The sequence below is a fragment of the Psychrobacter sp. NPDC078929 genome (genome assembly GCF_050267985.1).
Lineage (GTDB): Bacteria > Pseudomonadota > Gammaproteobacteria > Pseudomonadales > Moraxellaceae > Psychrobacter.
The window spans coordinates 1-57,671 of the sequence record NZ_JBNNFX010000017.1 but is presented as its reverse complement, the minus strand read 5'-3'; the positions used below and the strand labels follow the sequence as shown (position 1 = coordinate 57,671).

At 42.1% G+C, this 57,671-nt stretch carries 50 protein-coding genes (1 of these 50 running past the window's edge); 25 read left to right on the top strand and 25 right to left on the bottom strand.

The window, feature by feature from the left end:
* The 4 genes from prmC to ACQKCG_RS10215 form a co-directional block, all read left to right on the top strand.
* On the top strand, positions 1-575 hold the 3' portion of the coding sequence (gene prmC / locus ACQKCG_RS10230) for a peptide chain release factor N(5)-glutamine methyltransferase (protein WP_201571438.1). It extends 298 nt beyond the left edge of the window; the window shows 575 of its 873 coding nt (coding positions 299-873); its start codon lies off the left edge, out of view; the stop codon is at positions 573-575.
* A gap of 47 nt (positions 576-622) precedes the next feature.
* Positions 623-1,426: a HesA/MoeB/ThiF family protein gene (locus tag ACQKCG_RS10225; RefSeq protein ID WP_406947827.1), complete on the top strand. Its 804-nt coding sequence runs from the start codon at positions 623-625 to the stop codon at positions 1,424-1,426.
* 170 nt (positions 1,427-1,596) lie between these two features.
* On the top strand, positions 1,597-2,940 hold the full coding sequence (locus ACQKCG_RS10220; protein WP_201571447.1) for an ABC1 kinase family protein: 1,344 nt from the start codon (positions 1,597-1,599) through the stop codon (positions 2,938-2,940).
* Between the two features lie 127 nt (positions 2,941-3,067).
* Positions 3,068-4,333 carry a YbfB/YjiJ family MFS transporter gene (locus ACQKCG_RS10215; RefSeq protein ID WP_201571449.1) on the top strand — a complete coding sequence of 422 codons (1,266 nt, stop codon included), beginning with the start codon at positions 3,068-3,070 and terminating at the stop codon, positions 4,331-4,333.
* On the opposite strand, the gene ACQKCG_RS10210 is transcribed toward ACQKCG_RS10215, so the two are convergent.
* On the bottom strand, positions 4,330-4,818 hold the full coding sequence (locus ACQKCG_RS10210; protein ID WP_101204823.1) for an Lrp/AsnC family transcriptional regulator: 489 nt from the start codon (positions 4,816-4,818) through the stop codon (positions 4,330-4,332). The two genes, ACQKCG_RS10215 and ACQKCG_RS10210, sit on opposite strands and share 4 nt — an antisense overlap.
* A 221-nt stretch (positions 4,819-5,039) precedes the next feature.
* On the opposite strand from ACQKCG_RS10210, the gene leuA reads away from it, so the two are divergent.
* Complete coding sequence (leuA, locus tag ACQKCG_RS10205; RefSeq protein ID WP_160021915.1) at positions 5,040-6,824, top strand: 2-isopropylmalate synthase; 1,785 nt, start codon at positions 5,040-5,042, stop codon at positions 6,822-6,824.
* Positions 6,825-7,041: 217 nt separating this feature from the next.
* Positions 7,042-7,671 (top strand): hypothetical protein, encoded by a 630-nt coding sequence (locus ACQKCG_RS10200; protein ID WP_414558583.1) that lies wholly within the window; start codon positions 7,042-7,044, stop codon positions 7,669-7,671.
* 150 nt (positions 7,672-7,821) lie between these two features.
* Here the strand turns inward: ACQKCG_RS10200 and accC are convergent, their stop codons facing one another.
* From accC to tnpA, 5 genes are all read right to left on the bottom strand, one after another.
* Entirely contained in the window at positions 7,822-9,183 is a 1,362-nt protein-coding gene (gene accC, locus ACQKCG_RS10195; RefSeq protein WP_414558585.1) for an acetyl-CoA carboxylase biotin carboxylase subunit, read from the bottom strand.
* A 125-nt stretch (positions 9,184-9,308) separates the two neighbouring features.
* On the bottom strand, positions 9,309-9,734 hold the full coding sequence (accB, locus tag ACQKCG_RS10190) for an acetyl-CoA carboxylase biotin carboxyl carrier protein (RefSeq protein WP_414558587.1): 426 nt from the start codon (positions 9,732-9,734) through the stop codon (positions 9,309-9,311).
* A 240-nt stretch (positions 9,735-9,974) separates the two neighbouring features.
* Positions 9,975-11,342, bottom strand: coding sequence for an MATE family efflux transporter (locus ACQKCG_RS10185; RefSeq protein ID WP_414558638.1), 1,368 nt, complete (start codon positions 11,340-11,342; stop codon positions 9,975-9,977).
* 371 nt (positions 11,343-11,713) lie between these two features.
* Positions 11,714-12,193, bottom strand: a complete 480-nt coding sequence (locus ACQKCG_RS10180; protein ID WP_414558589.1) for an EVE domain-containing protein — start codon at positions 12,191-12,193, stop codon at positions 11,714-11,716.
* Between the two features lie 158 nt (positions 12,194-12,351).
* Complete coding sequence (tnpA, locus tag ACQKCG_RS10175; RefSeq protein ID WP_102092183.1) at positions 12,352-12,750, bottom strand: IS200/IS605 family transposase; 399 nt, start codon at positions 12,748-12,750, stop codon at positions 12,352-12,354.
* Positions 12,751-12,824: 74 nt separating this feature from the next.
* On the opposite strand from tnpA, the gene ACQKCG_RS10170 reads away from it, so the two are divergent.
* Positions 12,825-14,132, top strand: coding sequence for an RNA-guided endonuclease InsQ/TnpB family protein (locus ACQKCG_RS10170; RefSeq protein ID WP_414558591.1), 1,308 nt, complete (start codon positions 12,825-12,827; stop codon positions 14,130-14,132).
* 138 nt (positions 14,133-14,270) lie between these two features.
* Positions 14,271-15,581 (top strand): radical SAM family heme chaperone HemW, encoded by a 1,311-nt coding sequence (gene hemW, locus ACQKCG_RS10165; RefSeq protein ID WP_414558640.1) that lies wholly within the window; start codon positions 14,271-14,273, stop codon positions 15,579-15,581.
* A gap of 101 nt (positions 15,582-15,682) precedes the next feature.
* On the opposite strand, the gene ACQKCG_RS10160 is transcribed toward hemW, so the two are convergent.
* A complete protein-coding gene (locus ACQKCG_RS10160) occupies positions 15,683-15,823 on the bottom strand; it encodes an entericidin A/B family lipoprotein (protein ID WP_101204419.1) in 141 nt (46 codons plus the stop codon).
* A gap of 256 nt (positions 15,824-16,079) precedes the next feature.
* On the opposite strand from ACQKCG_RS10160, the gene ACQKCG_RS10155 reads away from it, so the two are divergent.
* Positions 16,080-16,640, top strand: coding sequence for a tRNA (cytidine(34)-2'-O)-methyltransferase (locus ACQKCG_RS10155; protein ID WP_414558593.1), 561 nt, complete (start codon positions 16,080-16,082; stop codon positions 16,638-16,640).
* 135 nt (positions 16,641-16,775) lie between these two features.
* Here ACQKCG_RS10155 and ACQKCG_RS10150 read toward each other — a convergent pair whose 3' ends face one another.
* From ACQKCG_RS10150 to tusD, 4 genes are all read right to left on the bottom strand, one after another.
* A complete protein-coding gene (locus ACQKCG_RS10150; protein ID WP_414558642.1) occupies positions 16,776-17,120 on the bottom strand; it encodes a TusE/DsrC/DsvC family sulfur relay protein in 345 nt (114 codons plus the stop codon).
* A gap of 8 nt (positions 17,121-17,128) precedes the next feature.
* Positions 17,129-17,458, bottom strand: a complete 330-nt coding sequence (locus tag ACQKCG_RS10145) for a hypothetical protein (protein ID WP_414558595.1) — start codon at positions 17,456-17,458, stop codon at positions 17,129-17,131.
* A gap of 54 nt (positions 17,459-17,512) precedes the next feature.
* Complete coding sequence (locus tag ACQKCG_RS10140; RefSeq protein WP_414558597.1) at positions 17,513-17,836, bottom strand: hypothetical protein; 324 nt, start codon at positions 17,834-17,836, stop codon at positions 17,513-17,515.
* Positions 17,837-17,903: 67 nt separating this feature from the next.
* Positions 17,904-18,365: a sulfurtransferase complex subunit TusD gene (gene tusD / locus ACQKCG_RS10135; protein WP_414558599.1), complete on the bottom strand. Its 462-nt coding sequence runs from the start codon at positions 18,363-18,365 to the stop codon at positions 17,904-17,906.
* Positions 18,366-18,773: 408 nt separating this feature from the next.
* On the opposite strand from tusD, the gene glnE reads away from it, so the two are divergent.
* The 6 genes from glnE to ACQKCG_RS10105 all read left to right on the top strand — a co-directional run bounded on the left by glnE (position 18,774) and on the right by ACQKCG_RS10105 (position 27,155).
* Positions 18,774-21,638, top strand: coding sequence for a bifunctional [glutamate--ammonia ligase]-adenylyl-L-tyrosine phosphorylase/[glutamate--ammonia-ligase] adenylyltransferase (gene glnE / locus ACQKCG_RS10130; protein WP_414558601.1), 2,865 nt, complete (start codon positions 18,774-18,776; stop codon positions 21,636-21,638).
* A 363-nt stretch (positions 21,639-22,001) separates the two neighbouring features.
* On the top strand, positions 22,002-22,931 hold the full coding sequence (locus tag ACQKCG_RS10125) for a branched-chain amino acid transaminase (RefSeq protein WP_201571838.1): 930 nt from the start codon (positions 22,002-22,004) through the stop codon (positions 22,929-22,931).
* A gap of 106 nt (positions 22,932-23,037) precedes the next feature.
* Positions 23,038-23,874, top strand: a complete 837-nt coding sequence (locus ACQKCG_RS10120; RefSeq protein WP_102092851.1) for a glycosyl transferase — start codon at positions 23,038-23,040, stop codon at positions 23,872-23,874.
* A 73-nt stretch (positions 23,875-23,947) separates the two neighbouring features.
* The gene (locus ACQKCG_RS10115; protein ID WP_201571836.1) at positions 23,948-24,814 is read left to right on the top strand and encodes a glycosyltransferase; all 867 of its coding nucleotides are present in this window, start codon (positions 23,948-23,950) and stop codon (positions 24,812-24,814) included.
* Positions 24,815-24,879: 65 nt separating this feature from the next.
* On the top strand, positions 24,880-25,974 hold the full coding sequence (locus ACQKCG_RS10110) for a glycosyltransferase (RefSeq protein ID WP_201571834.1): 1,095 nt from the start codon (positions 24,880-24,882) through the stop codon (positions 25,972-25,974).
* A 47-nt stretch (positions 25,975-26,021) separates the two neighbouring features.
* Positions 26,022-27,155, top strand: a complete 1,134-nt coding sequence (locus tag ACQKCG_RS10105) for a glycosyltransferase (RefSeq protein WP_102092854.1) — start codon at positions 26,022-26,024, stop codon at positions 27,153-27,155.
* Here the strand turns inward: ACQKCG_RS10105 and ACQKCG_RS10100 are convergent.
* The 4 genes from ACQKCG_RS10100 to ACQKCG_RS10085 form a co-directional block, all read right to left on the bottom strand.
* Complete coding sequence (locus ACQKCG_RS10100) at positions 27,152-27,919, bottom strand: hypothetical protein (RefSeq protein ID WP_102092855.1); 768 nt, start codon at positions 27,917-27,919, stop codon at positions 27,152-27,154. The two genes, ACQKCG_RS10105 and ACQKCG_RS10100, sit on opposite strands and share 4 nt — an antisense overlap.
* Positions 27,920-28,002: 83 nt before the next feature.
* A complete protein-coding gene (locus ACQKCG_RS10095; RefSeq protein ID WP_201571833.1) occupies positions 28,003-29,016 on the bottom strand; it encodes an NAD-dependent epimerase in 1,014 nt (337 codons plus the stop codon).
* Entirely contained in the window at positions 29,016-30,182 is a 1,167-nt protein-coding gene (locus tag ACQKCG_RS10090) for a nucleotide sugar dehydrogenase (RefSeq protein WP_201571832.1), read from the bottom strand. Before ACQKCG_RS10090 ends, ACQKCG_RS10095 begins: the two co-directional genes overlap by 1 nt.
* Before the next feature lie 83 nt (positions 30,183-30,265).
* The gene (locus tag ACQKCG_RS10085; RefSeq protein WP_201571831.1) at positions 30,266-31,276 is read right to left on the bottom strand and encodes a Stealth CR1 domain-containing protein; all 1,011 of its coding nucleotides are present in this window, start codon (positions 31,274-31,276) and stop codon (positions 30,266-30,268) included.
* A gap of 260 nt (positions 31,277-31,536) precedes the next feature.
* On the opposite strand from ACQKCG_RS10085, the gene ACQKCG_RS10080 reads away from it, so the two are divergent.
* The gene (locus ACQKCG_RS10080) at positions 31,537-32,709 is read left to right on the top strand and encodes a glycosyltransferase (RefSeq protein WP_227673281.1); all 1,173 of its coding nucleotides are present in this window, start codon (positions 31,537-31,539) and stop codon (positions 32,707-32,709) included.
* Positions 32,710-32,761: 52 nt separating this feature from the next.
* Here ACQKCG_RS10080 and ACQKCG_RS10075 read toward each other — a convergent pair whose 3' ends face one another.
* From ACQKCG_RS10075 to aspS, 4 genes are all read right to left on the bottom strand, one after another.
* The gene (locus tag ACQKCG_RS10075) at positions 32,762-33,607 is read right to left on the bottom strand and encodes a hypothetical protein (protein ID WP_427585386.1); all 846 of its coding nucleotides are present in this window, start codon (positions 33,605-33,607) and stop codon (positions 32,762-32,764) included.
* 108 nt (positions 33,608-33,715) lie between these two features.
* Positions 33,716-34,516 (bottom strand): glycosyltransferase, encoded by an 801-nt coding sequence (locus ACQKCG_RS10070; protein WP_201571829.1) that lies wholly within the window; start codon positions 34,514-34,516, stop codon positions 33,716-33,718.
* A gap of 150 nt (positions 34,517-34,666) precedes the next feature.
* Positions 34,667-35,713, bottom strand: coding sequence for a lysophospholipid acyltransferase family protein (locus ACQKCG_RS10065; protein WP_201571828.1), 1,047 nt, complete (start codon positions 35,711-35,713; stop codon positions 34,667-34,669).
* Positions 35,714-35,780: 67 nt separating this feature from the next.
* Positions 35,781-37,607: an aspartate--tRNA ligase gene (aspS, locus tag ACQKCG_RS10060; RefSeq protein ID WP_201571850.1), complete on the bottom strand. Its 1,827-nt coding sequence runs from the start codon at positions 37,605-37,607 to the stop codon at positions 35,781-35,783.
* A gap of 374 nt (positions 37,608-37,981) precedes the next feature.
* On the opposite strand from aspS, the gene sohB reads away from it, so the two are divergent.
* The 5 genes from sohB to ACQKCG_RS10035 all read left to right on the top strand — a co-directional run bounded on the left by sohB (position 37,982) and on the right by ACQKCG_RS10035 (position 43,762).
* Positions 37,982-38,962 (top strand): protease SohB, encoded by a 981-nt coding sequence (gene sohB / locus ACQKCG_RS10055; protein WP_201571827.1) that lies wholly within the window; start codon positions 37,982-37,984, stop codon positions 38,960-38,962.
* 258 nt (positions 38,963-39,220) lie between these two features.
* Positions 39,221-40,471 (top strand): acyl-CoA dehydrogenase family protein, encoded by a 1,251-nt coding sequence (locus ACQKCG_RS10050; protein ID WP_227526716.1) that lies wholly within the window; start codon positions 39,221-39,223, stop codon positions 40,469-40,471.
* Between the two features lie 241 nt (positions 40,472-40,712).
* Entirely contained in the window at positions 40,713-41,957 is a 1,245-nt protein-coding gene (locus tag ACQKCG_RS10045) for a phosphotransferase family protein (protein WP_201571826.1), read from the top strand.
* 48 nt (positions 41,958-42,005) lie between these two features.
* Positions 42,006-42,770 carry a histidine phosphatase family protein gene (locus ACQKCG_RS10040; protein ID WP_201571824.1) on the top strand — a complete coding sequence of 255 codons (765 nt, stop codon included), beginning with the start codon at positions 42,006-42,008 and terminating at the stop codon, positions 42,768-42,770.
* Between the two features lie 122 nt (positions 42,771-42,892).
* A complete protein-coding gene (locus tag ACQKCG_RS10035) occupies positions 42,893-43,762 on the top strand; it encodes an SDR family oxidoreductase (protein WP_201571822.1) in 870 nt (289 codons plus the stop codon).
* A gap of 89 nt (positions 43,763-43,851) precedes the next feature.
* On the opposite strand, the gene ACQKCG_RS10030 is transcribed toward ACQKCG_RS10035, so the two are convergent.
* From ACQKCG_RS10030 to ACQKCG_RS10010, 5 genes are all read right to left on the bottom strand, one after another.
* Complete coding sequence (locus tag ACQKCG_RS10030; protein ID WP_201571820.1) at positions 43,852-45,552, bottom strand: AMP-binding protein; 1,701 nt, start codon at positions 45,550-45,552, stop codon at positions 43,852-43,854.
* Positions 45,553-46,193: 641 nt separating this feature from the next.
* Complete coding sequence (locus ACQKCG_RS10025; RefSeq protein WP_102092208.1) at positions 46,194-47,891, bottom strand: AMP-binding protein; 1,698 nt, start codon at positions 47,889-47,891, stop codon at positions 46,194-46,196.
* 461 nt (positions 47,892-48,352) lie between these two features.
* Entirely contained in the window at positions 48,353-49,129 is a 777-nt protein-coding gene (locus ACQKCG_RS10020; RefSeq protein WP_227673280.1) for an ABC transporter permease, read from the bottom strand.
* 147 nt (positions 49,130-49,276) lie between these two features.
* On the bottom strand, positions 49,277-50,116 hold the full coding sequence (locus tag ACQKCG_RS10015) for an ABC transporter ATP-binding protein (protein WP_201571815.1): 840 nt from the start codon (positions 50,114-50,116) through the stop codon (positions 49,277-49,279).
* Positions 50,117-50,122: 6 nt separating this feature from the next.
* The gene (locus tag ACQKCG_RS10010; RefSeq protein ID WP_201571813.1) at positions 50,123-50,710 is read right to left on the bottom strand and encodes a thioesterase family protein; all 588 of its coding nucleotides are present in this window, start codon (positions 50,708-50,710) and stop codon (positions 50,123-50,125) included.
* A 205-nt stretch (positions 50,711-50,915) separates the two neighbouring features.
* Here ACQKCG_RS10010 and xthA point away from each other — a divergent pair, with 205 nt between their 5' ends.
* The 3 genes from xthA (at position 50,916) to ACQKCG_RS09995 (ending at position 53,914) form a co-directional block, all read left to right on the top strand.
* On the top strand, positions 50,916-51,740 hold the full coding sequence (gene xthA, locus ACQKCG_RS10005; RefSeq protein ID WP_201571811.1) for an exodeoxyribonuclease III: 825 nt from the start codon (positions 50,916-50,918) through the stop codon (positions 51,738-51,740).
* A gap of 191 nt (positions 51,741-51,931) precedes the next feature.
* On the top strand, positions 51,932-53,155 hold the full coding sequence (gene argJ / locus ACQKCG_RS10000) for a bifunctional glutamate N-acetyltransferase/amino-acid acetyltransferase ArgJ (protein ID WP_201571809.1): 1,224 nt from the start codon (positions 51,932-51,934) through the stop codon (positions 53,153-53,155).
* Between the two features lie 360 nt (positions 53,156-53,515).
* Positions 53,516-53,914 (top strand): DUF4377 domain-containing protein, encoded by a 399-nt coding sequence (locus ACQKCG_RS09995; protein WP_101204449.1) that lies wholly within the window; start codon positions 53,516-53,518, stop codon positions 53,912-53,914.
* A 116-nt stretch (positions 53,915-54,030) separates the two neighbouring features.
* On the opposite strand, the gene ACQKCG_RS09990 is transcribed toward ACQKCG_RS09995, so the two are convergent.
* On the bottom strand, positions 54,031-55,467 hold the full coding sequence (locus ACQKCG_RS09990) for an L-serine ammonia-lyase (protein ID WP_227673284.1): 1,437 nt from the start codon (positions 55,465-55,467) through the stop codon (positions 54,031-54,033).
* A gap of 519 nt (positions 55,468-55,986) precedes the next feature.
* Here ACQKCG_RS09990 and ACQKCG_RS09985 point away from each other — a divergent pair.
* Positions 55,987-57,411 (top strand): solute carrier family 23 protein, encoded by a 1,425-nt coding sequence (locus tag ACQKCG_RS09985; RefSeq protein WP_102092484.1) that lies wholly within the window; start codon positions 55,987-55,989, stop codon positions 57,409-57,411.
* The last annotated feature ends 260 nt before the right edge of the window (positions 57,412-57,671 follow it).

Here is a 57,671-nt window from a genome sequence, read left to right as displayed (position 1 = left end):
ATACCGAAGTACTGGTCGAGCAGGTATTGAACTGGATAAACGCTCAGCCAGCGCAACTTAGTAATAAACGATTACTAGACTTGGGGACAGGGTCAGGTTGTATCGCTATCAGTCTTGCCCATGAATTAAAACACGCTAATTTGCAAGTCGTGGCAGTCGATTTATCGTCAGAGGCGCTCAAAGTTGCTCAGCACAATGCCGTGAGCAATAATGTTGCCAATGTCGAATTTTTCCAAAGCAGTTGGTATCAAGCGCTACCTACTAATGATGAGCCGCAGTTTGATATCATCGTCTCCAACCCTCCTTATATTGACGAGACAGACGAGCATTTGGCAGGTCTAACAGCTGAACCGATTAGTGCGCTCAGTGCATCCAATCAGGGTTTGGCTGATATCGAGCATATCGTCCAGCAAGCAACGACATATCTCTGTACAGGTGGGTTATTAGCTATTGAACATGGATATGATCAAGGTGATGCTGTTCGCAAGTTGTTTTTGGATAGTGGTTTTGAATCAGTACATACCGTAAAAGACTACGGTGATAATGATCGCGTTACGCTAGGGCAAGTCCAGTAGATAGTTTTTTGGTAGTAGATTTCTTTGATTATAGGTTGTAGATGAATATGGTAGAAGAGATGGTACAGCTATCGGATGACGAGCTGCTGCGTTATGCTCGGCAAGTATTATTAGACGGTTGGGATATGGACGCTCAGCTGCGATTAAAGACAGCACGTGTGGTCATAATAGGGGCAGGCGGCCTTGGTTGTCCTGCGTCTGAGACATTGGTGCGTGCTGGGGTGGGTTATGTCCATCTGATTGATGATGACGAGATTGAGGCGAGCAACTTACAACGCCAGACGCTATTTTTACCGGACGATATTGGTAGACCCAAAGCACTGACCGCAGCGCATATGTTAGCGCGTATCAATCCTTTGATAAAAGCTCGCGGAACAGTGGCACGATTAGACGAATACAACGCTTATGAATTGCTCGATATGGCAGCAGGCAAGCCGGACTTACTCTTAGACTGTACGGATAATTTTGCCACGCGCGACATCATCAATCGTATTAGTGTACGCTACCAGATCCCTCTATTGTCTGCGTCGGCAATTGCGATGCAAGGACAGCTAGCACTGTTCGAACCTCAGCTCGATACTGGTTGCTATCATTGCGTGTTCGGCTCCGTAGTGCTCGACGAAGCCGCTGACGAACGTACGTGTGCCAATTCAGGAGTGCTGGCCAGTACCACTGCGGTTATGGGTAACCTACAAGCCAATGCCACATTACAATATTTAGGATTAACCAAAAATCCACTGACAAACAAGCTGCTCATATGGGATGGTAGTCAGATGCAGCAGCGGCTGATGGGCTATCGAAAAGACTCACAGTGTCCTGTCTGTAGCAGTCCTATAGTCAGCTCTCTATAAATTGGATACGGTGTTAAGCTTGCTTAGTCTACGAGTTGTAGTACTTTCACTTGCCTTCCTTGTATCCAAATTATATCGAACCGACTATAACTGAATAATCTGATTTTAACGCACTTTTATATTGTATTGCCTATCTTCAAACCTCCTTCTTATTACCATAGTTGTTTTTTATGAAAATTCATCGTCCGCATTTATTAAAGCATACTTTTAATGTCGTTAATCGTGTTCGCCAAACAGCGAGCGTGGCAGGTCTGTCTGCGCTAAGAGTGGCAAAAGGTGAAAAACCTGACGCTATGCTACTCAAAGAAACCTTTGAGCAGTTAGGTACGACTTATATCAAAATCGGTCAGTTTATCGCCAGTACACCGTCGCTGTTTCCACGTGATTATGTCAAGGCTTTCCAGAGCTGTTTGGATCAAACCACGCCATTGTCTTATGCTTATATCGAGCAAGTTCTGACAGAGGAGCTGGCGATTGATGGTATGACGCTCGCTGATAAGTTTGCGCATATTGACTCAGAGCCACTAGCATCCGCCTCTATCGCTCAAGTGCATGCAGCACGATTGCACAATGGTGATGAAGTGGTGCTAAAGGTACAAAAACCTGGCGTCGAAACCATCATGCAGACCGACTTGGGTGTATTGCATGGCGTAACTAAGCTACTTGAAATATTGATGCCATCGATGAAATTTGCGAGTATTGCACCGATTATTGATGAGATTCGCCTGCGTATGCTTGCCGAGACTGACTTTATCGCCGAAGCACAGAATATTCGCGATTTTCAGCAGTTTTTAGCGGTATCAGGTAATACTCGTGTCGTTGCACCAACTGTCTATGAAAAGCTGACTACCAAGCGTGTACTAACGATGAGCCGTCTATATGGCGTCTCTATGGTCGATGAGTCACTCATGCGTCAATACTGTGTAGATCCTGCCCAAGTTATGGCAGATACTTTGAACACATGGTTTGCCAGTCTTATGCTGTGCAATAGTTTCCATGCTGATCTGCATGCGGGCAATTTGATGCTATTGACCGATGGCCGTATTGGATTTTTGGATTTTGGTATCGTCGGTAAACTAAAAGCTGAGAGCTGGCGTGCATGTATGGGCATGATGCAAGCCATGCAAGATAGTGACTACCAAGCCATGGCGCACCATATGATTGATATGGAAATGACGCATGGTGGCAATAAAGTCGATGTGACTGCACTTGGGAATGACTTACAGCGTATGATGATAACCATCATGGCAGAAGATAAAACCTTTACCAGCGGTGTACCGTTTAATAGTAAAGAACAAGCTGATGAGCTCAATAAAATGATGCTTGAGATTGTCGAAGTTGGCAAACGTCATGGCATCCATTTCCCACGAGACTTTGCTCTATTGACCAAACAGATGTTGTATTTTGATCGGTTTATGCGTACGCTAGCTCCAGATATGGATATGTTTAGCGATCAGCGGGTACAAATGCTAGGGCAAGATACGGTAGAGACGCCAACGTTAGACGTATCATAGTTTTCTCGGATACTTTATGCTTGCCTACTATATTTAATAACTTCTCTATTTCTGTGTTTATTTATTACTGCTTTTGACTGTCTAACACAAAGGATTGTGTGCTAATTGCCGCAAAAATGGCTCTGTCATGATGACTGCTTTTAAAAGCCGTATGGTCCCGACGATTACCAACGAAACTGCCATTGCCTGTATCGGTATGTACTGCATGGCAGTCGTTATGGGTTATGGACGCTTTCTGTTTACTGCCACCTTACCGGATATTATGGTGCAATTGTCGCTATCAACGACCATTGCAGGCTGGCTGGCATCAATCAATTATATCGGCTACTTTATCGGTGCACTTATCGCCATGTTTGTGCCTCAGCGCTCGACATGGCAGGCGATGACGCTGTGGGCGATTATCAGTGTTGTCACCACGATGCTACTTGTCATACCAAATATGTCGCTCATGCTATGGTATATCATCCGCTTAATCGCAGGCATTGCAAGTGGCGTGGCGATGATTCTAAGCTCATCGTTTGTCATTCAAACCCTTAGCCCTGAGCGCCGTTCTGTATTATCAGCAGTTCATTATGCAGGTATTGGCGTTGGCATTAGCGCTTCTGCCATCGTGACGTGGTGGCTATTGAAGTTAGACTATCACTTCGATGTAATTTGGCTAGTCGCAGGTGTCACCAGTTTGCCGCTTGTATGGCTACTGTATGCGATAAAGCCAAGACAAGTACGGGCTGTTGATTCACAGCAGATTGATGCCAAGCAACACGTGTCAGTGCACCAGACCTATGTAAACTTTAAACGCTCCTTATACGAAGCAATTTCTGGACACCATAAAGCGCTTACTTTACTTTTTGTCAGCTACGTACTGGCAGGGTTTGGTTATATCAGCTCAGCAACTTTTTTACCCGTTATGGCAGCACAACGTCTAACAACACAGACGTATGCTGGACTCATGATTTGGTTGGTCGTTGGTATTTTTGCGATGTTGTCAAACCCCCTATGGGGCGCGCTTGCCAAACGTATCGGTGAGATAAAAACCTTAATGGGGCTGACGGTATTGCAAGCATTTGGGATGTGCTTGCCGATATGGTTTGATGGTGCATTTGGATTATATGGCAATGCTGCGATTTTGGGATTGACCTTCGTCGGTATGGTATCGATGACACTGACGCTGTTTAAAAACATCAATCCTGCCTATTCTAATTTACTGATTGCTTTGGCAACGTTGGCTTATGCATTGGGGCAGTTTTTGGGACCTTTGGTGACAGTGGCACTGGCAGGGAGAGATGGCAATTTCAATGCAGGGTTGCTTGTCGCTGCTATCGGATTAATGATCGGATTTGTACTATTGGTATGGTTTCGTCGACAGTCGCCAAAGACAGCTAAGCTCGTCTAAACCACGCTACGGCTAAATACTTCTCGTAATTCAAAACTGGTATGAACTTGGGCCACGCCTTCGATACGATTGAGGCGATGCAATAAAAACTCTTCGTAATGTGTCATATCACGTACCCTGACCTTAATCAGATAGTCTTCCGTGCGTCCTGTGACAATACTACAGCTAATGACTTCCTCAAAGCTCTGAACTTTGCGTTCAAACTGCTCAAAACGTTCTGCTGTATGTTGATCCATACTAATAGCGATAAACACGGCTAGCGGATAGCCAAGTTTTTGCGCATCGGTTTTGGTATGGTAGCCAGTGATTATGTTCGCATCTTCTAAGCGTTTGATACGACGTGCGCAAGGGGTGGCAGACAGGTTGACGCGTTCAGCGAGTTCAGTAATACTCATGCGTGCCTGCGTTTGCAATAAGTGTAGTAACTGTCTATCTATCTCGTCTATATCTGCAGTTCTTGTACTATCAATATAATTGTCTGGCATTTCTTAAGCCTTAATAGTGGATTTATTCGATTATAATGTCTAAATTGTGTTTTTCCACTAAAATAACAGAAAATAAAGTAAAAGAAAGCAGGTTTCTCTCCGTTAAACTTTGATATTATTATGGTATGAACACTAGTTATCTCGTATGATAAATACTGATTTAATCAACAGTTAATCGCCTAGCTAAATATATAAACAACCAAGTCATCTAAGGATTGATTATGTCTGACCAAGCCACGCACACTGCAGCCACAGGGACTGCAAAGATCACACCAAAAAGTGCTGCTTTTGACTTCCGTAAATACCGTCCATTTGCATTTGCGCCATCGCTGCCAGATCGTACTTGGCCAAGTAAAACGATTGAGAAGTCACCGATATGGGCAAGTGTAGATCTGCGTGATGGTAACCAAGCACTGATTGATCCGATGACGATTGAACAAAAAATGCGCTTCTTTAAGACCTTAGTAGATGTTGGTTTTAAAGAGATTGAGATTGGTTTTCCATCAGCGGCGCAGGTAGAGTTTGACTTTGCACGTAAGCTTATCGAAGAGAATCATGTACCTGAAGATGTGACGCTCCAAGTATTGGTACAAGCGCGCGAGCATTTAATTGCCCGTACTTTTGAATCATTAAAAGGCGCTAAACGTGCGGTCGTCCATGTCTATAACTCAACCAGCCGTGTACAACGCGAAAAAGTCTATGGCAAAGATAAAGCTGAAATTAAAGAGATTGCTATTGCAGGCGCCAAGCTATTGCAAGAGTATGCTGCAAAGTACCCTGAGACAGATTGGGTGTTTCAGTACTCGCCAGAGAGCTTTAGCCAGACAGAGACTGAATATGCTGTAGAGGTTTGCGATGCAGTGTGTGACGTGTGGCAACCACAGCAGGGTCAGGAAGTTATTTTTAACTTACCAGCGACTGTTGAGGCCTCTATGCCTAATGTCTTTGCTGATCAAGTAGAGTACTTCTGCCGCAATCTGGCCCAGCGCGAGCATGTGATTGTGAGCTTGCATACTCATAATGACCGTGGCTGTGCGGTAGCTGCCGCCGAATTGGGCGTGCTTGCGGGCGCGGATCGTATCGAAGGCACATTGCTTGGTAACGGTGAGCGTACAGGTAACATGGATATCATGGTCATGGCCATGAACTTGTTTAGCCAAGGTATCGATCCTGAGCTTGATTTTAGCAACATGAGTGAAATCGTACAGGTGGTGAGCGAATGCAATAATTTACCATTGCACCCTCGTCATCCTTATGTAGGCGAGTTGGTCTTTACGGCCTTTAGTGGCTCACATCAAGATGCTATCAAAAAATCTCTCGACTACAATGAAAGTAATCAGAGCGAAACAGACAATGTCTGGGACGTGGCTTATCTACCCATTGATCCTGCGCACATTGGTCGTAGCTATCAAGATGTGGTACGTATCAATAGCCAGTCGGGTAAAGGTGGCGTCGCATATATCTTGCAGCGTAACTATGGTTTCAACTTACCACGTTGGATGCAGATCGACTTTAGCCGTGTGGTACAAAAGCAAGCCGAAGCGGCGGCACGCGAGCTGCAGAATGATGAAATCTTGCAGACCTTTGAAGATACTTATTTGCAGCAAGGTAAGTTTGAACTACTAGACTATAGCGTCAACAATAAAGGCGGCGCGGTTTACTTTAGTGGTCAAGTACAGATGAATAGCGATACCATTGATATTGATGGCACGGGTAACGGCCCATTATCATCGTTTATTGACGGACTTGCGCAGCATACGGGCAAATCACTACATATTATTAACTATGCAGAGCATGCGATTAACCCGCATCATAACAGTGGTAATGGTATCGATGATGATACCAATAGTGATAACAAAACTAATGCCAACGCTGCTGCTTATATTCAGTTAAATGTCGATGGCGAGGTATATTCAGGTATCGGTACTTGTAGCAGTACGGTATCAGCCATGCTAAAAGGGGCATTATCGGCTTTTGCTCAAGCGCTAAACACAGAAGCTGCTTAATATTAAGTAGTCATTAATATCACGCAGAATTCTGTATGCTAATAACGCCATCGCTCCTTGTCTCTAGCAAGTAAAGCGATGGCGTTATTTTTTGCTATAAATACCTATGAAATGCCAACTACAGGTTTATGAGCAATAGCATAATGTTACTTGTGTTTTTAGTGTCTAAGACTTACGCTAATGTATATATTAAAATATTATAAATAAAAGGTTAATTATGGAACCTATCTCATTTGCTTCATTCACGCTAGCATCTATTTTGGCTTCGTTGCCCGCGAACGGTGAGGCTACCAAGCCGACCATTACCACTCATATTAGTCCAGCCATTGCCGGACAGTGGGAAATAGACTTGGACAGCAGCGCTCATTCTACTCACGCCATGATGACCAAGGAAGCGGAAGCTAACCAGTCGGCAAATACTGCGCCACAGCCTAGCAGTGTAGAGCCCAAGGTGATAACAGGCATGGACGGCGGCGTACTGACTCAAAGTGAAGAGCGGGTTCTAAACATTCAACCAACTACTAGCAAAAACTTACTTGCATCAGTTGGTAAGTCTAACCAGTGCCGCGAGCTATATAACTTTAGTGCGGATAATGAGATGTGGTCTGTCAGTGGCAAAGAGTGGACATACGGCCGATATCTGGTTACTCATCGTGAAGAAGGGCTGCCAGTTATTGCGATCAAGACTGTTTATGATAATAATGAAGTGGATTGCTCAGGCAATCAGATCGACCAGACTGATGAAGCGTTAATTGCATTTATCAATCATGATGGCAACCAAATGCAATGGTGTGCTGATCCTGATGGTAACGAATGCTTTATGAACTTCAATAGAGTGTTGCCATAATTAGATATGCTCGTTGTATTTTACGTATGATTGACAGCTTATTGATGACATAAAAAAACCGCTATATTAATAGCGGCTTTTTTATGTGCTGTTTTAATTAAAGTTGCGACTAAATTTAATAAACTTAGCGAACTCTATAAGTATTTCAGCTTACGAGTCTTTTTTAGCTTTATTCGCAGTCAGCAGCTCTCTTTCGAGGTAATGAATGTTTTGCGCTTCACGAGTGAAGTTCTCATCCGCCAAAATCACATCACGATGCAAAGGTATATTGGTTTTGATACCTTCGATAATCAGCTCATCAAGGGCATGTACTGTCTTAGCAATGGCTTGCTGACGAGTTTGGCCATGACAGATCAATTTACCAATCAACGAATCATAATAGGTTGGTATCTCATAGCCAGGGTATAGATGAGAGTCAAATCGAATACCAGAACCACTTGGCGTGAACAATTGACTGATAGTGCCTGGGCAAGGTACGAAAGTCGCTGCATCTTCGGCATTGATACGACATTCGATCGCATGACCTTGGATTTCAATCTCGCTTTGACGATAAGATAGGCCGTAACCGGCAGCAATTTTGAGCTGTTCGACAACAACATCGATACCAGTAATCATCTCAGTCACTGGATGCTCAACCTGTACACGAGTGTTCATTTCAATAAAGAAAAATTCGTTATTTTCAAACAAGAATTCGAACGTACCAGCACCGCGATACTTAACAAGCTCACACGCTTTTACACACGCTTTTAAGATTGGCTCACGTACATCATCTGGGATGTCTGGGGCAGGTGCTTCTTCTAGAACTTTTTGATGGCGACGCTGCAATGAGCAATCACGATCATATAGATGGATAGCATTACCATTACCATCACCTAGCACCTGTACTTCTACGTGGCGCGGGTTTTGTAGATAGCGCTCCATATAGACAGTGTCATCACCGAACCAGAGCTCAGCTTCTTGTTTGGCCGCTTGTACCTGACCAATTAGTTCATCGAAGCGTTCAACCACACGCATACCGCGTCCACCACCGCCAGAAGCCGCTTTAATCAATAGTGGGAAGCCGATATTGCGTGCTTGCTCTTCAGCATTATGCAGGGTCACAGCGCCAACTGAACCAGGTACAGTTGGTACGCCCGCTTTTTTCATAGCATTGATGGCAGAAACTTTGTTGCCCATAAGGCGAATATGATCAGCATTAGGACCAACGAAGGTCAATCCTGCTTCTTCTACTTGTTCAGCAAATTCAGCATTCTCAGACAAAAAGCCATAACCGGGATGGATAGCATCTGCACCAGTGATTTCAGCAGCGGTTAAGATGGTATTGATATCAAGGTAGCTTTGGTTAGCATTAGGCTTGCCAATACAAATTGCCTCATCAACAAAGCGCAAGTGCATCAAGTTGGCATCCGCAGTAGAGTAGACACCTACCGTTTCGATACCTAGCGCTTTACAGGCGCGGACGATGCGCAGGGCAATTTCGCCTCTGTTGGCAATGAGCAATTTTTTTATCATGGGTTCATCCTTGTCGAAGCGTCAGTCATTGACTGAGTTTCGATACATAGCATCAGGTTGTTTAGCATTGACGCAGTATATATACCAAAAGCCAGCCATAATGAAATAAAGTATGGCAAATATCGTTACGCTTTATAGCGTATGACAGGTTGACCGAACTGTACGACTTCAGAGTTATCTACCAAGATCTCGTCAACAATACCACTTTGAGTCGCTTCAAGCGGGTTCATGATTTTCATCGCTTCGATAATACCTAAAGTATCACCTGCCTGAACTTTTTGACCAACTTTCACAAATGGTGGATCATTAGGACTTGGTGCTGAATAAAAAACACCAACCATTGGTGAAGACTCAACGCTACCCGCTTTTTCTGCAGGTTTGCCTTCGACAGCGGCAGCAGCGTTCGCAGTTGGGGCAGCCATCATAGTTGGCGCAGGCGCGTCATAGTGACGAGTTAAGCTAATATGCTCGTCGTCAGAACTGATTTCTAAATTAACCAGTTCACTTTCTTCCATAAGGGCGATGAGGGTGCGTATTTTTTCAATATCCATAGTTTTTATCTGGCCTTGTACTAAATTCGAGAAATAGTGTAACTAAATATTGTCTAATTAATTGCTAATGATACCTAGATTCAGGGCAATGAGCAATCAATGTACAGTTGTTAACTGAGAATTTTTACATATTTTGACGTAAGCCATCTTTTTAGTAAGAAAATATCTACGATTTTTCATAGTCTGTATGATCAAATAACGCTAACAATGATTATAAAATGCAATCCATAAGCAATTGGCTCAACCCCATAGTATAGTTAAGCGTTTTTGCTGATAGCGTAGACGCAAAGTAAGTAAAATAGATGATAAGAACAAACCTGTAATTAACGCCATCCAAAATCCTTGCGCACCAACGTCAGTGAAACGTACTAGATAAACGCCAAGTGGTAGGGCAACTAACCAATAGCAAAACAGTGTTACCCACATCGGTATAGTGGTATCTTGCATGCCGCGCAATATACCAGCAACGTTAACCTGCCAGCCATCAAATAACTGATAGGCAAGCGCAAAGATAAGCAAGTGCATAGACTGGGCTCTAACATCTGGGTTATCAGTGAATGCTGCTGCCAGTTCTGGTCTGAATAGCCATATCCCAAGCATGCAGGTCAAAGCGATCAATACGGTCCATACCAGTCCAGTAGCTTGCACTTGGCGCAGTGCTAATAGGTTTTTTTGACCAAATCGATTGGAGACCATGATAGTGAGCGCCATGGCGACAGATATCGGTATCATAAATAGTTGTGAGGTCACTGACAGCGCCACTTGATGCGATGCGGTTGCCAGCTCACCCAATGGACTGATAACGAGTGCGCCTAAGCTAAATAAACTGGCTTCAAAGAAGATAGAGATACCAATAGGAATACCAAGTTTTAACAGCTTTTTAATCTGTGTTCGACTAGGGCTAGAGAAGCCATAAAAAAATCGCGTACTTACAAATTCGCGACGTTTCGTGAAGCTAGTATAGGCCGCAAGCAATAGGACATTTATCCATAACACCAATGCTGTTGCCACCCCGCAGCCTGCACCGCCCATTTCTGGCATGCCAAATAACCCATGAATAAAAATATAGTTCAAGGGAATATCTGCGAGCAGGCCAATGATACTAATGACAGTCACAGGCTCAGGACGACCCAATGCCTCACAATAACTGCGTAGAACGGCATATACGGCGAGCGCTGGGAAACCAAATGAGACACCATGTAAATACTGTGTCGCTATCGGCTGAATATTTTCTGGGACACCCATGATGCCAAGGACATTGGGAGCCAAATTGACAATGATAAAACCAATAATGCCAATGACACCTGCGGTCCATAAGGACTGCTGCGTGATATGCGGTATTTGGCCGTGCTGGTCTTGACCAATTGCTTCACCAATTAGAGGTGTGGTTGCGATAAGCACACCTGTGGCCAATAAAAACAGTGGTAGCCAAATACCAGAGCCAACGGCTACCGCAGCCAAATCAAGCGCAGATACTTGGCCTGCCATGATGGCATCAACCACGCCAAGTGCGGCTTGGCAAAACTGGGTAATTAAAATAGGGAGGGCAAGTATGCCTAAACGTAAGCTGTAGCTTTTAAAATCTTTGAAAGACAATGGAAAAACCATGGTAAGCAACTTTTTATTCTTTGCGGTAATTGTTATTAAGGTAGTTATTATTAATAAACAAACACTGCTATCAATCGACTAAGGTTGACGCAGCGAGGAGAGCGTAGTGCCGACGATAATACTCCGATAAATAATATGAGCAAGCTTATAATGTTGCATGATTAGATAGGCAGAGTATGAAAATAAAAGTAAAGACACTAAAATAAAAATAACCCGTCGATCCAAGTAGTGGATTGACAGGTCATATACATAGTAAGATGGTAAAGAAGCCACACTATGATGTCAACGTTTTAGCGCCGCTATGCAGATATTAATCTTAGGTTTTTTGTACCCTTTTGCACAGAAAATAGCAAAGAAATGATTTGATAAGTTTACTCTGGTAACAACTCAAGCGTCTCCGCCATACCCATAATCGCTCGCCAGTGTTTAGGCTCTAATGGAATCACTGTTAACTGCTGACATCCTTTTCTTAGTAATAATGAGTCTTCTAAAGCTGGCAAAAATTTCAGTTCTGATAGTGGTAACACTTCTGTAAAAGCTTGCTCAAAAGTGAGATCGACCATATACCAGCGAGGTTCTTCTTCGGTCGCAATAGGATCATAATGACGATGCTCAGGGTGAAACTGAGTAGGATCAGGATACCCTGCTGTAGTGACTGTCATAGTACCAGCGACTCCAGATGGCTTGGCGCTAGAGTGATAAAAGAATACCTTGTCACCAACTTTCATATCATCACGCATAAAATTACGTGCACGATAGTTGCGAACGCCGTCCCATCCGTCGGTGTCCAAACGCTGCAAATCTTCAATACCAAAAAATTTAGGGTTGGATTTCATTAACCAATATGCCATATATCTGTCCTTTTATTTTTTATTTATTCTTCAATTCGTTCTTAAAATTATCGAGGTTTTTATTAACTCACTTTCAAACTTGTCTTGAATAGTTTATCTTAAAAAAGCAAAGAGGGCTCCACCTGACATTAGGGTGGAGGTGAATTTCGCATCACTGGCTAACCTCGCTGGTTCTGAATGTATTGCTTAATAATATCTAGTGGCGCACCGCCACAAGAGCTTGCAAAGTAGGAGCGTGACCAAAGCACAGGCTTGGAATAAGCTGCTCTTAAATCAATAAAATCACCCCTCATTCGTCTACTGGTGACTGACTTCAAGTTATTAACCAATTTGCTTAATTGCACCGTTGGCGGGTACTGGATAAGCATGTGGATATGATCTGCTCCACCGTTACATTCTTTTAATTCAGCATCAAAGCTCTTGCATACCTCAGTGACACACTCACTGAAATACTTATGATGCAGCTCACCTAAAACTTTTTTTCGGTACTTAGTAATAAAAACCAAATGAACGTGGAGATTAAAGGCAGCATGGCGGTTTTTATATATCTCACTCATTGTAATAAAAACTCTTAAATGCTATTATTATAAGCATAATATCAAACACACACTCATTAATAAAGAACGCATTTATGAAAATCAACAAAGCGTATAAATTTAGGCTTGAGCCTAATGCAGAGCAGGAGATTGTTCTAAATAATCTTGTCGGCTCTGCACGTTTTGTTTGGAATCAAATGCTAGTGATCTCATTTGAGATGTTTGCTAAAGATGAGTTTATCAATGCCACGAACCTCGTTAATAAAATCATGGATCTAAAGAGCAATCCTGATTTCGAGTTCTTAAAAAGCAGCTCAAACGCTGTCTCTTTACAACAAAAAGTACGTGATCTTGCATCGGCTTGGTCACGTTTCTTTAATCCTAAAGTACATGCCAGATTGAAAGAAAATAAAAAGAAACCTCGTAAACCCAAGTTTTTTAAACTGGCTGATGGCACAGAAATCCAGCTACGCCCGTTGATGCCACAATTTAAGCGCAAATCCGATGGGCGTGACTCAATTCGGTTAGTTCAGTTTGATAAATACTGCCGTGTTAAGGGCAATCGAGTAAAACTACCGAATGGCGTGGGCTTGGTGAAGTTTAGAAAATCGCAAGACATTATTGGCACGATTAAAAATGTCACCATTAGCAAGAAATCAGGTCGCTGGTATGTGTCGTTTGGCACAGAGCACGAGCTGACAGAGAACCCTCGTCACCCCTCTAAAAGCGCTATTGGCTTGGACGTGGGCATCAGTAAACTACTCACCACCTCAAACGGTGAATATATTAAACCCAAAAACAGCTTTAAAACCAATCAACTCAAACTTGCCAAACTGCAACGTGGATTGGCGAAAAAAGTAAAATTCAGTGAAAACTGGAAAAAGCAAAACCGCAAGATTCAAAAACTCCACAGCCACATTGCCAATATCAGACATGACTACTTGCACAAAATCACCACCAGCATCAGCAAAAGCCACGCCATGATTGCTTGTGAAGATTTAAAAGTCGCCAATATGTCGAAATCAGCCAGTGGTACGGTGGAGAATAAAGGTCGTCATGTCAAAGCCAAGTCAGGATTGAATAAATCCATCCTAGATCAAGGCTGGGGCATGATGGTCAATATGCTTAAGTACAAGCAGCAATGGCGCGGTGGGTTACTGATTAAGGTAAACCCACGATACACTAGCCAAACCTGCTCTGAATGCCAGCATATCGCTGTCGATAACAGACAAACTCAGTCAAAATTTGAGTGCGTCAAATGTAGGTATGTTGCGAACGCTGATTTTAATGCGGCTCGTAATATATTAGCGGCAGGACATGCCGTTTTGTCTGTGGAGGGAGGATGCAGTAAAAATCGCCCGTTGAAACAGAAAGCAAGCGACCTTCGTGAGAAAGTCGCCTAAGAGCATCTGCTTTTAGAATCCCCCTCTTGAGCTTCGCGAAAGTGGTGGGAGTATGTCAACCTAGCGTTACTTTTGATATCGATCATTATTGCTCACTACAAAATAAGTTTATTTATGCCCAAAGTAAATACAGACAGCATGCCAAACGACCTGAATACGTTAAGTCTTACTGAACCAACGACGGATACTATCGCGGTAGACGTGAACGACATTCCATTGTCTCTTTACATCCACATTCCGTGGTGTGTGAAGAAGTGTCCTTATTGCGATTTTAATTCGCATGAGCTACCGATAGACAGTGAGCTATCCATGTATGAAGAATATGTCGATGCATTACTGTTAGACGCCGCAATGCAGCAACCTTTAACTCAGGGCCGAGAGATTGGTTCGATATTTATCGGTGGTGGTACGCCGTCTTTGCTACCTATTGCTCAGTATCAGCGATTGTTTACTGGGTTACGTACGTGTTTTGAATTTGCAGAAGACATCGAAGTGACCATGGAGGCCAATCCTGGCACGCTTGAGCATGCACCATTTGCGCAGTATTTAGAGGTTGGTATCAATCGTCTGTCTATCGGTGTACAGAGTTTCGCTGCTGATAAGCTAAAGGTACTTGGACGTATCCATGATCCTGTGCAAGCGTTATCAGCAATTCGCGCTGCCAAAGCGGCTGGATTTGTACGGGTCAACGTCGACCTGATGCACGGTCTACCGCAGCAAACTATGAATGAAGCGCTAGAAGATATCCAAATGGCGCATAATGCTGGCGCAACGCATATCTCTTGGTATCAACTGACTATTGAGCCAAATACCGTGTTTTACCGCAGCCAGCCTATTTTACCCGATGAAGACAATTTGGCAGATATCGAACAAGCAGGTCAGTCACTATTGCAGCAATTAGGTTATAGCAATTATGAGGTGTCGGCATGGGCAGGTGCGTCAGACAAACCATGCCGCCATAATATCAACTATTGGCAGTTTGGCGACTATCTAGCAATCGGCGCGGGAGCACATGGTAAAGTGACGATTGGTCGTAACGATAGCAATGGTGGTCATTCATCAGACGTAAAAGACAAAATGGAAGATGACTTGTTAATAGCGTCAGGCATCTATCGCTTTAGCAAATCACGTTTGCCAAAAGATTATGTAGTAATGAATCCAGATGTCACTGAGATGTCTGGTATACGCCAAATCACGCCAAAGATGGTTGGCTGGCAAGTGATTGATCAAGAGGAGTTAGTGAGCGAGTTTATGCTAAACGCGCTGCGCTTACATGGCGGCGTCGCTTGGTCACTGTTTGAAAAGAGAACTGGATTAACCCTTGATAGTATTGCTGAACAAGTGAACAGTCTTGTCAAACAAGGGTTGTTGGTAGATAGTGATACGCAGTTGCAACCGACGGTATTAGGTCAGCGTTATCTCAATCAGATATTACGCGCGTTTTTATAAAATCGTGCTTGAGTAATTGTTTAACAGCAGCGAAGTAAGAACACAAAAAAGACTTATCAAATGAATGATAAGCCCTTTTGAAAATCTAAAAAAAGCAGACCTTAGATTTTATCTTGTACGTCTTGTGCGCCGCCAGTTACAGCATTTCCGGCGCTTGATACGTCTTGGCCAAGGCCTTTAAACGTGTTGCAACCAGTTAGAACGAACATAGCAGTTAAAGATGCGATGATTACTTTTTTCATAATAGTATCCTCAAAGATAAATGAATGGTTATAAATAACAACAGTGACGCTAAGCGTGTGCTCAAGCTTCACTGAAGGGGTATTGGATGAGACAGTCATACATAAATGCTATCGCGCTATCCATTACAGACATCATAATGAAAGTTAAAAACGCTGCACAGTATCAAAATGTAATTATTGGCAGTAAACTGTAACTTTCGATTACCTACCGCTCATAAATTTAAATAATAGAGCGCTGAATATTTGTGGAGTAAGAATGACCATCCATATTGTGCTAGTAGCACCAAAAATGCCGAGTAACACTGGCAATATTATTCGACTGTGTGCCAATAGCGGGGCACAGCTACATTTAGTCAGACCGTTAGGATTTGAGCTTGATGACAAAAAGCTACGCCGCGCAGGCCTTGATTATCATGAATATGCTCATTTACAGGTGCATGATGATTGGGCAGCTGCAAGGCAAGCACTACAAGCTGCTGACTGCCATGTCGTTACGGCATTGACGACCAAGCTAAGCAAACCGTTTTACGATTATGACTTTGGCAAAAACTCGGACTCTGACGCATCTGATAATTCTGTTATGCCTAATATTGCGCTGGTTTTCGGTTCTGAGACAGCAGGTCTGGCAGACGATATACGTGAAGATATCGGTGCTGATAACTGGCTAAGATTGCCCATGCTAGCTGACTCACGCAGTTTGAACTTATCAAATAGCGTAGCCATCTGTTTGTACGAGATATGGCGAAAGCAAGGGTTTATGGGCGATGAAGGTCGTAGCGTTGGTTATGAGACATTGACAGTCTACGACCCAAAATAGCGATTCTACAAAGCAATAACTGTAGACTTAAAAGTATTTGCGTACTAAATGAGCAGTAAAATATTAGATACTGCTCATGCACGTATGATAATTTTCTAGTGCGCCATCGATTGTATCTTATCGTCTATAAAGTACTTATAAACAGTTTGGTGGTTTTGGTAGTCCTGATAAGCGATTGACATGACGCGCGACTAAACCTGTATTAAACAATTGCTGTAGCTTTTGATTGCTAATATCAAGTTCTGGTAAAGTCTTTTGTAGCCATTTGATTAATGGACGGGTTGCTGGCGCGTGATTAAATTTGTCAAAAAACGCGCGCACTTGTTGCAAAACTTCTAAATGCTCATCGCTCAGATTAACCTCTAGTGTGTCTGCCAATTGCTGCGCGATAACAGGTGTCCAAATCGTATGGTCACATAGATGGCCGTCTTGATCCAATTCGATATTAGCCGCTGATAATGTAGCGTTGTGATTGGTCATGTCATTATTCATAAGGCAATCGTCACCACTTTATCAAACTGACTGCTCTGAGTCAGGTTGACCCATTCTGCGTCGGTTAAAACAGCAGTCAACTTAGTCTCTAAATTAAGTTTGCCAGTTGTATTTGTTGTGAGCTGGGCGATGTCATCTGCTAATGCGTAAATACCAGCAATACCATCTATATCGCTATCATTTAAATAAGCATTGAGCCAGTCGATAAAAGCAGGGGTGGCGCCAAGCAGAAGGATACTATCACCTGTGCGCCAAGTGTGAGACATCTCTTCAGTACTGCGTCTAAGGGTATCCATCGTGCTATGCAATTGATATAAAGTTGCCATAAAAGTGTCCGATTACGTGCTTTATTATTTTATAAATCTAAGTTATATAGCGATTTAAAAGGTAAGTATCTGCTCAAAGTCTTGTGAGTTGATGACCTCTGGCACGAGTGTGAGCTGTGATGCCAGATCTGTCGGCAACATACCGGTGACCCAGCCACTAAAGACATCATCAGGTAGCCAAGCTGCGGGCATATCGTAAAGCTCAAGTGACTGCATCATGCCATGCAGCCGCGAGTCAGATTGCATCAATAAGCCAAAGACAGGCGCATCTAAGAACAATTGCACCTCATGACCAAATGTCGCTAAAGTTAGCGCAAGCGCACAACCTTCGTAGCTTGCTGCTTCAGTGGGCGTGTGCAGCTGAATTAATAATCTCATTATGTATTCCTAAAAATAGTTACCGCTACCAGTGATCTCAATAGACAAACTATCAAACGACATGCTATCAAAACTGTATCAAACGACAGTCGTCCTGCATCATCATCGCAAGCTCACTGAGTCCCACTAAGGTAAACCCTGTTGCAAGATTGGCACCGTCAAGCTGATGGCGTGAGCTGTTGTCTACATCACTCACACCGCGGCCAAGGGCTGTACTGACACAGACAGGCAGGGGTAATTGATACTGCTCAGCCAAAGACTGCCATTCTTTGGTCAAATCTAATTGATCGGCTGACTGCCAACGCAAGCGATTGGCTATGTGAGCCGAGTCGCCATAAAAGAAGACATTGAGCAATGGTTGTTCAGAGGTAGTATTATCGCTGCTGCCTGTACTATTAGTGTCATTGTTATCAATATCATGACTATCCGCTGCGCCATTCAGGTAAGCGCGTGCATAGCGTAATGCCAAGTGTGCCAGTGGGTGACTAGGGTCAGCAGTAATCAGTAGTAACGGGGGAGTGGTCGTCATAAGGCGCAGTATCACATATTATAAATAAGAGTTTAGAAATTATGGCCGAGTTGCTATAAATGCTTTGTATAAAGTCATTTGGTCGTTATTATTATAGTGCTTGTGTGCAAATTTGCGTGACAGAAAACAGAATTTATACTGATAATGAGACATGCAGCGGATCATACTGTCACATCAAATATCGTTATGTCATAAAAGAGCGGCGCGTCGTCTCTATCAAAGTTGTTTATGCTAACATAAAGCGCCGCAAACCAAGTAGAGTCACTGTTATTTAACGTGGTTTTATCTCAAGTGTAGGCACATTGAGTATTATTATTTGATGCTGTGACTGCCTCGTAAGAAAAAACAATAAACTTATGAGCTAGGTTCACGTAGTCTTACCATTCTATGTAAGGAGTTTTTGTCACTATGTTACCTGCTATGCCCTCACGTGTGAACAATGGTACAGATTATCAGCCTACCGTAGAACAACTGCAAGTCCTGCAGACAGCGAGCGAATTTGCTTATCAGATTTGGGAAAGTCGGACCGTTTCATGTCAGACGTTTTTGCGTAGCTATCCATTGAATAGTACGCTGACCCGTCAGCAAATCGATGATCTGATACAAGATTATACGTTAGATGAGAACTATCAACTCGCTGATGAAATCAAGGTCATGAGTGGTCTACGTCACTTGCGCACGCTACTAATGATGCGCTGGATTTGGCAAGATGCCTTGCAAACGATCAGTCTGGAGCAGCTGACCGATGAGTTGTCTGAGTTTGCAGATGGCTGTATCTCTTTTGCTAAAGATTATACCTATCAGCACTTAGTTGCTAAATATGGCGAGCCGACCTTTATCAATGAACAAGGCAATATACAAATCGATGATATGGCGATTATGGCCATGGGTAAACTTGGTGCGCAAGAGCTGAATTTATCAAGTGATATTGATCTAATCTTTGTACATCAAGCGCGCGGCGAGACCAATGGCAATAAGGCAAAAGGCACACGTAGCATAGATAATAAACGCTTTATGACCAGATTGGGTCAAGGCATTATTAAACTGCTTGATAACAAGACCGCTGACGGTTTTGTCTTTCGAGTAGATATGCGCTTACGTCCATGGGGCGATGGTAGTGATTTGGCCATTCATCTGTCCGCATTACAAAAATACTTTACGATGCATGGCCGTGCATGGGAGCGTTTTGCTTGGTTAAAAGCACGCGTAGTCGGACAAATAGACCAGCCATTTTATGAAGAAATACAAGCGCTGATTAAGCCATTTGTTTTTCGTTATTATGTGGACTACAGTGCGTTTTCAGCATTGAGAGAAATGAAGTCTCTTATTCAAAACCAAGTTGCACAGCGTGAAGACTTGGACAATATCAAGCTTGGTGCGGGCGGCATTAGAGATATTGAGTTTATCGTACAGGCCTTTCAGCTTATCTATGGCGGCCGGCATCCACAGCTACAAATCAAACCTTGCTTGCAGGCGATGCAAGTATTGTGTGAGCTTGGCTATCTGGAGCATTCAACTTACGAGCAGCTACAGGCAGCATATCGGTTTTTGCGCCGGCTTGAGCACGCTATTCAAGCGATTAATGACCAACAGACCCAGCGCTTACCACACGATGAGCAGTGGCAGCATAATCTAGCAGTGACGCTGAATTTTGAAAACTGGCATGCCTTATTAGATCAACTTAATCGTCATCGCGACAGTGTCAATGTGCCGTTTGAGCGTATGGTTACTGAGCGCCAAGTACCTGACAACGAAGATACCGACCTAGAGCCAGAGCACTTAGATGAGCAAATTGCCCGTTTAAATGAAGTGCTAACAAAAGAAAATCGCGAGGTACTACAGAATTTTTGGCAATCAAAAATGGTGGCTAATTTAAGTGATGAAGCCAGAGAGCGTTTAGACGACGCATATCCTGTCATTGTCCATGCGTTGTTAGCGCATCAAGAACAGCAGCAACTTGCCAATACTGCTTTACCAAGATTGATCTCACTGCTTGAAGCGATTTGCCGTCGTTCTATCTACTTGGTCATGATTGCTGAAAACCCCAATGCAACGATTGAGCTGATTCCAATGCTGTCTGCCAGCCCGTGGATTGCAAAAGAGTTGGCTCAGTACCCTGTACTATTGGATACATTTTTGCAGCAGCGTTATCGCCATCTGCCAGATAAGCGTGAGCTACGTGATATCTTGCGTCAACAGTTGCTACGCGTCGAGCCAAACGATGAAGAAGAGCTGTTGAGCGTCCTGCGACTGTTCAAAAAGAATCAGGTGTTGGCTGTCGCTGCTAGTGATGTATTGGCTGAGCGTCCGATTATGAAAGTGTCAGATTCATTGACTTATATCGCTGAGGTCGTATTAGAAGCCGCATTGGAGCGCGCTTTTGCAGAGATTGTTAACCGTTATGGGTATCCTATTGGCCAAGATGGCGACCCAGTCACTGAAGCGGACTGCGGCTTTGCAATTATCGGTTATGGCAAGCTTGGTGGCTTAGAGCTATCGTATTCTTCAGATTTGGACTTGGTATTCTTACACAAGATAAAAGAGCAAGGCATGACCACTGGTGAAAAATCAGTCAGTGGTATGAAGTTTGCCGCGCGTCTTGTACAAAAGCTGATGAATTATCTCAATACTCAAACCCGTGATGGCCGTGCCTATGAGATTGATATGCGTCTGCGGCCTTCAGGAAATGCTGGCATGATGGTGGTGTCTTGTCATGCGTTTGAAACCTATCAAATGGATAAAGCATGGTCATGGGAGCATCAAGCGTTGGTACGTGCTCGTGCGATTTGCGGAGACAGACGAGTCACTGCACGCTTTTGTGATATTCGCCGCGATGTATTGTCGTTGCCACGGACACTGGATCAAGTACGTAGTGAAGTCACCAGCATGCGTATCAAAATGCAAAAGCATCTAGGCACGAGCCAATGGCAGCAGGAAGCGGGCAAGTTTCATCTTAAGCAAGATGCAGGCGGTATTGTAGATATTGAGTTCTTAGCACAGTTTGCCGTATTGGCTTACTCGCATGAATATCCAAGTTTGACCAAATGGAGCGATAATGTGCGAATTTTTGCAGAAGTTGCTTTGCTTGGTATTTGGAATGATCAAGTCTGTCAGGATTTGACCGATGCCTATCTAAGGATTCGTGCTGCCACGCATCAGTTAGCACTATCAGAGCAGTCTTTGCTCGTTGATGAGTCATTGTGGCAGGAGACGCGAGCGTTAGTACAGTCACAGTGGCAGCATCTCATGGGCGTAGAGACAGACGACGAGTAATATCGAAACTTGTATGATTAAGGCCTTGCCGATAGTCCAAGAGACGCTTAAACTGTCATGCGTTACTATGAATAAAAACTATCAATGAAAGCTATAAACGAAAACTATGGATAGAATTGGTAGCTAGGAACGATATAATTAAAAACCATATAGTGCCAAACCAAAAGATTTCATTTGCCAAGACGGCCAGTGATATAATCGGTCACACATCATCATAATACTGTCAGTCGTTTGTCATAATGAAGCTGTTGTTTAGGCAATAAAAATTGACGCTGCGGTGTTATCATACGATGTTGATCAATACTGTTAAATAAAACCTACCTAAAAAAAGTTAGACGTCAGTGCTAGCATAAGGACAATAAAATGAATATGGCAACACAAGATGGTAAGCTTTGGATGAATGGCACAATGATCGAACAGCCAGATGCTAAAGTTCATGTGCTTACCCATAGCTTGCATTATGGCATGGCTGTGTTTGAAGGCGTGCGTGCTTACCAAACCGCTGATAATCGCACGGCTATTTTTCGCCTAAAGGAACACACCGAACGTCTACTTGGTTCGGCAAAAATCTTTCAAATGGACGTGCCGTTTGATGCGGCCACGCTAGAGCAAGCACATAAAGATGTGGTAAAGCAAAATAACTTGGCAGAAGCCTATATTCGTCCGCTTATTTGGGTAGGTGCAGAAAAGCTTGGCTTATCTTCACGTGACAATAGCATCAATGCTATGGTTGCTGCATGGCACTGGGGTGCATATCTTGGTGAGGAAGGTATCAAAAATGGTATCCGTGTAAAAACCTCTTCATTCACGCATCATATGCCAAACGTCACTATGTGTAAGGCAAAAGCCTCAAGTAACTATCCTGTGTCTATCATGGCCAACCAAGAAGTCACTCGTAATGGTTATGACGAAGCTATCTTGATGGATCCGCAAGGGTATGTGTGTCAAGGCGCTGGCGAGAACTTATTCTTGGTAAAAGATGGCGTGCTACATACGCCAGATTTGGCGGGCGGTGCACTTGATGGTATCACTCGTCGTACTATCCTTCAGTTCGCGGCTGATCTAGACATCAAAGTCGTTGAACGCCGTATCACTCGTGATGAGTTCTACTTAGCAGACGAGATATTTATGACAGGTACCGCTGCTGAAGTGACGCCTATCCGCGAATACGATGATCGTACTATCGGGAATGGCGGCCGAGGACCATTGACTGAGAAACTCCAAATCCTATACTTTGATGTGGTTCATGGTCGTAACGAGCAATATATGGATTGGTTAAGCTTTATTGACTAATAAAGTCGTTAGTTTAAAGACCAAAAAGGCTGAACATAATTGTTCAGTCTTTTTTTTATGCTAATATAGCCATCATATTTATTCTTAAGATTAAAGTGAGCAGTCCATGCCAATAGATTCTAGTACAGCAGATAATAAAAATATCAAACAAATTATTTGTATTAAATGGGGTACAAAGTACGGGGCTGATTACGCCAATAAATTGTATGGTATGGTATCTCGCAATATTACGCCACCGTTTCGTTTCGTCTGTTTTACCGATGATACCACCGATGTACGTCCAGAAATCGAATGTCAAGAATTACCACCATTAGATGTCACCATGCCAACCAACACACTTGGCAAGTGGCCAAAATCACGTTTGTGGGGTGAGAAGTTAGGTGATTTGACAGGGACAGTATTATTTGTAGATTTGGATGTGATTATAGTAGATAGCCTCGATCCTTTCTTTGAATACGGCGAGCCAGACGATGTTATTTTGTCTTATAACCCGAGTAACCCATTAGAGCGCCTAGGGCAAACGTCTTGCTTTAGATTCAAGATAGGGTCGCTTGTCTCATTGCAAGAGAAATTCAAAGCTGATCCACAAGGTATCGCTGATGAGTATCGTTTTGAGCAGCGCTTCGTCACTCGTAATGCGCCAGGCGGTGTCAAGCTGTTTCCAAAGGCATGGGTCGCGCACTTTAGACGCAAATGCCGTCAACCGTTCCCACTTAACTACATCAAAGAACCAAAGATCCCCAAAGGCGCTCGAATTGTTATTTTCCCTGGCGACTTATATCCTACACATGCGATTGAAGGTAGATATAATAAAAATGCTGCTAACAATGCCAAAGATCACTTAAAAAGATTGACTGAGCCCAAAAATCTAAAAAGACCGCTACGTCACTTGCGTCATTTTATCTTGCCAGTAGGGTGGATCGAAAAGTACTGGAAAGAATAGGTCCCATTATATAGTTGAGTATTATCGCATTGCATTAGCACAGATAAATATTAGTCAGTGAACGGATAAAATTATGAATACAGAAGATACTATTAAAGTCTTTGTTGGTTGTGACCCAAATAACTGTGATCTAGAGCAGATGATGGTATTAGATTATAGTATTCATAAACATACCAGTGTACCCGTTGAGATAGTATGGATGCAGCTGTCACGCGATCCTAATAGCTATTGGTATTCTAATCCTGAGACTGGAGAGGGTTGGAATACCACTAAATGGTCAACGCCTTTTTCAGGCTTTCGCTGGGCAATTCCAGAGTACTGTCAATACTCTGGTCGTGCCATTTACATGGACGCTGATGTCATTATTTTAGATGATTTGGCAAAGCTGTGGCACCATCCTATTGAAGGACAGTCTGTTGTAGCTGCTAAGACTAATGCGGATATGACTCGGTTGTGTACATGCGTATGGGATTGCAAGGCGGCGAAAAACATTGTCCTACCAATTAAAAAACTCAGGAAAGATCCCAAAAGCCATAAAGAAATGATGGCTGTATTCAAACATAATAATCAGCTCATTGAGCCTTATCAGGATAGTTACAATTGTATAGATGGCGAAAACTTAGCGCTAGAAGATATTAGGATTTTGCATTATTCAGATATGGGTACACAGTTCAGTCATAAATATTCATTACCTAGAGTCAGTGAAGAAGGTATTGAGCATTGGTTTGACGGTGAAATAATGTCGCACCCAAGGCAGGATTTATCTGAGGTTTTTGATGAATATTATAACGAAGCACTTGCTGCTGGATACGATTTAGACAGTTATAGGGTAGAACCTTTCGGTCATTTTCCTAAAAAATCTCAAGAAGGTTATACCGGTAATAAGGTGACTCGTCCACACGCTTCTAAATCATTTTTTTCGAAGCTATTTAAACGCTAGTTTTTTAATGAAGCAATGATAAGCCTTTTTAAGAAGGTGAAAACTTACTCCATAGGTTATCGTGTATGAAGCAGCATAAAAAAACAGTGTTACTCGTTATTAATTGTCTACAAGGCGGCGGTGCGGAACGTGTCGTATTAACATTGGGGCAAGGGTTTTATGAATTGGGCTATGAAGTACATATTCTAAGATTTAAGCCGTTAGTACAGTATGACTTAAGTCCGAATCTTAACTACCATGTACTTAAGTTTAAGCCGTATAAACTGATACCAGGGGCACAAAGACGTGACCATATTTTTGCACGTGCTGTTGATAAATACGTGTCGAAAAATATCGGTCAGCCTGACATCATACTGTCCAACCTAGATCGTGCCGATAGCATTTTAAGTAATAGTAAACTGCCTAATATCACTTATATTATTCATAACACAGTATCACTACTCTATAAATTTAATAAAAATCACGACGCTGAGCAGTTAAAGCAAAGAATGATAGATATATATGCCAAGCATCCTTGTGTGTGCGTCAGTGAAGGCGCTCAAAAAGACTTTATCAAAAGCTTTGGTCATATTACGCCAACCACCGCCATTCACAATCCAATTGATAAAAACAGTATTCAACAACAAGCCGATGCTTTTGTCCCTGACTACCAGAACTATATTATTCATGTCGGGAGTTTTAAAGATGCCAAGCGTCATGATGTATTGGTAAATGCTTATGCAAAAACAGATCAATCTATGCCGTTACTGCTCTTGGGTCAAGGGAAGCATAGAAGTGAAACAGAGCGACTGGTAACAGAGTTAAGCCTAGAAGACAAAGTAATATTTTTAGGATTTCGTGATAATCCCTTTCCTTATATCAAAAATGCGCAGTTTAAGATATTGACCTCTGACTGGGAAGGGTTTGCTCTGGTCATTGCCGAAGCTCTCGTGCTAGGTACTCCTGTTATCAGTACCAACTGTCCATCAGGCCCAAGTGAATTGCTACCAGAACATAACTTAATGCCGATGGGTGATATTGATGCCATTGCCGAAAAAATGCAGCAAGCGATGAGTAATCCGCAAGCGTTTCATGCGCCATTCGATGAAGCGCTGCTACCAGTCAAAATAGCAGAAAAATACGTAGAGTTTGCTGAACAAGTCAATATTATGCATAAATAGTTCCAAATATTTTATACTCACAATGTCCATTTCTAAGAAAATTTAAAATGATTAATAGTGTTATTAGAACAAGAAAAAAAGAAGTTAAAAATAATAAAAAGAAAGTACTCTTAGTCATTAACTGTCTACAAGGTGGCGGCGCTGAACGTGTTGTTCTGACTTTAGGACAGGGATTCTATGATTTGGGTTATGAAGTACATATTTTACGGTTTAAGCCCCGTGTAGATTACGAGCTTAATCCAAAACTAAACTACCACTTTATTGATTTTAAGCGTTATAAACTGATACCAAAATTAGAACGTCGTGACAAAGTTTTTGCGTTCGTAGTCGATCGTTACATTTCAAAAAACATTGGTCAGCCTGATATGATACTGTCTAATCTAGATCGTGCAGATAGTATTTTAAGCAATAGCAAACTACCTAATATATTTTATGTGATTCATAACACAGTGTCTTTGTTATATAAATTCGATAATACGAATGCTGCTGACACACTAAAGTCAAAGATGATTAACATCTACTCCAAGCATCCTTGTATATGTGTCAGTAAAGGTGCTGAAAAAGATTTTGTTGAAAGCTTTGGTAATATTACGCCAACGATTGCCATTCACAATCCAGTCGATAGAGATTACATTCAAAAGCTAGGTGACGTATTTACTCCTGAGTACCAAGATTATATTGTTCATGTGGGGAGTTTTAAAGAAGCGAAACGTCACGATGTGCTGCTAAAAGCATATGCTCGAACAGATCAGTCTATGCCACTATTACTGCTAGGTAAAGGAAAGCTGAAAGACGAAATAGAGCAATTGGTAGTAGAACTCAACTTAGAAGAAAAAGTAGTATTTTTAGGTTTTCAGGAGAACCCTTTCCCTTATATAAAGCATGCTAAATTTAAAGTGCTAACCTCTGATTGGGAAGGTTTTGCCTTAGTGATTGCCGAAGCTCTTGTATTAGGAACCCCTGTTATCAGTACAGACTGCCCATCAGGTCCAAGTGAGTTACTACCAGATAACAACTTAATGCCGATGAGCGACGTAGATGCTATCTCTGAAAAGCTTAGCTTAGCGATGAAAAATCCAGAGCAATTCTTTTCTGAGTTTGATGGGTCGCTTTTACCTATCACAATAGCCAAAAAGTATATTGCATTCGCATCTGATTCTAAAATCAAAGAATATTCTTAATTCAACCACCACTTAGACCAATCGTCTCTGTGTAATGCTCGTAATGTGGCAAACGCACTATCAGTATGCTGTAGTTTTTCGAAAACAGATAACAGTATACTAGTGGCCAATTTATCAACTTTCTGAAATTTATTATAGCGTTTTCGCATATTTCTCAAGCTATCATCGGTACCGATACGAAAATAAGTAAGACCATCGTACAGAGGCAAGTCACCGGCATAAAGCATATCGGTTTTTTCAGTTAGCAATGGCATAGATTTAGCATTAGTGGATAACTGCAGAAAGTTTTTGGTTTCATAAGTACGTAAAGTATTCATTAGAGTTACGACATTCATCAAGATAGCTGCTCTATGAGTATTGTTTGAATGATCAATAAACGTATCGCAAGCAGAGACAATCCAGCGCAACGACAGATGTGTCAATAAATAGTCGCTCTCTGCTTCCCATAACTTTTCAAATTCAGCGAATGTTTTATCTATTTTGTACTTACGGCGCATTAGTATAATAAGCGTGTTGTGATAAAAGCAGAGCTCAGACTCACCAAGCGATTTGTATTTCAAGTTGTTCAAATGGTTCTCTAAATCTGTGCTTTTACGCTCATTGGTTAACGCTTCAATATCACACATTGATTCAGTAATGGTTGTTGCTTTCATCTCATCAAAGCTTCTATCATTATAGGTTTTGATAATCTTACCCGCATTCAATCTTTTTTCGCTTCGAAAGATCAATAGCAATTTTCTCTGCCAACTTGAAGGTGTAGCCATGTTATCAAAATCCTCTAAAAATATATAAAGATATTAGCGCCGTAATCTCTATAATATAAGTCTTAGAGATCATTGTTGTTTGTTTAGACTGAATAATACTGTTTATACCAATCGACAAATTGTTTGATACCTTCTTCTATACTAGTTTCAGGCTTAAAGCCAATATCTTCTACTAACTCATCTATGTCTGCGTAAGTAATCGGTACATCACCTGCTTGCATAGGCAATAAATTTTCTTGCGCTTTTTTGCCACAAGCGTCTTCAATGGCAGTAACAAAACGGCGCAAAGTGACTGGCTGATTATTACCAATGTTGTAAATCTTGTAGGGAGCAGTCGCTGTCGTAATAGTAGAATGCTGGGGAGAAGGGGCCTTATTAATTATACGAATAATGCCGTTGACGATATCATCAATGTAGGTAAAGTCACGCTGCATATCACCATTATTAAATACATTAATTGGCTCACCAGCTAGAATTTTCTTTGTGAACGAAAAATATGCCATATCAGGTCGACCGTAAGGACCGTAAACGGTGAAGAACCTTAACCCTGTTGTAGGGATATTATATAAATGGCTATAGCTATGTGCCATAAGCTCGTTGGATTTTTTGGTGGCGGCATATAGGCTGATAGGAAAATCAACACAATCAGTAGTGGTAAATGGCTGCTTTATATTCATACCATAAACAGAGCTAGAGCTCGCGTAGATTAAGTGTTTTATATCGTGGTGACGACAGCCTTCTAGAATATTAACAAAGCCAACCACATTTGAGTCGATATACGTATTAGGGTTTTCGATAGAGTAACGCACACCTGCTTGGGCACCTAAATTAACAACCGTATCAAATTGGTAGGTTGCAAAAAGCTCAGACATAGCTTCACGATCAGCCAGATCTAACTTAATAAACGTAAAAATTTCTGGATCTGATATCTCACCTAATATTCTCAAACGCGCTTCTTTTAGATCTGTATCATAATAGTCGTTGATATTGTCGATACCAACGATACAGTAATCCCTAGCAGATAGATCTATTTCTAGTATCGCCTTGATTAAATGAAAGCCAATAAAACCTGCCGCACCAGTGACCAGTATTTTCATTAGTCGCTCCCAAATAGATCGCGAGTGAATACTTTGTCTGCGACATCTTTTATATCATCAGATAAACGGTTTGCGACAATGACATCACTCATTGATTTGAAGGTGTCTAAGTCCTGAATCACACGCGAATTAAAGAAATCATCTTCTTTCAATACAGGCTCGTAGACAACGACTTCTATACCTTTTGCCTTGATACGTTTCATGATGCCTTGTATCGCAGATGCTCTAAAGTTATCTGACCCACTTTTCATCACTAGGCGATGTATTCCCACGATTTTTGGCTGTCTTTCGATGATTTTATCTGCAATAAAGTCTTTGCGGGTTCTATTAGAATCAACAATGGCTTTTATCAGGTTGCTTGGCACTTCATCGTAATTTGCTAATAACTGCTTAGTATCTTTGGGCAAACAGTAGCCGCCATAACCAAATGAAGGGTTATTATAATGGTTGCCAATGCGAGGGTCTAAGCCAATCCCTTCGATGATTTGTTTGGTCTCAAGTCCAAAGGTTTGCGCATAAGTATCAAGCTCATTAAAATAAGCCACGCGCATCGCTAAATAAGTATTAGAAAATAATTTGATCGCTTCAGCTTCAGTAGACTCTACAAATAATAGCGGTGCATCTTTTTTGACTGCACCCTCGAGTAACAGATTGGCAAATATTCGAGCCTGCTCAGACTGTGCGCCTACAATGATACGTGAAGGATAAAGGTTGTCATGTAGTGCCTTACCTTCGCGCAGAAACTCAGGCGAAAAAATAATGCGATCAGTCGCATAACGTTCTCTGATACTGGTTGTATAACCAACTGGTACTGTGGACTTTATAATGATAGTCGCTTGTTGATTCACTAACAGCACTTGCTCAATGACGGCTTCTACTGTGGAGGTATTGAAATAATTGGTCTTTGTATCATAATCAGTTGGCGTGGCAACGATGATGAAATCTGCATCTTTATAAGCTTCTTTGGCATTCAGCGTTGCAGAAAAATTGAGCTCTTTATGCAATAAAAAATCTTCGATATCTGTATCTTCGATAGGAGACTGCTTGGCGTTTAACAAGGCTATTTTTTCAGCGATGACATCGACAGCAACGACTTCGTTATGCTGTGCTAACAGCATTGCATTCGATAAGCCTACGTAGCCTGTACCTACTACTGCTATTTTCATAATATATCCAAGTAATTTTTAAGCTTTTATTGGTTTAAGTCAAGAATGAGTAATCATCATTATAGTTTAAACTTGGTCTGAATTCATTTGGGGACAGTATTTGTGGTATCTAACACGGAATTAGGCAGATAATCCAAGAATTTGTGCCTCATGGCTTGGCTAACTTTTTTATATAAACCTGACTCAAGAAGATCCAAACTTTGAATACAACCATATTTAACAGTTTTATCTTCTAAGGCAAGAATAAAATCTTCTACACTATGCTCATTTTTTAGATAGTTGATAGAGATATTAGGTTTTAAGTGTGCTTCGCCTTTTTGAATTTTTAGATGATTCATCAGTGTTATAGGATTAACTTGGGCGACATCTCTGAATTTATATTTTATCTGCTCAGTCAATAGTTGCGGATGGTTCAATAAATGGGACTTTAAGATATTTTTATCGACAATATGAGGGTAGTGATGAATTTCAAAAAACTGATTCATGCCCAGTATTTTAGCACTTAACATTTGCGCGATAGTATGTCTTGGCTGTATCGGTGTACCAAACAATTTAAAGCGTGATTTTCGAAAATTGAGCTTGGCATTCAAAGCAGCACTTTTACGCCATTCACCGTGAACGATTAGCTTCTCACTGTCTAAAAAGTCATCTATCGCCACTGGTTGATTAAAAAAGAAATCATCGTTCATATAGATAAAATAGTCAGACAGTCCTTTGATATTCCAAATCATCGTCTCAATTGATCGAGTGTTGAAGGTCGGTAAAAATTCCTCATAACCCGAAAATATGTCCTGATGATCAACGATGCGTATTTTATCTTCTGAGCAAATACCTTGCTTGGCAAACTCATCGACGAACGCTGGCTTTTGTTGATCTGTGACAATATATATATGACGACAAAAAGGCACATATTTGATGATAGAAGCAATATTATAATATATCTCATCGTCGCTGGCGAAACGCGTGTCAGTTATTGCGTCAGATGCCACTTCTTTACTTGGCTTATACTGTTCTCGCTTTTGTTTGAGTATAGGGTCTGCGCCATCTACCCAAGCAATGACGACATCTAATGTGTTTTCATTAGGCTGCTTCATAACTAATCCTGTTCTTTGCGGATACACATCTATGTTAGTAGCGATATTAGACCAGCTATGATATTTGCTGATGCGATTATTAACAAGGTTTAATCGATTTAGATAGTTAGACTAATTATAATTTTTTATAGAGATACCGTTAAATCCTGCTCGTACTTTACTGAGTAAATGCCGAGCACCAGCGGTAGGTGAGACTAGCATATAAAGTCAGAACGCTGCAATAATTATGACCATAGTTGCATTCATTTGGCTAACCTATCATGCCTATACCGTTAAAAAATCAAGCTGAGACACTAATGCCATCTATTATTCTGTTTATGTTAAAAGCGCTTGAAGGTCGCGGTGCTGAGCGTATGGTTACGACTTTGGCAAGCGCTTATGCAGATATGGGCTATCGTACTCATATCCTATGCTTGGAAGCGACGCAAGATATGCTACTAGACGCTCGTGTGCAATATCACATCGTGCCATATGATGAGATGTTTTCTGAGCAAAATCTCGACCCAGAATCTACGCAAGCACAAGCCTATGAATCAGTCGCTAAACGTATTGATGGTTACGTACGTAGCCAAATAGGGAAGCCAGATTTGATACTGGCTAATATCTATAAGATAAACTGGATTATGGCATATAGTCAGTTGTCAAATATCGTAAATGTACTGCATACAGCACTATCTAAGCAGTTCCAAAATCAGTTATTAGAGACGCCAGTACAGACTATAAGTCATTTGAAAATGGTCTATGGCGCTCATCCTTGTAGCTGTGTGAGTAAGGGTGCACGCCAAGACCTGATTGATCTTATAGGAAATATTACCAAAACCACAACAATCTATAATCCTTGTGATGCTGCTGATATAAATACCAAAGCAGCAGCATCTAGCCATCTTGAACATTTTGGCTTAGTAGATAAAGAGTACATTATACATGTCGCCTCATTTGATGACATGAAAGGTCATCGAGACTTGCTACAGGCGTATGCCAAAACAGAACGAAAGCTGCCGTTAGTACTAGTGGGTAAAGGTAGGCTTGAATCAGAGATTAAACAGTTGGCTGTCCAACTAAATATTAGCGATTGCATTAAGTTTTTAGGCTTTCAGACCAACCCTTATCCGATCATTGCCTCAGCTGCACTGATGGTACTCACCTCTAAGTTTGAAGGCTTCGGATATGTCATCGTAGAGGCGCAAGCACTGGGTGTACCAATAATCAGTACGGATTGTCCTTTTGGGCCAAGAGAACTATTACCTGAGCAAAACTTGATTGCGGTAGGTGATATTGATGGCTTGGCGTTACTCATCGATCAAGCCATAGACAACCTTACAGATTATATAGTGCCACTAAACCAGCAGTTGCTGCCTGAACATATTGCAAGACAGTACTTAGAGTTTGGTTCTGTTTTGGATTCAGATAAAATGAGGGTTTATAACGTGTAGTGGTTCTTAATTAAACGCAATTAAGTCGAGGTTATTAATTGTGAGTCATTAACTAGAAAGTGTCGAATAGCGATTTAGAGATAGGAGAATGATTGATGACAGGAACACCATGCGATTGATAGATTCTGCCGAGTAAGTTAAACGAAGGAATAATGCGCTCGTTCATGACTTTGCTGAGCATACTTGGTGCACTATTGTTTTTATTTTCATAAAATCGTGGTTGCTTACTGTTGAGCAGATCAATACCGTACAGATGAATACTCGCTGCTTGACGCGAAAACGCCAACTGCGCCGCTACATAAGCGACAGTACCTGCTTCCACAAACCCATGAGTAATGTTAAGAGAGACGCCGATGTCAGCCGCTTTATGATCGCTATCAATAATAAAGTTTGGATTATTGATAAAGTACGATAGCGGCATTTTTTTATTGAGTAATTTTTTCTTAAAGATAAGCTTATTAAAAGATAGCTTGTTTGACTTGACTCCCCATGGCCTATCCACTGGGTACAACACTCGCATGGCATGATGGTACGTTCGCATAATATCAGGGTGCGTGGTGGCCATCGCTTCAAAGACAGCTAATGTTGCATATAGAGGTTGACCCTTATAGTACTGCTGTAAAATCTCCGGCTGATGACTGATAAAGCGCGCATCACTGATGACGTAACCAGCAATATCGGTAAACTGATGCTGCCCAATCAGGCTGATACTGCCATTGACAAAAATAGTAGGCGTATCTAGTAGCTCTGATAACGGCAGCTGCTGTATAGATGGCCCTGAGGCGATAATATTGACGTCTTTTCCATGCAAGCTCTGTTCAGGTTCATTGGCATTAAACGCATTGATAATGATGAGCTCATTATCAATATTGAACCCAGCGGTAGCAGGTAATCTCAAATATAGCGCCATACTATTTTCCAGTCGTTTATTTCACCTATCTTATATCTTAATACACTGCCTTTACGCTAATTATAAATTGTCTACATATGGTTAATTACTAAGCATTTATTGCCAATGGTCTTTTAACCATGGGCTTGGCTTCACATGTCGATACCATTTACCGCCACTACCAGAAATCGCATCGGGCGGGTTGATCTCACCGTGGAAGATAACGATTTTTGCATCATCCGGCAGAGTAGGTGTGCGCACAAAGTTAAAAGGAATCGGCGCAATACATTGGTACTTAAAGCTGACACACCATGTCTTATCCCAATACTCTAAGTGGTGATGCTCACGCAAATAGTTAGAAAGGTAAGCCTGCTCGTGACGTACTTGGGTGCGAATAGTTTCAAAGTTTCGCTCAAAATTAGACAGCAAATCAGGATAGGTATTCATACCAATATTGAAGCGATAAACAGAGCTATTGCCAATCATACGCCAAGGTTTTTTCCAGTCGCGGATGATGACGACACTGTCTTCATGCACTGCTTGATAAGTAAAAAACGCATCGATATTATCGACAATGACGATATCAATGTCTAAAAATAGGGCCACACCTTTTAAATCATACAGCTCAGGTTTAAAAGTAGTCAGTTTTTTCCAACCACGTTCAGGACCTGCTGGTAAATCCATATCGGGTATCGGATAACAGGCAATCGCAGGGTCAATACCTGTGCTGTCATCGGTCAAGCAAACCATTTGGAAATCTAAGGTTAAATGTCGACTAACCATGTTGTAGAGACGATTGACGTATTCAGGACCATATTTGTCGCCCCATTTCATACAGATGATATAACGCTGTTCAGCAGCATTTGTGCTAGTCTGATTAGGATCTGTAGATGAAGTCTTAGTTACGTCAGATGTCATAATGCACTCGTATTGAGATAATAGTCAGATAAATGAAGGATTAATAAAAGTAAAAGAATATAGAGTTCAGCCAATATTAGCATAGCTGTGACTGATGGAACGTTTAAACTGATAGTACGTCTAAATAGTGCAACGTTAGGTTGGTGATGACTAATGATTGTCGAGCTTAGTGTTATCATTTTTAACAGCACTATCGTTTTTAGCATTGTCGATTTTAACGTTGTCGATTTTAACGTTGTTATTTCGAACGCTATCGTTGATATCGCTATCAGAACGACTAGAAACGCTAGAATGGTGAGATTGGATAAAGGCTGCTAAAGTCTCTTTATCTTTTCGGTAAGGGTTGCCTAAGTTTGGTATACGCTTAAAACGTCGATAGCCCCACATATAATGACTGTAGTTGTCTGTAATCATACGCTCCATGGCTTGATTGAGAGCATGAGTTGCCACTTCGGCGTTACGGTCGTATAAAGCAGGATTATCGAGTTTGTAGCAGTAGATATCAAAACCGCGTCCATCGGTACGGCGAATACAAGATAAGCCAACCAGCACACATTTGGTTTTGCTAGCCAGTTTAGAGGCAAGGGTGCTGGTCAATGTTTTGATACCAAAGAACGGAACAACAACACCGCCTGATGGCTCTGGAACGTGGTCTGGCAGTACAATACTAAAACCACCTTGCTTGAGCGTTTTAAACACGGCTTTAACGCCGCTACCATCAGTAGGTACCAAAGTCGCGTTAAGTCGCGCTCGACCCTGAAGGATAAACTCGTTAGCGAATTTGCCGTCAACTGGCTTATACATAATGGTTGGCGCACCAAACTGGTTGAGCCAAGCATTCATCATCTCCCAAGTGCCGAGATGCGGGACGATAGCAAGCATGCCATTTGGATTGTCAAGACCTTCTAAAAAAATGTCTTTATTATGGACATCACAAATCTGAGCGATACTCCACTCAGGAGGCATCGCCCAGCTTTTTATAGATTCAATACTGGTCAAACATTGATGATAGATGATGTCTTTAGTCAGCGCCCGTTTTTGCTGCTCAGACAGTGTGTGAGTAATCAGCGCCAGATTGATCTGAATGGTACGCATGATACTTAGACTGGGTATCTTAATGATAACCCACGCAACAAAACGTGCCAGCATCTGCAGTACAGACAATGGCACGACTTTGAAAATATGATACGGATTCATGACCACTCACATGGTAATGAATCACGTAACAAGCACTGTAGACAGCAACCGCGCATCATCAAACGATTTATTCAGCAGGCTTGCTGGTATCAGCTTGTGCTTTTTCACGCACACGGATACCAAGCTCACGTAGTTGTTTGCTATCAACGCCAGCAGGTGCTTGAGTCAGTGGGCAATCAGCCGTTTTGGTTTTTGGGAAGGCGATAACGTCACGGATAGAGCTTGCGCCTACCATCAACATAATCAAACGATCCAAACCAAATGCTAGGCCGCCATGCGGTGGCGCACCGAATTTTAGAGCATCAAGTAAGAAACCAAATTTGTCTTCAGCCTCTTGCTCACCAATACCTAAGGCTTCAAGTACAGCTTGCTGCATATCGTAAGTATTGATACGTAAGCTACCACCACCAATCTCAGTACCGTTCAATACCATGTCATAAGCGATAGATAAAGCAGATTCTGGATTGTTTTTCAACTCTTCAACTGAGCCTTTAGGCTTAGTGAACGGATGATGCATCGACGTCCAGCGACCATCGTCAGTTTCTTCAAACATTGGGAAGTCAGTCACCCAAAGTGGTGCCCATTCGCAAGTCGTCATTTCAAGATCTAGACCGATTTTTTGACGTAATGCACCAATCGCATCATTCACGACACTGACTTTGTCCGCACCAAAGAAGATAATGTCGCCATCTTCTGCAGCAGTACGCTCGATTAAGCTTACCAGTACGTCATCAGTCATGTTTTTGATGATTGGAGACTGTAAGCCAGACTCTTTATCCACACCGTTGTTAACGCTGCTAGCGTCATTGACTTTGATATAAGCCAAACCGCGTGCGCCATAAATACCAACAAACTTGGTATAAGCATCGATTTGCTTACGGCTTAATGATGCGCCACCAGGAATACGTAGAGCAGCCACACGACCTTTAGGATCGTTAGCAGGACCGGCAAATACCTTGAAGTCAACGTCTTTCATCAAATCTGCAACGTCAACCAACTTTAGAGGAATACGTAAGTCAGGCTTGTCTGATGCATAGTCACGCATGGCTTCTGCGTAAGTCATGCGAGGGAATTGCTCGAACTCAACGTCCATCATCGTCTTAAACAAATGCTTGATAAGACCTTCGTTGATGTTCATGATTTCTTCTTCGTTCAAGAAAGACGTCTCAATATCCACCTGAGTAAATTCAGGCTGACGATCGGCACGTAAATCCTCATCACGGAAGCATTTAGCAATTTGATAATAACGGTCAAAACCTGACACCATCAATAATTGCTTAAATAGCTGTGGTGACTGCGGCAAGGCAAAGAAGTTACCTGGACGGGTACGTGATGGTACAAGATAATCACGCGCACCTTCAGGCGTTGCACGAGTCAAGATAGGCGTTTCAACATCCAAGAAACCATGATCGTCTAAATAACGACGAATCGCTGAGGTTGCCTTGGCACGGAACACCATACGTTCTTGCATTTGGGGACGACGCATATCAAGATAACGATACTTTAGACGCAGGTCTTCAGATACAGTTGTTTTTTCGTCATTCAATGGGAATGGCGGCGTTTCAGACTTAGCCAGTACTTCAATTTCTTTGCCCAATAGCTCAATCTGGCCACTGGTCATATTATTATTTTCAGTACCTTCATAACGGCGACGTACGCGGCCAGTTATCTTTAGCACGTATTCAGGACGTACAGCATCTGCTGCTGCAAAAGCTTCTGGGGTATCAGGGTCGACCACGACCTGTAAGATACCAGCGCGGTCGCGCATGTCTAAGAAAATCACGCCACCGTGATCGCGACGACGATGTACCCAGCCTACGATACTAATGGTTTGCTCAAGCAAGCTCTCGGTTACGGCTCCGCAATACTCGTCTCGGTATTCGCTATGCGTCATAGTGCTTTGCGTCATAATATGGTTATCCAGTTATCAGCCCAATTCGAAGTACAATAATGCAGCCATTGCTGTGCGTTTCAAGCTATTTGCAAAAAAAACACACAAACAACGCGATTAAGACATATGGTCATCACGTTGGCTGCAGAAAATTTGATATAAACGCATATTATGCCTAATCTGCCTTTGTTATACAACCAGCTGAGTTCAATCAAAGAACGGGAGTCTGCAAGTATCTGACGTATTTATTCAGTGATATTTATATTGGGTTAAATATTGTCATCATGCTTGAAAACACCGCTTAGTGTGCACATATCAACCGCACGCTAATAAAAACAGCCATATCAATATATTTACTGACTTGAGGATTTGTAACCATGCTATTTCATCCCCCTAAAAACCCTGTTGAGCTTAAAATACGCCACTTGAATGATGCTCAAAAGCAGCGCCGTGAAGATTTGATGGAAGCCACCCAAGGCAAAGCTGCCCTCAAACAGTTCAAAAAAGTCATGGCCAAAAAAGCCAAGCAAGCATTGAAAGCAAAAACTAAAAATAAGAAAAAACATACCGATCATAAGGCACAAGTTTTTGTGCTCGATTTTGACGGTGATATCAAAGCAACTGCGGTCAAACACTTGCGTGAAGAAATCAGCACTTTAATTAGTACCGCAAATAAAGGTGACGAAGTTATCGTACGTCTTGAATCAGGCGGTGGTCTGGTACATGGTTATGGTTTGGCCGCAGCGCAATTGGTTCGCCTGAAAGATGCTGGTTTAAAACTGACTGTTTGTGTTGATAAAGTGGCGGCAAGCGGTGGTTATATGATGGCCTGCGTTGCAGACAAGGTAGTAGCTGCACCATTCGCTATCATTGGTTCAATCGGTGTGGTGTCACAGTTGCCAAACTTCCATAAATGGCTAAAAAACCATGACGTCGATTATGAAATGTTTACCGCTGGTGACTATAAGCGTACGGTGACTGTATTTGGTGAAAATGATGCCGAAGACCGTGCCAAATACCAAGAAGAACTAGAGCAGACGCATGAGCTATTCAAGCATTTTGTTAATACATATCGTCCAGAACTCGATGTTGCCAAAGTAGCTACGGGTGAGCATTGGTATGGCGAAGATGCGTTAAAGCTTAACTTAATTGACAGTCTACAAACTTCAGACAGCTATATTTTAGAGCGTATGGAAGACAACGAAGTGTACGCACTTTATTCACGTCAGAAGCCGACGTTAGCAGAAAAGCTAGGATTGGCTCAAGCAGCAGAAGCGACACTGAGCATGGCTGTAGATAAATTACCTGATGCACTTGCACGTTTTGATTTGAACAGCCGCCTAAATATTCTGAAATAATGTTAGTTATCATTATGATAGTTAAATAATGGTATTTCAGCGCTCAGAAGTTTTTGGATACATTGTTTATATTTTGTAAAAGGCGTGGCCTAGCTGGTCGCGCCTTTTTGCTGTTTATTGACAATTGCTGTGTTATAAATGTAGCACACGGAAAACAGTATACGTGCGTACACTAAAGCTCTAGTAGAGCTTTTTATCAACATTTGATTTAGACAATCAATAAAGAAAAGGAAGTCATTTATGTCTAACGACAATTTAATGTTTACCGCAACAGAACATGGTCAAGCCATGCATGCCAAAGTCAAAGCGTTTATCGAAACGAATATTGAGCCTATCGAAGCCCAATTCTGGGAAGATTGTCATAAGAAAAACCCTGATGGTAATTGGGAAAACTGGGAATGGCCAGAAGCCTACGAAAACCTGCGCAAACAAGCACGTGAAGAAGGCTTATGGAATTTATTCCTGCCAGATGACACACTAGGTGCAGGACTGTCAGTCACTGATTATGCGCCTATTGCAGAATTGACTGGTCGTAGTTTGCTAGCACCTCATGTATTTAACTGTAATGCACCTGATAGCGGTAACATGGAGCTGTTATGGCGCTACGGTACTCAAGAGCAGCAAGACAAGTGGCTTACCCCAATCCTAGAAGGTAAGACACGCTCTGTATTCTGTATGACTGAGCCTGACGTGGCGTCAAGTGATGCAACCAATATGCAAGCAACAGCCGTAGTAGATGGTGATGAGATTGTCATCAATGGTAGTAAGTGGTGGTCATCTGGTCTTGGCGATCCAGCAGTTGATGTCTTGATTGTGATGGCATATACCGCGGATGAAAGTGCAGACCGTCATCATCAGCATTCGATGGTACTTGTGCCAGTCAACACACCAGGTGTAAATATTAAACGTATGCTTAAAGTGTTTGGTGATTATGATGCACCGCACGGCCATGGTGAAATTAGCTTTGAAAATGTGCGTGTGCCAGTCAGCCACTTTATTGGTGGGCCTGGTAAGGGATTTGAGATTGCGCAGGGTCGTCTAGGGCCAGGCCGTATTCATCATTGCATGCGCTGTATCGGTGCTGCCGAAAAATCTCTTGAGTTAGCGGTCAAGCGTGGTATGTCACGTACTGCCTTTGGTAAGCCATTACTACAATTGGGTGGTAACTTTGAGCGTATCAGCGAAGCCCGTATCAAAATCGACCAAGCACGCTTGCTCACATTGTACGCCGCCCAAAAAATGGATGCTCAAGGCACCAAAGCCGCATTGACGGAAATCTCTGCTATCAAAGTAGTGGCGCCAACTGTGCTACAAGAAGTCGTTGATATGGCGATTCAGATTCATGGTGGTATGGGCGTGTGCCAAGATACATTACTACCGAACTTCTACGCGCAAGCACGTGTACTACGTTTGGCAGATGGTCCAGATGAAGTACATAAAACCATGATTGCCAAACTAGAACTAAAACGTCAGGGCTTTAGTCGTTCTGCTAAATCTGACAAAGCTTAGTCTTAAGTTTAATCTTAACAAACGGTTGTGTGAGTTAGTTTCGATTTGCTCACGCAACTATCAAGAATAAGCCAATCAAAATGCTAATTAAGAATTCACTATTAACAACTTAGTAGTGAATTTTTCATCACTAGAGCGAGTCCTCATTTCAAAAATAGTGAGAAGAATGAGATAAATTGAATTGAGAACTAGCTCGCATATCTGTTATAAAAATAAATGACCACATGATAAGGAATGTCTCATGGCAACTGATAATAAAGTACTAGACAAAGGCGGTGCCGTACGCGAGGGTGAAGAGCTTGATGCCAAAGCAGTCAGTGAATGGCTTCGCGGTCAAGGTGTCGGCGTAGTAGGCGAGCCTAAGGTCACTCAGTTCTCAGGCGGCGCATCAAACTGGACGTATCGACTACAGTATGAGGGTGAAGATAAAAACCAAGACCTCATACTACGTCGTCCACCAAAAGGTACCAAGGCAAAATCTGCCCATGACATGGTGCGTGAGTACACCGTTCAAAAAGCGTTAAAAGATGCTTATCCTTATGTACCTGAGATGATTGCGCTATGTACGGATGAAGCTGTTATCGGCGCTGACTTTTATGTGATGGAGCGGATGGAAGGTATTATCCCTCGTGCAGAATTACCAGAAGGTATTGATCTAAATCCAGAACAAACGCGTCTGCTTTGTACCAATGTATTAGACGCTTTGGTAGAGCTACACCAGATAGACTATACCGAGCATTCTGATTTGGTCAATTTGGGCCGCGGTGAAGGTTACTGTGAACGCCAGATCAGTGGTTGGGATAAACGTTATGTTAAAGCAAAGACGCCAAACGTACCGAGCTTTGCACTGGTTAGACAATGGCTTGCTAAGCACACGCCTGCTGATAGCAAAACTTGTATCATTCATAATGATTGGCGCTTTGACAATGTCATACTTGATGCGGATGAGCCGACCAAAGTTATTGGCGTGCTCGACTGGGAGATGGCAACCCTTGGTGATCCATTGATGGACTTGGGTAGTGCGTTGGCTTACTGGATTGAAGAAGATGATAATATCATCATGCAGCAGTTCCGTCGTCAGCCAACACATTTAGAAGGCATGATGACGCGCGATGAAGTGGTTGAATATTATCTAAAACAGTCAGGTTTAGAGATAGATAATTGGACCTTTTATGAAGTGTTCGGATTGTTCCGCCTCTCAGGCATTATTCAGCAAATCTACTATCGTTATTATCATAAGCAAACCACCAATCCAGCTTTCAAAAACGCTTGGCTCGTTATACATGTCATGCATGCTAAATGTTTGAAATTAATTGCGCAATATGAAGGCGAAGCCTTATTCAATGCGCATGTGCAGCCGCATTTAGAAGACATAGGGGTAGATGCTGCTGCTATCGAGCAGTTACCAAGCCCTGTTCAAAAAGTGGTCAAAAGTATTTTACCAAAAGGTTATTTTGCAAAAGCACCTGACTCTCCTGAAGCGTAAGCATTCAGCAAACCGTACTTTAGCAAATATGATAAAAGGTAATAATTTATGACAACCATACTTTTAGCACGTCATGGCCAAGCGTCTTTTGGACAAGAAAACTATGATCAACTCTCAGAGCTGGGCAGTATTCAAGCCCAAATGTTAGGTCAGCACTATGCAGCTACGCAGCGCCGTATTGATGCCATATTTACTGGTAGGTTGGTTCGACAGCAAGACTCAGCACGTCATTTTTGGGAGCGTTACCAATCATCTGTACATGTTAATAATAGCAATGGCACAGCTGTTGCGCCCGCAATCAACTTTGATCAGCCTGATAGTTATATTTTGCCGCAATTTGATGAATTTAATCATAAAGACGTGTTCGTTAAGTCAGCAGAGGCATCTGGTAATCGATCTGACATCTCAGCTGAAATCGCCAAAGCAGAATCGCCAGCGACACGACTGGCAGAGCTATTTGATCAAGCGATGCGACGGTGGCATGCTGGTGACAATGATCAAGACTATCTTGAAAGTTGGCCACAGTTTAATAATCGTGCACAGCAAGCCCTTGAACAAGTACGTACAAAAGTAGCAAGCATGAGCTTAGGTCAGGACAGTACCGTGCTCGTATTTACTTCAGGCGGTGTCATCGCTGCAATCACTGCACAGTTATTGCGACAAGGCAGTCAGACTGCTTATCAGCTGAATAAAAGCTTGGTTAATACGGGTGTGACCTCTATTACTTTAAAGAATCAAAGTTCTCGCTTGTTATCTTTAAATGAATACAGTCATTTATTCTCTGATGGCAAACCGTTTGTGACATGGCGATAAATTTACATATGATTTGCGAATAAGGTAGTGTCATATCTGCTTAAAGTATAAGCCTTATCGACGTTTATACTAAAAAGTTACCAATTTGATTCTGTGCAATATCGATATACAAAGGACGGTACATGCAAAATAAATTAATAAAATTGGTTGCTAAAAGTGCGCGCCATAGCAAAAACCAGATAGTAGGCGCGGTTCGACCTGCAAGCTATCTAAAAGACTTGAGTCAGCAGCAAGTAGGCAAAGGTAAAACGGTGCTTATCACAGGTGCCAGTTCAGGTCTGGGCGAGGGTATGGCCAGACTGTTTGCTAGCCTTGGCTACAACTTGGCTATATGTGCGCGTCGCATTGATCGTTTAGAGCATTTAAAATCGGAGATGATGGACAAGTATCCTGATATCCGAGTTGAATGCCAAGCACTAGATGTGAGTGATTATGATACGGTCTTTCAAGTATTTGATGCTTTTGCAGATAATTTCGGTAGCATTGAGCGAGTAGTGGTCAATGCTGGTATTGGTGATAGCCGCCGCATTGGTAAAGGGCATTTTGAGACTAATCGTCGCACTGCCGATGTCAATTTTGTCGCCGCACTGGCACAGTGTGAAGCCGCCATGAATATCTTCCGTGCTCAGAACAATGGCCATTTGGTCGTGATATCGAGCATGTCAGCCATGCGCGGATTGCCTAGGCATCTGACGACCTATGGTGCAAGTAAAGCTGGTTTGGCTCACTTAGCAGAAGGCATTCGCGCCGATATGCTTTTGACCAATCTTCCTATCAAAGTTTCTACAATTTACCCAGGTTATATTCGCACTGAAATCAACGAAGGCTCTAAGCCATTACCGTTCGAAGTCGACACAGATACTGGTACTAAAGCTATTGTCGCAGCTATTGAAGCGGGTGTGGATGAAGCCTGTGTGCCGAGCCTGCCTTGGTCCATGGTCAGTCATGCCATGAAGCATTTGCCATTACAGGTGATGAATAAACTAAGCTAATCAAATTGGTTTTCCTAAGGTAGAAAAGAAGAAGCCCACTACAATAATAGTGGGCTTCTTCTATTTACTCTGAAATAGCAGGGCAAGTATTACAACGTTTGAGGGTTGTTTGACATATGCTGTTCACGCAGCTTTTGACGCAGTACTTTACCAACGTTACTCTTTGGTAGTTCGCTAACAAACTCAATATGACGTGGACATTTATAACCAGTCAAATTTTCAAGTGCGAATTCCTTGATGACTTCTTTAGTGACGTTATTATCAGCAGGTACGATATAAATTTTAACCGCCTCACCTTGATTTTCATCAGGAATACCAATTACGGCACAATCGACGATACCATCACAATCGAGCATAACTGACTCGATCTCATTCGGGAATACATTGAATCCTGAAACCAAAATCATGTCTTTCTTACGATCTAGTAGAGTAAAGTAGCCTTTCTCATCCATGCTAACGATATCGCCAGTGCGGAAGTAGCCATCGCGAGTAAAGTCATTGCTATTGTCTTTATTAAAGTATCCTGACATGACGTTTGGACCTTTGATACACATCTCGCCTGATTGATGCATGCCAACACGCTCACCGTTTTCGTCAATCACGATAATATCGACACTCGGTACAGGTATACCAATAGTACCGTTGAACTTGCGATCAGTGATAACGTTGGCAGTACCACCAGCCACACCTTCCGTCATACCCCAACCTTCAACCATGGGGCAACCAGTCACTTCTAACCAACGTGCTGCGGTTTGCTCGGTTGCCGCCATACCACCTGCTTGCGTGATACGTAGCGAGCTAAAGTCTAAGTCTTTAAAGTTTGGTTGGTCAAGTAACCCTTTAAATAGAGTGTTTACAGCAGGGAAGATGTGGAATGGTTGTTTTGATAACGTTTTAATAAACCCAGGCATATCGCGCGGATTAGGCACTAGGATAAAGGTATAACCTGAACGCATACCAAGCAGACTTAGCATGAAGGCAAAAATATGATATAGCGGTAAGGCCATAACCATATTGATATATACTTCATTGATACCTGAGGTCACAGGACGATACCATGCCTCTGATTGCATAGCAGCAGCAACGACATTACGTTGTGTTAGGATAGCACCTTTAGATAATCCAGTCGTACCACCTGTATATTGCAAGATCGCTTTTTGTTGTAGGGTGGTTTTTGGTGCTTGAATCGGTAGGTTTTTTCCCTTTTTTAATACTTCAGGGAATTTAGTGACATTGTACTTAGGATCGTTCAGGTTGTATTTTGGAACCAAGCGTTTGACCTGACGGATGACTGTATTGACCAAAATACCTTTTAAACCCATCATATCGCCCATTTTTGACAGCACGATACGTTTGATATTGGTTTCTTCAATGACTTGTTCTAAAGCTTGAGCAAAGTTATCCACAACAAAAATAACCTGAGCGCCCGAGTCGTTCAATTGATGACGTAGCTCACGGCCTGTATATAGCGGATTGATAGGTGTACAAACGTAACCTGCACGCAGAATACCAATCATAGTCGGTAGGTATTGTGGAACGTTCGGCATCATAAGAGCTACTACGCTACCTTTAGGTAAACCTTGAGCTTGTAACCATGCTGCTACTGCCAGTGAAGCGTTATCAACATCACCATAAGTATGCGTCACACCCATACAGATAGTCATCGGATGCATACGAAAGCGGTTAAAACACTCTTCATATAACTCTATGAGGCTTTCATACTGATCAGGATTAATCGTCTTGGGTACATTTTCTGGGTATTGAGCAAGCCAAGGTTTATCTACAGTCATGATTAGCGTCCTTAAATATTAAAATAAATTAAGGCTCTATAAAAAAGTAGTCACATCCATGTCAACAATTTAAATCGCTGTTCCGTTAGCAAGAAATTGTCGAGTGCTATCCTATATGTTCACATACTGCTAAAATACGGGGCCCTTATAAAGTTTGATTTAATCACAGAGCATAAATAGCTCATCAGATTAAAAAACCAATTAATGTTTTGGTAATGAAAATAGCTACTAGTAATGCTGCTAATCAATCGATATGAATCATAATTATATAAGATCAAAATAACAGAAAGTATAGTGACACATTTTGGCAATACATTAACATAACTACAACCGTGCCTGTTATTCTTATACAAGAACTTGATAGTTTACAGTTAAATTTGATAAATGAAACAATATATGTTGAATAATCAGAAAATACCTAGACAAATAATTTACTTTCTTATCAAGTAATTAACATGAAATTTATTCAAAAAATGTCATATAACTGAATATGAAAGTAGATTTGTAGTAATTATAATAGAGAAATTTTATAGTTGAATGACAGAAAATAAATATACAAAAAGGGCATCTTACAATTACTGTAAGATGCCTTTAGTAAAAATAAATTCATGTTTTTAGAATTTTTTAAAAATTGTCTCTATTTATACTTGAGGGTAGTCTGCATTGTGTTTTTCACGCAATTTTTGACGCAGTACTTTACCGACATTACTCTTTGGTAAGTCGCTCACAAACTCAATGTGACGTGGACACTTATAACCCGTTAGATTGTCTAACGCAAAATCTGTAATCACTTCTTTGGTAACATTATTGTCTTCAGGTACTACGTATATTTTGACCGCTTCACCTTGATGACTATCAGGAATGCCAATTACCGCGCAGTCAAGAATACCATCACAATCAAGCATCACGGACTCAATTTCGTTTGGAAATACATTGAAGCCTGAAACCAAGATCATGTCTTTTTTGCGATCTAGCAGTTTAATATAACCCTTGTCATCCATGCTGACGATATCACCAGTGCGGAAATAACCATCACTAGTAAAATCAGCACTACTGTCTCTATTCAGATATCCAGAGGTTACGTTAGGGCCTTTAATACATAGCTCGCCCCCTTCGTTTAGATCTACATGCCTGCCGTCTTCATCGATAATAATAACATCTACGCCAGGTGCTGGCACACCGATAGTACCGTTAAACTCACGATTGGTAATAACGTTGGCGGTGCCGACTGCAACGCCTTCTGTCATACCCCAACCTTCGATCATCGCGCAGCCAGTTACTTCTAACCAGCGATTCGCAGTTTGCTCAGTAGCCGCCATACCACCAGCTTGTGAGATACGTAAAGAGCTAAAGTCCAAATCTTTAAAATTAGGATTATCGAGCAGCCCCTTAAAGAGGGTATTTACTGCAGGGAAAATATGGAATGGTTGTTTTGATAAGGTTTTAACAAATCCAGGAATATCACGTGGATTAGGTACTAGTATAAAAGTATAGCCTGAGCGCATACCAAGTAGGCTAAGCATGAATGCAAAAATATGATAGAGCGGCAGCGCCATTACCATATTGATATACACTTCGTTGATTTCTGACGTAATAGGGCGAGTCCATGCTTCTGATTGCATTGCTGCTGCTACGATATTACGCTGTGACAAAATAGCGCCTTTCGAAAGGCCTGTGGTACCACCTGTATATTGCAAAAATGCTTTTTGATCCAAAGACATTTTTGGTTGCTGAAAAGGTAGGTTTTTACCTTTTTTCAATACTTCAGGGAACTTAGTGACATGGTATTTAGGGTCATTGAGATTATACTTGGGTACTAAGCGTTTGACCTGACGAATAATCGTATTGACCAAAATACCTTTCAAACCCATCATATCGCCCATCTTCGATAGGATGACACGTTTGATAGCCGTTTCTTCAATGACTTGCTCAAGCGCTTGGGCAAAATTATCGACCACAAAAATTGCTTGGGCACCAGAATCGTTAAGCTGATGGCGTAATTCTCGGCCAGTATATAGTGGGTTGACAGGGGTGCACACATAGCCTGCACGCAGTATCCCAATCATAGTTGGCAGATACTGTGGAACGTTTGGCATCATGAGAGCGACGACACTACCTTTTGGCAAGCCTTGATTCTGTAGCCAAGCAGCGACTGCCATCGAAGCATTATCGATATCACCATAAGTATGAGTCACTCCCATACAGATGCTCATTGGGTGCCCACGGAAGCGATCGAAGCATTCTTCGTACAGCTCCATGATGCTGCTATATCTATCGGGATTAATGGTTTTTGGCACACCGGCTGGATATTGAGAAAGCCAAGGTTTGTTCGATATCATAGTTAGCATCCTTGCGATTTGATATAGGCTAAAGTATTTTGAAAAGGTAGTTATCAATCTATCAATGGTACAAAACACCACTTATTTAGGTGGTATATACCATCTTCAATAGCATCCCTGTCTATTGATTAATAGCTAGTTTTTTTGCTGCTGTCACAGCATTTTATTCAATGAGTATTTATATAAAGCATTAAATAGAACAAATAAATAAAAAGTTCAGTAATAAAAATAATGCTCGTTCTAAAACTATTTATCTATAGCTTACAAATAGAGTATCAAAAAAACGATACATTTGAGCAATACATTAGCATGAATTTAGTCTAAAACAATAACAGTAAGCGATACTGATCAGTACATATATTAACTTATAAGAATATAGTGACTTTGCTGGCTGACAAAAGAAGGATTAGATAATTAATATTGATGAGCTGATGAAACACAAAGGAATGTAGATGCCAAAATTATTGCGGTAAAATAAATTGATCTTTTTTATTAAAGAATCGTCGATAAATAAGTAAGGCGCTGATGGTGCAGCCAAGCGTGCTGCTGACACATATCAGGAACATAGTAACTATTTGATAGCGTACGGCTTGAGTGGGATCGGCGCCCGCTAGGATTTGACCCGTCATCATGCCTGGTAAGCTAACAATACCGACGACTAGCATAGAGTTTAAAGTTGGAGTCATGCCATTAGTGATAGCTGCCTTTATCTGCTCATGGACGGCTTCGAATGGCTTAGCAGATAGACTGAGCATCATCTCGATACGCCCTGATTGCTCATGAAAAGATTCGATCAATTGATTGCTCGTCAACGAAATGGCAGTCAGAGAGTTCCCTAATATCAGACCCAATATAGGAATAATAAATTGCGGTGTATACCAAGGCTGCACATTCAAAATCGCTATAATCGCAATCGCCGTTACTAGTATTGCTGAGATACCGACTGCCAATAACGTATCTGTTAATAACCCCTTATAACTGCGTTTAACGCGATTTTTGGCGGCACTTCCTGCAATTAAAGTCATGACCGTTAAGATAAGTAGCACTTCATACCATTGTTCACGTGCAAAAATCCACGCCAGTATCAGCCCAATAAAGCTAAGTTGTATGATCGTACGAAAGGCCGCTATTAGAAGGGTCTTGCTTAGTTTTAAACGTAAGCGCCAAGAGATGAGTAATACAATGATAATTAGGCTGCTAGCAAGAGCGATATCACTATAAGTGAGAAAAATTTGCATATCATTCGTACCACTCATATGAGCTTATTTAGGAAGTAATTATGGTAATAATACAAGGTGAGGGTTGAGGTCATTAACGTGCTAAATTGTCTGAGCAACTATACGACGACTTAATCACTTGATTAAATATTTCTGAATACAAGTTCTTTAAAAGTCTGTAGTGAGTACACCTGCTTGCATGTGCCAGTGTCTATTTGCCAAAGGCATAATATCTTTTGTGTCGTGAGTCACCCATAGGAGTGTGCGCTGAGCATCTGCGTGCAACCAGCTGATGAGTAAGTTGACTAGCTGTGCTGAAGTGCCCATGTCTAAAGCGGCGGTTGGCTCGTCTAGTAATAGAACTTGTGGACTAAGTTGTAATAGACGCAATGTATTGACCAGTTGGCGCTCGCCACCAGATAAGTGCTTGGCGTCCTGTTGCAAAAAATCTGCACTTCTATCTAAGTGTTGAAGCTGAGCAACATGCCAGTCTATGTTAAAAGTCTGCGACTGGTGAGCGTGCAATTGATAAGGCATTTGTAAGTTTTCAAGGACACTGCCGTCTAACAACTGTGGGTGCTGAGCGAGTAGGGTAACTTGCTGGCGCCACAGTACAGGTGCAGTCTCATGAATATCGTGATAAACATTACTCGACGTGTCATTATCATGCAAACGAATAGTACCGCTGCTCATGGGAAGTAACCCTGCCAATATTCGCAACAGTACTGATTTACCGCTACCAGACGCTCCTGTCAAAACAGTAACTTGCCCTGACAATAGCGTACCGCTCGCACCGCTTATTAGCGTTCGATCAGGAGTTGATGGCTCTTTATCCAGTGAAGCGTCTGCGGTTAGCTTGCTTGCCCATTTTTGATAAATGCTATACGGCATAGAGCTTTTATTCGAGGCTTCTTTGCTATTTTTAATGCTTTGAGCATTTATCGTCCGTTGGCTATGTACCCATAGGTTATCAAATTCAAGCAACACTCTATCCGTATCTATGCTCATAGCGTTCTACTGCTGACCATTTACTTGCTCGTCGATAGCTTGTTCGATCGTAACGCGCAGTTTTTTTGGTACACGAATAGGACGCATTGGTGGGGTTGTCGCTGAAGTATCTGGTTTATCGCTGCCTATCTCGTCATTACTCATTGGCTCTGGTTTGACGAGGTTTTGTACGCAGGCAATGACAATTTTGGTACTGCTTAGTAGCTGGCTATCATCTGTTTCGTTAGTACTATGATTTGGTAGATTGCGATAGATACTTTGATAAAATATGATGCTGGCAGGTTTTAGCTCCACTTTATCAATACGTACGCTAATTACCTCATCTAATAGAATGGCTCTTTTGTATTGCAAGTCCGCCTGACTCACGACAAAATGCTGCACTTCACCGCTATCAGTCTGCAAAAAATACCCATTTAAGCCCAGCTCAGTAAACCAGTCGCGTCGGCAGTTTTCAAAAAACACCAAGTGATTGGCGTGATAGACTATACCGCCAGCATCAGTATGGTTAATATAGACGTTATAATCTTTAGCAAATAATGGTTTGGTGTCATCACTCATGGCTGATGTCGTATTTTTTTGCTTAATTGTTGTCATAGTAATGCTCGATATTTTTAGTAAGTATTGTTGAATAAAAGTGTTTCAGATAGACCAATAATAGATAGTGCTTATAATAGAGTTACTCTAGCTCAAGATATCAGGCCATGCAACCGCTAGAAACGCTTACATTTGTTATCATAGCCGTTTATATTTCCCTCATTTATAGAGCGCTATATTCTAACCAATCAGTATAGGACAGTTTATGACCCGTTTTGTCAGTTTTAACATCAATGGTATCCGTGCACGTCAGCATCAGCTCGAGGCGGTGCGCGAGGTAATCGATCCTGATGTCATGGGCCTACAAGAAACCAAGGTTCATGATGATCAATTTCCGCTTAGCGATATCGAAAGTCTAGGCTACCACGTAGAGTACTTTGGACAAAAAGGGCATTATGGCGTTGCACTGTTATCCAAAGCTGCACCTGTATTTGTACAAAAAGGCTTTCCTGGCGAAGATGAAGAAGCCCAAAAGCGCTTTATCCATGCACGTTATGAGTTTGAAGGTCGTGAAGTAGATGTACTTAACGGGTATTTTCCGCAAGGAGAGAGCCAAGATCACCCGACCAAATTTCCAATGAAGCGCGCTTATTATGCCAATTTGATGGCTTATATTGATACGCTAAAAGCGGAAGGTCGTTCGATTATCGTCATGGGTGATATGAATATTGCACCAGAAGATATCGATATTGGTATTGGTGAAGTTAATGCTAAGCGTTGGTTGAAAAACAGAAAAACCTCATTTCTGCCGGAAGAGCGCGAATGGTACTCAGCATTGATGTCACGTGAGTTAACAGATACTTACCGTCTGCATTATCCAGAAAGCACTGAGTTATACAGCTGGTTTGATTATCGCAGTCGCGGCTTCAATGATGAACCTAAGCGCGGGTTACGTATTGATCATATTCTATGCACCTCGGATCTAATCGATAAATGTATCGATGCTGGTATCAGTTATGAGCTACGTGCTATGGAAAAACCATCTGACCATGCACCGATTTGGTCAGCATTTGACCTAAAGAAACAGTAATACTTATATACCGTGATGCCTATATATAGTCAATCTTATGTAAACTAGGTACGATAATCAGCTTGCTCAGTTTATTAGTTATAGAGCTGAAGCTAGTGCTTCTTGTATTTGAATAAGCTTAAACTGACTATAGTATTTATCACTTCGTATTACACAAATAACGATAAAAATTGAGAAATAAGGATTTTATTATGGCTGTTGGAAATGTATCAGTACCTGACGTTATCTATCCTATCGATGGTATCAAACTCAGTGCCACAGCGGCAGGTGTCCGTTATAAGGACCGCGACGATCTAGTAGTTATCGAAATATCTGACAAGGCCACTACTGCGGTTGTAACCACTAAAAACACCTTTTGTGCCGCGCCAGTGCGAGTATTGCGTGAGCACTTTGCTAAGGTTAGTCCGCGCTATTTAGTCACCAATACGGGTAACGCAAATGCAGGTACGGGCGCTGATGGCAAGCGCCGCGCTATTGATATCTGTACAGCATTGGCTGACAAGGCCGGTGTAGATACCAATACGATATTGCCATTCTCTACTGGCGTGATTGGTGAGCCGTTAAATAGTGATGCCGTCATCGCAGGTTTGGATAATGCATTGGCTAATCTAGCGTCTGATAGCTGGCTAGCCGCTGCTAATGGCATTCGCACGACAGATACTATTCCTAAATTGGCCAGCCAAAAAATTGATGTAGCAGGTACTAGCTATCATGTCACTGGTATGTCTAAAGGCTCAGGAATGATACGCCCAAATATGGCGACCATGCTAGGCTATGTGGCGACAGATGCCAATATCACCGCTGACTTACTGCAAGAAATGCTAAGCGCTATCAATGAGCAGTCTTTCAACCGAATTACTGTCGATGGCGATACCTCAACCAATGACTGTTGTGTGTTAATCGCAACAGGTGCTGCTAGCTCAGAGGTGATTGATAGCACAGAGCATCCACATTATCAGCCTGTATTTGATGCATTGGCTGATGTGTTTGTCCGTCTGGCACAATTGATTGTGCGTGATGGCGAAGGCGCTACTAAATTCATGACGGTCAAGGTGACTGGCGGTCAGACCACGCAAGAATGCTGCGATGTGGCTTATGCAGTCGCACATTCACCCTTAGTAAAAACGGCATTCTTTGCCAGTGATGCTAACTGGGGACGCATATTAGCAGCAGTGGGCTATGCTGGTATCGAAAATTTAGATACAGAGCAAGTTGATGTGTATCTAGACGAGGTAATGATTTGTCAAAATGGCGGTGTTGCACCTGACTATACAGAAGAGGCGGGCAAAACAGTCATGAGCCGACCTGAGATTACCATTCATATCGACCTTGCACGTGGCGATGCTAGCGATACCGTATATACCTGCGATTTGTCATACGATTACGTCAAAATAAACGCTGATTATCGTAGCTAGTACTTCTCCATAAAACAGAATTTGCGTAGTTGCATCAAAGCCAGAACAATATTTGTTCTGGCTTTTTAATGTCAAACTTCTGCTCAGTAGCAAATAACTCTGCTATTCAATACGCTTCATTAACATCAGTTGCAAAAGCTGACGTTACTTTACAAAGCAGTTATAGAGGGTAAGACGAATAGCGACCTATAATGGTTTCAGTAAGAAGCAAACAACCTTATTAGCTTGTAGCAAAGCAAGATAAGGTGTTCAAAACAATAAGTTTATCTAAGTAGCAATGAATTATTAGCTAAATCAATAAATAAGCCAGTAACTAAGCTATCAATAAAGAATCAATAACAATTATCTGAGGATTGAATAATGAAGAAATTAGCACTTGCAGCATTGATGACGACTTTTGCCCTTTCTGGTTGCTCTACGATGAGTATGGATGATGAGCGCACGATGGTTGTTGAAGGACAACCTATGAATGTAAAAGTAGTTAATATTCCAAGTTTTGAAGTGGAAATTGCACCGCGTAAAGCAGTATGTGACTTAACTGCTACTGATGGCAGCATGGTTGAATCACAGTGCTTGCAGTATCGCCAAACCTATCAGAAAAACTACACAACGCTAAACGGTAATATTCAGGGCTTTACCTATGAGCCGAACTATCGTTATGTCCTAGATGTACGCCAAGAAGCAGTAACAGCAGAAGGCTCAAACGTAGTGCAGCCAGTATGGATTCTAAACGAAGTGGTATCAAAAACTGCTGAATAATATTGATAGCAATATATAGACGATAAAGCAGTTATACATGACAAAAAAGGCCTCTAATTCGTTAGAGGCCTTTTTGTTGTTTCTATTGTCAGTAAATTATTTCTCGAGAAGTTAACCTAGCACTGACTATAATTAACACTGACACCGCGCGTTGCCGTAGGGATTCTATTGTCAGCATAAATCGCCAGACCGCCTCGTGCTGTTTCTTTATACTTATCAGACATATCAGCTCCTGTTTGCTTCATCGTCTCTATCGCTTTATCTAAAGAGACGAAGTGCTGACCATTGCCTCTACAGGCTAAGCGTGCTGCATTGATTGCCTTGACTGCGCCCATCGCATTACGCTCGATACAAGGCACTTGTACCAGTCCGCCAATAGGATCACAAGTAAGACCTAGATTGTGCTCAATGCCAATCTCTGCTGCATTTAGGCATTTAGCTGGCGTGCCATTCATGATTTCTGCCAGTGCAGAGCCTGCCATTGCACACGCAGAACCAACCTCACCTTGGCAACCGACTTCAGCACCAGAGATTGAAGCATTTTGTTTGATAAGGCTACCGATAGCAGTGGCGTTTAGCAAAAATTTACGAACGCCATCTTGGCTGTAGTTGGGCAAAAAGTCACGATAGTAATGCAGTACGGCAGGAATGATACCTGCTGCGCCATTGGTTGGAGCAGTGACTACTTTGCCGCCATTTGCGTTTTCTTCGTTAACGGCGAGCGCGTACAAATCGACCCAGTCCATAGCGGCTAACTTATCAGTCTTGGTTATCGGTTGGTCTTTTTCAGCGCACAGCTGCGTGTGCAAATCTTGGGCACGGCGTTTTACATCTAATCCACCCGGTAGGATACCGCCATTTTCACAGCCTTGTTTGACGCAGTCTTGCATGACTTCCCAAATGCTATCTAGATAAGCAAATACTTCTTCTTTGGCATGGAAGTGACATTCGTTTGCTAGTACCAATTCGCTGATGCTCAAGTCATGCTCACGACATTGCTCTAGTAGCTCTGCTGCGTTATTGAACGGGTAGGGAACTCTATTGATGGTCGGGCTGGCATGATCTTCGTCTGGGTTAGTTGCATCTTCTTCATTGATGACAAAACCGCCACCGACTGAATAGTAAGTCTGCTGATAGCGAATGCCTTCAGTTGAGATAGCACGTAGCGTCAATGCATTAGGATGATAAGGCAGCACAGTATCGTCATACCAGTAGATGTCTTGCTCTGTATCAAAAGCAATCGTATGCGTGCCTGATACATTGAGAATCTTGTCAGAGAAGATAGGAGATAGGTAGCTGCTGGTCATGCGTGTGTCTATCGTGCTAGGCGTATGTCCAAGCAGTCCTAACAAGATAGCGGTATCTGTTGCATGGCCTTTTCCGGTCGCTGCCAAAGAGCCATACAGTTCAATCTCAATGGTCTTAACCGCAGTCAGTTCCATCTGCTCAGTTAGCGAGGTCAAAAATAAGTTTGCAGCGACCATCGGTCCGACTGTATGCGAACTGGATGGGCCGATGCCGATTTTAAATAAATCAAAAACACTGATCATAATAAGTCACCAAAAATTTTAAGCGCTTTAGCCTATTTTATCTATGGCATTGGGCGCTTTTGTGAAAAATATAATAGACAGCCGTCGCTCCTAGTCACCATTGATAGGTGGGCGCGAGACACTATTTATGAAGGTTATAAGGTAAATGAGCACTGAGGGCAATCGAATAATAACTTTTATTTATTTTGAAACTCCGTTATCATGCTCGCAGTCAACAACTATGTAACATCCTGTAAGTTGGTTATCATCGTAAAATAAGACGGATTAAAAAAGACTAAATTTTTCAGTCAGACATATCCGTATTCATACATCTAGCAAGATATGGCTATCATACCAAATAATACTTTTGGTTTGTCATATTACAACATAAATGAATGAATTAGGATGACATATTATAGATAGAAAGACTTAACGTTTTGCTATTTATACAAGCCCTTAGAAATATATCCATTTATTAATATACTTATTTTATCAGTTATTCTAGCCTATTACTTTAGCTTAGCTCACATAGGACAAGCGCGCATGCCATCTCAAAAAGACCCTTCATCAGCGTCAGACAATAGCGCTCAAGATCTATCGACTCAAAATGCCTTGGAGTCTGCAGGCATTGATTCAGCCGCTATCAATTATCCGCACAATCCAGATTTTGAAAATGGCCGTTGGTTTCCGACATGGCGTCCTTATAAGGGTGACTTGGATCGTGATCCAGTCGGTATCAACGACTATTTACCTCCGTCAAAAAGCGTATTGCTCGGTATACAGCATACGTTTGCCATGTTTGGTGCAACTGTGCTTGCACCTTTATTGATGGGGTTTGATCCTAACTTAGCTATCTTGATGTCCGGTATCTGTACAGTAATGTTCTTTATGATTACCGGTGGGCGTATGCCGAGCTACTTGGGATCAAGCTTTGCTTTCATTGGTCCCGTCATCGCGGTGACCGCTTATGCAGGCGCAGGGTTCAATGACAATCTAAATGTTGCGCTAGGCGGTATTATGGCCTGCGGTATTATTTATGCATTGATTGGTCTGCTAGTGATGAAGACAGGTACAGGTTGGATTGAGCGTTTGATGCCGCCTATCGTGACGGGTGCGATTGTCATGATTATCGGTCTTAACTTGGCGCCAGTGACCATTCAAGGCGTGTCTGCCAATCAGTTTGATGCTTGGATGGCTACCTTGACCGTACTGCTCATTAGTGGTGTTGCAGTATTTACTCGCGGTATGTTGCGTCGTCTGTTGCTACTCGTCGGTCTGGTTCTGTCGTACGTTGCTTATTTTGTCATGACCAATATTCTAGGCTTTGGTACAGCGATTGATTTTAGTACAGTAGCTGCCGCTTCATGGTTTGGACTACCAAGCATTCATACGCCGCGCTTTGAGATGAGCGCTATTATCCTAATTGCACCTGTGGCTTTTATTTTGGTGGCTGAAAACCTAGGGCACTTTAAGGCAGTAGAGGGCATGACCAAGGCTCGTGTGACGCCTTATATGGGCCGAGCATTTTTGGCGGACGGTTTGGCCACGACTTTTTCGGCAGGATTTGGTGGTACAGGTGTCACTACTTACGCTGAAAACATCGGTGTCATGGCGGTTACCAAAGTGTATAGCACGACGATATTTGTCGTAGCAGGATTGGTTGCTATCATATTGGGACTGTCACCAAAGTTTGGTGCGATCATTCAGACCATACCAGCAGCTCTGTTGGGCGGTGCTTCTATTGTTGTCTTTGGTCTTATCACGGTTGCTGGGATAAAAATATGGATCGATAGCCATATTGATTTTAGTAAAAACAGCAACTTGATCATCGCAGCAGTGACGGTCATTATGGGTACCGGTAACTTTAGCTTGCACTTAGGCGGCTTTGATTTAGGCGGTATCGGTACTGCTACTTTAGCCGCTATCGTGTTGAATGCTTTGTTTAACCAAAGCTCTGAAGCGAAATAAGTAATACTGATGAGATTGAAGTTTGAGCTTATCAAATAAAGATAGTCAAAGCATATCTCATCTAACAAAAAGCGCCCATGCTACCGATAGCATGGGCGCTTTTTTATGGCAGTGTTGAGCAACAGTATAGTTAAGTCTTTATAAAATCGATACAGCCCATATCACGAAACAGTTTAGGTAGATTATTCTCCATCCATCCTTGGCGTAGAAACTTAGCCTGTGCCCATTTTTTCTCGATAGGGTTTAGATCAGGGCTGTAC

What these genes read in the sequence shown, in the direction of transcription:
- ACQKCG_RS10160 (WP_101204419.1), bottom strand. Translation starts at nt 15,823, where the DNA reads ATGAAAAAAGTAATCATCGCATCTTTAACTGCTATGTTCGTTCTAACT.
- ACQKCG_RS10035 (WP_201571822.1), top strand. Translation starts at nt 42,893, where the DNA reads ATGCAAAATAAATTAATAAAATTGGTTGCTAAAAGTGCGCGCCATAGC.
- tusD (WP_414558599.1), bottom strand. Translation starts at nt 18,365, where the DNA reads ATGACGACCACTCCCCCGTTACTACTGATTACTGCTGACCCTAGTCAC.
- ACQKCG_RS10125 (WP_201571838.1), top strand. Translation starts at nt 22,002, where the DNA reads ATGAATATGGCAACACAAGATGGTAAGCTTTGGATGAATGGCACAATG.
- ACQKCG_RS10155 (WP_414558593.1), top strand. Translation starts at nt 16,080, where the DNA reads ATGACCATCCATATTGTGCTAGTAGCACCAAAAATGCCGAGTAACACT.
- glnE (WP_414558601.1), top strand. Translation starts at nt 18,774, where the DNA reads ATGTTACCTGCTATGCCCTCACGTGTGAACAATGGTACAGATTATCAG.
- sohB (WP_201571827.1), top strand. Translation starts at nt 37,982, where the DNA reads ATGCTATTTCATCCCCCTAAAAACCCTGTTGAGCTTAAAATACGCCAC.
- ACQKCG_RS10040 (WP_201571824.1), top strand. Translation starts at nt 42,006, where the DNA reads ATGACAACCATACTTTTAGCACGTCATGGCCAAGCGTCTTTTGGACAA.
- ACQKCG_RS10110 (WP_201571834.1), top strand. Translation starts at nt 24,880, where the DNA reads ATGAAGCAGCATAAAAAAACAGTGTTACTCGTTATTAATTGTCTACAA.
- ACQKCG_RS10065 (WP_201571828.1), bottom strand. Translation starts at nt 35,713, where the DNA reads ATGAATCCGTATCATATTTTCAAAGTCGTGCCATTGTCTGTACTGCAG.
- ACQKCG_RS10090 (WP_201571832.1), bottom strand. Translation starts at nt 30,182, where the DNA reads ATGAAAATAGCAGTAGTAGGTACAGGCTACGTAGGCTTATCGAATGCA.
- ACQKCG_RS10100 (WP_102092855.1), bottom strand. Translation starts at nt 27,919, where the DNA reads ATGGCTACACCTTCAAGTTGGCAGAGAAAATTGCTATTGATCTTTCGA.
- ACQKCG_RS10140 (WP_414558597.1), bottom strand. Translation starts at nt 17,836, where the DNA reads ATGAGATTATTAATTCAGCTGCACACGCCCACTGAAGCAGCAAGCTAC.
- aspS (WP_201571850.1), bottom strand. Translation starts at nt 37,607, where the DNA reads ATGACGCATAGCGAATACCGAGACGAGTATTGCGGAGCCGTAACCGAG.
- ACQKCG_RS10030 (WP_201571820.1), bottom strand. Translation starts at nt 45,552, where the DNA reads ATGACTGTAGATAAACCTTGGCTTGCTCAATACCCAGAAAATGTACCC.
- ACQKCG_RS10025 (WP_102092208.1), bottom strand. Translation starts at nt 47,891, where the DNA reads ATGATATCGAACAAACCTTGGCTTTCTCAATATCCAGCCGGTGTGCCA.
- ACQKCG_RS10010 (WP_201571813.1), bottom strand. Translation starts at nt 50,710, where the DNA reads ATGACAACAATTAAGCAAAAAAATACGACATCAGCCATGAGTGATGAC.
- ACQKCG_RS10200 (WP_414558583.1), top strand. Translation starts at nt 7,042, where the DNA reads ATGGAACCTATCTCATTTGCTTCATTCACGCTAGCATCTATTTTGGCT.
- ACQKCG_RS10105 (WP_102092854.1), top strand. Translation starts at nt 26,022, where the DNA reads ATGATTAATAGTGTTATTAGAACAAGAAAAAAAGAAGTTAAAAATAAT.
- ACQKCG_RS10180 (WP_414558589.1), bottom strand. Translation starts at nt 12,193, where the DNA reads ATGGCATATTGGTTAATGAAATCCAACCCTAAATTTTTTGGTATTGAA.
- argJ (WP_201571809.1), top strand. Translation starts at nt 51,932, where the DNA reads ATGGCTGTTGGAAATGTATCAGTACCTGACGTTATCTATCCTATCGAT.
- ACQKCG_RS10145 (WP_414558595.1), bottom strand. Translation starts at nt 17,458, where the DNA reads ATGGCAACTTTATATCAATTGCATAGCACGATGGATACCCTTAGACGC.
- ACQKCG_RS10080 (WP_227673281.1), top strand. Translation starts at nt 31,537, where the DNA reads ATGCCTATACCGTTAAAAAATCAAGCTGAGACACTAATGCCATCTATT.
- xthA (WP_201571811.1), top strand. Translation starts at nt 50,916, where the DNA reads ATGACCCGTTTTGTCAGTTTTAACATCAATGGTATCCGTGCACGTCAG.
- hemW (WP_414558640.1), top strand. Translation starts at nt 14,271, where the DNA reads ATGCCAAACGACCTGAATACGTTAAGTCTTACTGAACCAACGACGGAT.
- ACQKCG_RS10170 (WP_414558591.1), top strand. Translation starts at nt 12,825, where the DNA reads ATGAAAATCAACAAAGCGTATAAATTTAGGCTTGAGCCTAATGCAGAG.
- ACQKCG_RS10070 (WP_201571829.1), bottom strand. Translation starts at nt 34,516, where the DNA reads ATGACATCTGACGTAACTAAGACTTCATCTACAGATCCTAATCAGACT.
- ACQKCG_RS10225 (WP_406947827.1), top strand. Translation starts at nt 623, where the DNA reads ATGGTAGAAGAGATGGTACAGCTATCGGATGACGAGCTGCTGCGTTAT.
- ACQKCG_RS10150 (WP_414558642.1), bottom strand. Translation starts at nt 17,120, where the DNA reads ATGACCAATCACAACGCTACATTATCAGCGGCTAATATCGAATTGGAT.
- ACQKCG_RS10215 (WP_201571449.1), top strand. Translation starts at nt 3,068, where the DNA reads ATGATGACTGCTTTTAAAAGCCGTATGGTCCCGACGATTACCAACGAA.
- ACQKCG_RS09985 (WP_102092484.1), top strand. Translation starts at nt 55,987, where the DNA reads ATGCCATCTCAAAAAGACCCTTCATCAGCGTCAGACAATAGCGCTCAA.
- ACQKCG_RS09995 (WP_101204449.1), top strand. Translation starts at nt 53,516, where the DNA reads ATGAAGAAATTAGCACTTGCAGCATTGATGACGACTTTTGCCCTTTCT.
- ACQKCG_RS10220 (WP_201571447.1), top strand. Translation starts at nt 1,597, where the DNA reads ATGAAAATTCATCGTCCGCATTTATTAAAGCATACTTTTAATGTCGTT.
- ACQKCG_RS10045 (WP_201571826.1), top strand. Translation starts at nt 40,713, where the DNA reads ATGGCAACTGATAATAAAGTACTAGACAAAGGCGGTGCCGTACGCGAG.
- ACQKCG_RS10015 (WP_201571815.1), bottom strand. Translation starts at nt 50,116, where the DNA reads ATGAGCATAGATACGGATAGAGTGTTGCTTGAATTTGATAACCTATGG.
- ACQKCG_RS10210 (WP_101204823.1), bottom strand. Translation starts at nt 4,818, where the DNA reads ATGCCAGACAATTATATTGATAGTACAAGAACTGCAGATATAGACGAG.
- ACQKCG_RS10185 (WP_414558638.1), bottom strand. Translation starts at nt 11,342, where the DNA reads ATGGTTTTTCCATTGTCTTTCAAAGATTTTAAAAGCTACAGCTTACGT.
- ACQKCG_RS10085 (WP_201571831.1), bottom strand. Translation starts at nt 31,276, where the DNA reads ATGAAGCAGCCTAATGAAAACACATTAGATGTCGTCATTGCTTGGGTA.
- leuA (WP_160021915.1), top strand. Translation starts at nt 5,040, where the DNA reads ATGTCTGACCAAGCCACGCACACTGCAGCCACAGGGACTGCAAAGATC.
- accB (WP_414558587.1), bottom strand. Translation starts at nt 9,734, where the DNA reads ATGGATATTGAAAAAATACGCACCCTCATCGCCCTTATGGAAGAAAGT.
- ACQKCG_RS10120 (WP_102092851.1), top strand. Translation starts at nt 23,038, where the DNA reads ATGCCAATAGATTCTAGTACAGCAGATAATAAAAATATCAAACAAATT.
- accC (WP_414558585.1), bottom strand. Translation starts at nt 9,183, where the DNA reads ATGATAAAAAAATTGCTCATTGCCAACAGAGGCGAAATTGCCCTGCGC.
- ACQKCG_RS10115 (WP_201571836.1), top strand. Translation starts at nt 23,948, where the DNA reads ATGAATACAGAAGATACTATTAAAGTCTTTGTTGGTTGTGACCCAAAT.
- ACQKCG_RS10095 (WP_201571833.1), bottom strand. Translation starts at nt 29,016, where the DNA reads ATGAAAATACTGGTCACTGGTGCGGCAGGTTTTATTGGCTTTCATTTA.
- tnpA (WP_102092183.1), bottom strand. Translation starts at nt 12,750, where the DNA reads ATGAGTGAGATATATAAAAACCGCCATGCTGCCTTTAATCTCCACGTT.
- ACQKCG_RS10020 (WP_227673280.1), bottom strand. Translation starts at nt 49,129, where the DNA reads ATGCAAATTTTTCTCACTTATAGTGATATCGCTCTTGCTAGCAGCCTA.
- ACQKCG_RS10050 (WP_227526716.1), top strand. Translation starts at nt 39,221, where the DNA reads ATGTTTACCGCAACAGAACATGGTCAAGCCATGCATGCCAAAGTCAAA.